At 60.5% G+C, this 57,671-nt stretch carries 47 protein-coding genes (2 of these 47 cut by a window edge); 32 read left to right on the top strand and 15 right to left on the bottom strand.

Annotated elements, in window-relative coordinates:
* The 9 genes from ACA072_RS11960 to ACA072_RS11920 all read left to right on the top strand — a co-directional run.
* On the top strand, positions 1-368 hold the final stretch of the coding sequence (locus tag ACA072_RS11960; protein WP_497624481.1) for a FecR domain-containing protein. The gene continues 610 nt to the left of window position 1, outside the view; only the last 368 of its 978 coding nucleotides appear in the window; its start codon lies off the left edge, out of view; its stop codon occupies positions 366-368.
* 99 nt (positions 369-467) lie between these two features.
* Positions 468-2,882 carry a TonB-dependent siderophore receptor gene (locus tag ACA072_RS11955; RefSeq protein WP_497624480.1) on the top strand — a complete coding sequence of 805 codons (2,415 nt, stop codon included), beginning with the start codon at positions 468-470 and terminating at the stop codon, positions 2,880-2,882.
* 60 nt (positions 2,883-2,942) lie between these two features.
* Positions 2,943-4,130 carry an ABC transporter substrate-binding protein gene (locus tag ACA072_RS11950; RefSeq protein ID WP_497624479.1) on the top strand — a complete coding sequence of 396 codons (1,188 nt, stop codon included), beginning with the start codon at positions 2,943-2,945 and terminating at the stop codon, positions 4,128-4,130.
* Positions 4,127-5,188 carry a FecCD family ABC transporter permease gene (locus ACA072_RS11945; protein WP_497624478.1) on the top strand — a complete coding sequence of 354 codons (1,062 nt, stop codon included), beginning with the start codon at positions 4,127-4,129 and terminating at the stop codon, positions 5,186-5,188. Before ACA072_RS11950 ends, ACA072_RS11945 begins: the two co-directional genes overlap by 4 nt.
* Complete coding sequence (locus ACA072_RS11940) at positions 5,182-5,937, top strand: ABC transporter ATP-binding protein (RefSeq protein WP_497624477.1); 756 nt, start codon at positions 5,182-5,184, stop codon at positions 5,935-5,937. The genes ACA072_RS11945 and ACA072_RS11940 overlap by 7 nt, the downstream gene beginning before the upstream one ends.
* Before the next feature lie 511 nt (positions 5,938-6,448).
* Entirely contained in the window at positions 6,449-7,081 is a 633-nt protein-coding gene (gene ycaC / locus ACA072_RS11935) for an isochorismate family cysteine hydrolase YcaC (protein ID WP_497624476.1), read from the top strand.
* A 132-nt stretch (positions 7,082-7,213) separates the two neighbouring features.
* Positions 7,214-8,029, top strand: a complete 816-nt coding sequence (locus ACA072_RS11930; RefSeq protein WP_497624475.1) for a DUF1206 domain-containing protein — start codon at positions 7,214-7,216, stop codon at positions 8,027-8,029.
* A gap of 63 nt (positions 8,030-8,092) precedes the next feature.
* Positions 8,093-8,533 carry a tryptophan-rich sensory protein TspO gene (tspO, locus tag ACA072_RS11925; protein WP_497624474.1) on the top strand — a complete coding sequence of 147 codons (441 nt, stop codon included), beginning with the start codon at positions 8,093-8,095 and terminating at the stop codon, positions 8,531-8,533.
* A complete protein-coding gene (locus ACA072_RS11920) occupies positions 8,533-9,519 on the top strand; it encodes an alpha/beta hydrolase (RefSeq protein ID WP_497624473.1) in 987 nt (328 codons plus the stop codon). Before tspO ends, ACA072_RS11920 begins: the two co-directional genes overlap by 1 nt.
* A 70-nt stretch (positions 9,520-9,589) precedes the next feature.
* Here the strand turns inward: ACA072_RS11920 and ACA072_RS11915 are convergent, their stop codons facing one another.
* On the bottom strand, positions 9,590-9,826 hold the full coding sequence (locus ACA072_RS11915; protein WP_497624472.1) for a hypothetical protein: 237 nt from the start codon (positions 9,824-9,826) through the stop codon (positions 9,590-9,592).
* A gap of 156 nt (positions 9,827-9,982) precedes the next feature.
* Here ACA072_RS11915 and ACA072_RS11910 point away from each other — a divergent pair, with 156 nt between their 5' ends.
* Positions 9,983-10,438 (top strand): VOC family protein, encoded by a 456-nt coding sequence (locus ACA072_RS11910; RefSeq protein ID WP_497624471.1) that lies wholly within the window; start codon positions 9,983-9,985, stop codon positions 10,436-10,438.
* A gap of 61 nt (positions 10,439-10,499) precedes the next feature.
* Here the strand turns inward: ACA072_RS11910 and ACA072_RS11905 are convergent, their stop codons facing one another.
* On the bottom strand, positions 10,500-11,426 hold the full coding sequence (locus tag ACA072_RS11905; protein ID WP_497624470.1) for a Gfo/Idh/MocA family protein: 927 nt from the start codon (positions 11,424-11,426) through the stop codon (positions 10,500-10,502).
* 372 nt (positions 11,427-11,798) lie between these two features.
* On the opposite strand from ACA072_RS11905, the gene ACA072_RS11900 reads away from it, so the two are divergent.
* Positions 11,799-20,462, top strand: coding sequence for a GH36-type glycosyl hydrolase domain-containing protein (locus ACA072_RS11900; protein ID WP_497624469.1), 8,664 nt, complete (start codon positions 11,799-11,801; stop codon positions 20,460-20,462).
* A gap of 75 nt (positions 20,463-20,537) precedes the next feature.
* The gene (locus tag ACA072_RS11895; RefSeq protein WP_497624468.1) at positions 20,538-21,263 is read left to right on the top strand and encodes a Crp/Fnr family transcriptional regulator; all 726 of its coding nucleotides are present in this window, start codon (positions 20,538-20,540) and stop codon (positions 21,261-21,263) included.
* 47 nt (positions 21,264-21,310) lie between these two features.
* Here ACA072_RS11895 and ACA072_RS11890 read toward each other — a convergent pair whose 3' ends face one another.
* The 5 genes from ACA072_RS11890 to ACA072_RS11870 all read right to left on the bottom strand — a co-directional run bounded on the left by ACA072_RS11890 (position 21,311) and on the right by ACA072_RS11870 (position 27,611).
* Positions 21,311-22,630 (bottom strand): outer membrane protein transport protein, encoded by a 1,320-nt coding sequence (locus tag ACA072_RS11890; protein ID WP_497624467.1) that lies wholly within the window; start codon positions 22,628-22,630, stop codon positions 21,311-21,313.
* Between the two features lie 154 nt (positions 22,631-22,784).
* Positions 22,785-24,686: an acyl-CoA synthetase gene (locus tag ACA072_RS11885; RefSeq protein WP_497624466.1), complete on the bottom strand. Its 1,902-nt coding sequence runs from the start codon at positions 24,684-24,686 to the stop codon at positions 22,785-22,787.
* Positions 24,686-25,642: a fumarylacetoacetate hydrolase family protein gene (locus ACA072_RS11880; RefSeq protein ID WP_497624465.1), complete on the bottom strand. Its 957-nt coding sequence runs from the start codon at positions 25,640-25,642 to the stop codon at positions 24,686-24,688. The genes ACA072_RS11885 and ACA072_RS11880 overlap by 1 nt, the downstream gene beginning before the upstream one ends.
* A 175-nt stretch (positions 25,643-25,817) precedes the next feature.
* A complete protein-coding gene (locus tag ACA072_RS11875; protein ID WP_497624464.1) occupies positions 25,818-26,909 on the bottom strand; it encodes a VOC family protein in 1,092 nt (363 codons plus the stop codon).
* 87 nt (positions 26,910-26,996) lie between these two features.
* Complete coding sequence (locus ACA072_RS11870) at positions 26,997-27,611, bottom strand: TetR/AcrR family transcriptional regulator (protein ID WP_497624463.1); 615 nt, start codon at positions 27,609-27,611, stop codon at positions 26,997-26,999.
* 21 nt (positions 27,612-27,632) lie between these two features.
* Between ACA072_RS11870 and ACA072_RS11865 the strand changes: the two genes are divergently transcribed.
* Positions 27,633-27,809: a hypothetical protein gene (locus tag ACA072_RS11865; protein WP_497624462.1), complete on the top strand. Its 177-nt coding sequence runs from the start codon at positions 27,633-27,635 to the stop codon at positions 27,807-27,809.
* A 35-nt stretch (positions 27,810-27,844) separates the two neighbouring features.
* Here ACA072_RS11865 and ACA072_RS11860 read toward each other — a convergent pair whose 3' ends face one another.
* Positions 27,845-28,492, bottom strand: coding sequence for a TetR/AcrR family transcriptional regulator (locus ACA072_RS11860; RefSeq protein ID WP_497624461.1), 648 nt, complete (start codon positions 28,490-28,492; stop codon positions 27,845-27,847).
* 2 nt (positions 28,493-28,494) lie between these two features.
* Entirely contained in the window at positions 28,495-30,153 is a 1,659-nt protein-coding gene (gene mhpA / locus ACA072_RS11855; protein ID WP_497624460.1) for a bifunctional 3-(3-hydroxy-phenyl)propionate/3-hydroxycinnamic acid hydroxylase MhpA, read from the bottom strand.
* A 366-nt stretch (positions 30,154-30,519) separates the two neighbouring features.
* Between mhpA and ACA072_RS11850 the strand changes: the two genes are divergently transcribed.
* From ACA072_RS11850 to ACA072_RS11825, 6 genes are all read left to right on the top strand, one after another.
* Entirely contained in the window at positions 30,520-33,417 is a 2,898-nt protein-coding gene (locus tag ACA072_RS11850) for an AAA family ATPase (RefSeq protein ID WP_497624459.1), read from the top strand.
* Positions 33,418-33,586: 169 nt separating this feature from the next.
* Entirely contained in the window at positions 33,587-33,802 is a 216-nt protein-coding gene (locus tag ACA072_RS11845; protein ID WP_497624458.1) for a hypothetical protein, read from the top strand.
* A 118-nt stretch (positions 33,803-33,920) separates the two neighbouring features.
* Positions 33,921-35,426, top strand: coding sequence for an efflux transporter outer membrane subunit (locus ACA072_RS11840; RefSeq protein ID WP_497624457.1), 1,506 nt, complete (start codon positions 33,921-33,923; stop codon positions 35,424-35,426).
* Positions 35,427-35,455: 29 nt separating this feature from the next.
* On the top strand, positions 35,456-36,568 hold the full coding sequence (locus ACA072_RS11835) for an efflux RND transporter periplasmic adaptor subunit (protein WP_497624456.1): 1,113 nt from the start codon (positions 35,456-35,458) through the stop codon (positions 36,566-36,568).
* On the top strand, positions 36,565-39,660 hold the full coding sequence (locus tag ACA072_RS11830) for an efflux RND transporter permease subunit (protein ID WP_497624455.1): 3,096 nt from the start codon (positions 36,565-36,567) through the stop codon (positions 39,658-39,660). The genes ACA072_RS11835 and ACA072_RS11830 overlap by 4 nt, the downstream gene beginning before the upstream one ends.
* 331 nt (positions 39,661-39,991) lie before the next feature.
* Positions 39,992-41,008, top strand: coding sequence for an AbrB family transcriptional regulator (locus ACA072_RS11825; RefSeq protein ID WP_497624454.1), 1,017 nt, complete (start codon positions 39,992-39,994; stop codon positions 41,006-41,008).
* A gap of 355 nt (positions 41,009-41,363) precedes the next feature.
* Here the strand turns inward: ACA072_RS11825 and ACA072_RS11820 are convergent, their stop codons facing one another.
* Positions 41,364-42,314: a DMT family transporter gene (locus tag ACA072_RS11820; RefSeq protein WP_497624453.1), complete on the bottom strand. Its 951-nt coding sequence runs from the start codon at positions 42,312-42,314 to the stop codon at positions 41,364-41,366.
* Between the two features lie 146 nt (positions 42,315-42,460).
* Here ACA072_RS11820 and ACA072_RS11815 point away from each other — a divergent pair, with 146 nt between their 5' ends.
* The 3 genes from ACA072_RS11815 to ACA072_RS11805 are packed head-to-tail and all read left to right on the top strand — an operon-like array spanning position 42,461 to position 44,549.
* On the top strand, positions 42,461-43,306 hold the full coding sequence (locus ACA072_RS11815; protein WP_497624452.1) for a LysR family transcriptional regulator: 846 nt from the start codon (positions 42,461-42,463) through the stop codon (positions 43,304-43,306).
* A 59-nt stretch (positions 43,307-43,365) separates the two neighbouring features.
* Entirely contained in the window at positions 43,366-44,253 is an 888-nt protein-coding gene (gene yghX, locus ACA072_RS11810) for a YghX family hydrolase (protein WP_497624451.1), read from the top strand.
* 56 nt (positions 44,254-44,309) lie between these two features.
* Positions 44,310-44,549, top strand: a complete 240-nt coding sequence (locus ACA072_RS11805) for a hypothetical protein (RefSeq protein ID WP_497624450.1) — start codon at positions 44,310-44,312, stop codon at positions 44,547-44,549.
* A gap of 4 nt (positions 44,550-44,553) precedes the next feature.
* Here ACA072_RS11805 and ACA072_RS11800 read toward each other — a convergent pair whose 3' ends face one another.
* Positions 44,554-45,342: a DeoR/GlpR family DNA-binding transcription regulator gene (locus ACA072_RS11800; RefSeq protein ID WP_497624449.1), complete on the bottom strand. Its 789-nt coding sequence runs from the start codon at positions 45,340-45,342 to the stop codon at positions 44,554-44,556.
* Positions 45,343-45,457: 115 nt separating this feature from the next.
* On the opposite strand from ACA072_RS11800, the gene ACA072_RS11795 reads away from it, so the two are divergent.
* Positions 45,458-46,339, top strand: coding sequence for a serine hydrolase domain-containing protein (locus tag ACA072_RS11795; RefSeq protein WP_497624968.1), 882 nt, complete (start codon positions 45,458-45,460; stop codon positions 46,337-46,339).
* A gap of 21 nt (positions 46,340-46,360) precedes the next feature.
* Here the strand turns inward: ACA072_RS11795 and ACA072_RS11790 are convergent, their stop codons facing one another.
* On the bottom strand, positions 46,361-47,029 hold the full coding sequence (locus tag ACA072_RS11790; RefSeq protein WP_497624448.1) for an ATPase: 669 nt from the start codon (positions 47,027-47,029) through the stop codon (positions 46,361-46,363).
* Positions 47,030-47,369: 340 nt separating this feature from the next.
* On the opposite strand from ACA072_RS11790, the gene ACA072_RS11785 reads away from it, so the two are divergent.
* The 5 genes from ACA072_RS11785 to ACA072_RS11765 all read left to right on the top strand — a co-directional run bounded on the left by ACA072_RS11785 (position 47,370) and on the right by ACA072_RS11765 (position 52,185).
* Entirely contained in the window at positions 47,370-49,046 is a 1,677-nt protein-coding gene (locus ACA072_RS11785; RefSeq protein ID WP_497624447.1) for an MFS transporter, read from the top strand.
* A 115-nt stretch (positions 49,047-49,161) separates the two neighbouring features.
* Positions 49,162-50,067, top strand: coding sequence for an alpha/beta fold hydrolase (locus tag ACA072_RS11780; protein WP_497624446.1), 906 nt, complete (start codon positions 49,162-49,164; stop codon positions 50,065-50,067).
* Between the two features lie 257 nt (positions 50,068-50,324).
* Positions 50,325-50,750 carry a hypothetical protein gene (locus tag ACA072_RS11775; protein ID WP_497624445.1) on the top strand — a complete coding sequence of 142 codons (426 nt, stop codon included), beginning with the start codon at positions 50,325-50,327 and terminating at the stop codon, positions 50,748-50,750.
* A 189-nt stretch (positions 50,751-50,939) separates the two neighbouring features.
* Positions 50,940-51,188 (top strand): hypothetical protein, encoded by a 249-nt coding sequence (locus tag ACA072_RS11770; protein ID WP_109629727.1) that lies wholly within the window; start codon positions 50,940-50,942, stop codon positions 51,186-51,188.
* 253 nt (positions 51,189-51,441) lie between these two features.
* On the top strand, positions 51,442-52,185 hold the full coding sequence (locus ACA072_RS11765) for a hypothetical protein (RefSeq protein WP_497624444.1): 744 nt from the start codon (positions 51,442-51,444) through the stop codon (positions 52,183-52,185).
* A 40-nt stretch (positions 52,186-52,225) separates the two neighbouring features.
* Here ACA072_RS11765 and ACA072_RS11760 read toward each other — a convergent pair whose 3' ends face one another.
* Complete coding sequence (locus tag ACA072_RS11760; RefSeq protein WP_497624443.1) at positions 52,226-53,032, bottom strand: hypothetical protein; 807 nt, start codon at positions 53,030-53,032, stop codon at positions 52,226-52,228.
* Positions 53,033-53,223: 191 nt separating this feature from the next.
* Entirely contained in the window at positions 53,224-53,424 is a 201-nt protein-coding gene (locus ACA072_RS11755; RefSeq protein ID WP_497624442.1) for a YbdD/YjiX family protein, read from the bottom strand.
* Between the two features lie 452 nt (positions 53,425-53,876).
* Between ACA072_RS11755 and ACA072_RS11750 the strand changes: the two genes are divergently transcribed.
* Complete coding sequence (locus tag ACA072_RS11750) at positions 53,877-54,482, top strand: SCO family protein (protein WP_462026770.1); 606 nt, start codon at positions 53,877-53,879, stop codon at positions 54,480-54,482.
* Positions 54,482-54,970 (top strand): copper chaperone PCu(A)C, encoded by a 489-nt coding sequence (locus tag ACA072_RS11745; protein ID WP_497624441.1) that lies wholly within the window; start codon positions 54,482-54,484, stop codon positions 54,968-54,970. Before ACA072_RS11750 ends, ACA072_RS11745 begins: the two co-directional genes overlap by 1 nt.
* 29 nt (positions 54,971-54,999) lie before the next feature.
* On the opposite strand, the gene ACA072_RS11740 is transcribed toward ACA072_RS11745, so the two are convergent.
* Positions 55,000-55,983, bottom strand: a complete 984-nt coding sequence (locus ACA072_RS11740; protein WP_497624440.1) for a GlxA family transcriptional regulator — start codon at positions 55,981-55,983, stop codon at positions 55,000-55,002.
* Between the two features lie 277 nt (positions 55,984-56,260).
* Here ACA072_RS11740 and ACA072_RS11735 point away from each other — a divergent pair, with 277 nt between their 5' ends.
* Together ACA072_RS11735 and ACA072_RS11730 are read left to right on the top strand one after the other, a co-directional pair.
* A complete protein-coding gene (locus ACA072_RS11735) occupies positions 56,261-57,571 on the top strand; it encodes a flavin-containing monooxygenase (RefSeq protein ID WP_497624439.1) in 1,311 nt (436 codons plus the stop codon).
* A 25-nt stretch (positions 57,572-57,596) separates the two neighbouring features.
* Positions 57,597-57,671, top strand: the start of a protein-coding gene (locus tag ACA072_RS11730; RefSeq protein ID WP_008038953.1) for a RidA family protein. 342 nt of this gene lie beyond the right edge of the window; 75 of the gene's 417 nt are visible here — the first part of the coding sequence; the start codon lies at positions 57,597-57,599; its stop codon lies beyond the right edge, outside the window.

Below are 57,671 nucleotides of genomic sequence, written 5' to 3'. Positions count from 1 at the left end.
TGGACGGCGCGGTGAGGGTCGAATTGGCGGACAGCAGTCAATCCGCCCCGTTGATCATCAACGCCGGACAGCGCACCGATTTTTCATCCCGCACGTTTGGCCAAGTGAACCCGACAGATCGTCACGTCGGCGCGTGGGCTCAAGGCATGCTCATGGCCGACAAGATGCGCCTTGCGGATTTCGTCTCCGAGCTGGCGCGTTATCGCAAAGGCTTCGTGCGCTGTGATCCGGCCATTGCCGAGCTGCGCATTTCCGGCGCCTTTCCGATCAGCGATACCCAGCGCACGCTGAACATGCTGGTGCAAACCTACCCGGTACTCGTCACCGGTCACTTGAGTGGTTACTGGGTGACGCTCTCTCCCGCCTGACCTCGTGCCAAAAAAGTTGCCGCAAGGGTGATACTTTTTTTGATCTCAACTGGCAAAGACAGGAACAACCTTTTCACCTCGTCCACAGGTCATCCATTCATGCCCGTTGCGCGGCCCCTACGGCCGGACCGTCTGCTCAAGCCAGTGATTCGCAGTGTGTTGCTCAGCCTTGCCTTGGCCGGTGCCGCGTGCCCGCTTGCCTTGGCCGCCGTACCGTCGCAACGGGACTCCACGGTTGTCCGCGCTTACAACATTGCCCCCGGGCCGCTCGGTGCAACCTTGTCGAGTTTTGCCGTGGATGCCGACATTGCCTTGTCGTTCCAGCCCTCGATCACCGAAGGCCTGGTCAGTCCAGGCCTGTCCGGCTCGTACTCCAGGCAGGAGGCGATCACACGCTTGCTGGCCGGCAGTGGCCTGGAAATGGTTTCACGCGACGACGGCAGCTACACCTTGGTGGTACGCCAGTTGACCCTGGAGGAAACGGCGATCAATGGCACCGACCGACGTACCCAAGGCTTGCCCTCGGTGTATCCGGGAGGCCAGGTCGCCAGCGGCGGGCGCCTCGGGATGCTGGGCAATACGGATGTGATGGACGCCCCCTTCAGTGTCAGCAACTACACCTCGACGTTGATCAAGGATCAGCAGGCGGTCACCGTGGGCGATGTGCTGGAGCGAGATTCCTCGGTGCGCTCAACGGGCCAGACCGGAGGCATAGTCGATTCATTCTTCATCCGTGGATTTCCGGTCGGCGAAGGCAATCTCGGTGAGCTGGCGTTCGACGGTGTGTACGGTGTGGCCTCCAACTACCGGGTGTTCACCGAGTACGTCGAACGCATCGAAGTGGTGAAAGGGCCCGGCGCGCTGCTCTATGGCATGTCACCCAACAGCGCCGTTGGCGGCGTGATCAATGTTGTGCCCAAGCGTTCACTTGACGAGGACCTGACCCGGTTCACCGCCAGTTACGCCATGGATTCGCAGCTCGGCGGCCACCTCGACGTCAGTCGGCGCTTTGGTGAGGAACGCCGGTTCGGTGTACGGATCAACGGCAGTGTCCAGCAAGGCGACACGGCCATCGACAAGCAAACCCGGGACATCGACATCGGCGCCATCTCTCTGGACTATGAGGGTGATCGCCTGCGGACCACCCTGGACCTGATCAGCCAGAAAGAACAATTCGACGCCGCGTCCCGGCCGTTTCTCATCGCACCCGGCGTACCGATTCCCTCAGCGGCCAACGGCCGTACCAGCGTGAGCCAGGACTGGGGGTGGTCTGAAACCCGTGACCAGTCGGCGCTGTTCGGCGGTGAATACGACCTTGACGATGCCCTGACCGTATTTGCCCACGCCGGTGGCGGCAAATCGGAGGTAGCGCGCATGTCCGATCAGACCCCGACCATCATCAACGCGGCCGGCGACACCTCTTCGATCCCCGGCTACTACAAATTCGAAGTCCAGCGCTACACGGTCGACGCCGGCGCCCGCCTGCGCTTCGACACCGGGCCGGTCAGTCACAGCACTGCCCTGCAAGTCACCCGCTATCGCGATGAGTTGTCCCGAGGCATCATTTCCGGCCCGGCGATCCTGTCGAACATCTACCACCCGGTCGACCGGCCAGAGCCCTTCATCGCCAAACCGGATACGCCGAAAATCTCCGAGAGCGAACTGTCAGGCGTGGCCCTGGCCGACACCCTTTCTGTACTGGACGAGCGCTTTCAAGTGACCGTCGGCGTGCGCAAACAGAACATCAAGTCCGATAACTACAATGCGGCCGGGACGGTCACGACCTCCTACAACAAAAGCGCTACCACGCCGCTGTTCGGCGTCGTCGCCAAACCCTGGGACCACGTGTCGTTCTACTACAACTACATCGAAGGCTTGAGCAAGGGTGACACCGCACCGTCCGCCGCCTCAAACGCCGGGGAGATTTTTTCACCCTACATCTCCCGCCAACAGGAAGTCGGGGTCAAGGTCGACTACGGCAGCTTCATGTCCACACTGGCGCTGTTCCAGATCAAGAAACCCAGCGGCGAATTGGCCTCTGGCGTGTTCTCGGTACAAGGCGAGCAACGCAACCGCGGTGTGGAGCTCAATGTATTTGGCGAGATCGCCCCGGGCACCCGCCTGCTGGGTGGCGTGACCCTCCTCGATGGCGAACTGACCAAGACCGGTGTTGCCGCCAACCGTGGCAATAAACCGGTGGGCGTGCCTGACGTTCAGGCCAACCTCTGGGCCGAATGGGACACGCCGTGGGTCGAGGGCCTGACGCTGACCAGTGGCGCGATCTACACAGGCAGCCAGTACGTGAACCAGGCCAATACCCAGGAACTGGAGGCCTGGACCCGCTTCGATGTCGGTGCACGCTTCGCGACCCGCATTGCGGAACACCCGACCACATTGCGCGCCACCGTGCAGAACGTGTTCGACCGCGAGTACTGGTCGGGCGTCGCGTCCTACGGGGCGTTCTCCCAAGGTTCACCCCGCACCCTGCTGCTGTCGGCCACCGTCGATTTCTGAAACGCCCGGCCCGGCAACTTGAGTCGCAGTCCGGTCCTGACTTCTGCAAAGGAACAAACCATGGTTACCCTCTTCCGACGCCCCCAAGCCTTCGCTACGCTGCTGTTCGCAGGACTGCTGGGCCTGTCGCTGTACTCTCTGACACCACGCCACGCACTCGCCGCCGACCCGGATCCTGCGCTGGGCACGGTGACCGATTTGCTCGGGCGCAAGGTCAAGGTTCACCTTCCGGTCAGGCGCGTCATTCTCGGTGAGGGCCGCCAGTTGTACCTGGTCGCCGCGCTGGATACGCAAAACCCCATTGAACGCATCGTCGGTTGGCGCAAGGACCTCATCCAGTCCGACCCGGACACCTACGGCGCCTACCTGCGCAAGTTTCCCGCCATCGCAAAGATCCCGACCTTTGGCGGTTTTGAAGAAGGCACTTTCGACATCGAGCAAGCGATCTCGCAGCAACCCGATGTGATCATCCTCAACATCGAAGCGCAGCACGCCACCGAAGACGCGCGCTACATCGAGAAACTCGACGCCTTGGGGATTCCCGTGGTGTACGTCGACTTTCGCAACAACCCGATGCAAAACACCGAGCCGACCATGCGCCTGTTCGGCCAGCTGTTCGGCAAGGAACAGCGCGCCGAGGCCTTTATCGATTTTCGCAACCAGCAGATCCATCGCGTCACCGATGTGATTGAGGCGCGCCACCCTTCCCGCCCCAGCGTGTTTATCGAGCGCATTGGTGGCTACACCGATGATTGCTGCCTGAGTTTCGGTAACGAAAATTTCGGCCTTTTTGTCGACATGGCCGGTGGCAACAACATTGCCCGGAACATCATCCCCACCACCTTCGGGCAGTTGAACCCAGAGCAAGTCATCGTCGCCAACCCGGACCAGGTGGTTGTCACCAGTGCCAACTGGGAAGCCTTTGCACCCGGTGGTCATTGGGTCGGTGTCGGCCCCGGTGCGGACATGGCCCAAGCCAGGCACAAACTGGCGTGGTACACACAACGCCCCGCCTACGCGGGTATCAAGGCTCAGGACGATCAAGCCTTTCATGCCATCTGGCACCAGTTCTACAACAGCCCCTACCAGTTCGCGGCCATCCAGCAACTGGCGAAATGGTTTCATCCGACGCTGTTTGCCGACCTGGATCCGGACGCGTCATTGCGCGAACTGCATGAGCGATTTCTGCCGGTACCTTACGAGCCCGGCTACTTTGTCAGCCTGGAAAAGCCTGAGGCCAAACAATGACTTCACTGAACGAAGCAATGGTCGTTCAGCGCGACACCTACCGTCGACTGGTGCTGCGCAAACGCCTGATCCTTGGCGGGCTCGTGATGCTACTGATTTGCAGTGTGCTGCTTGACCTGGCCCTTGGGCCGGCGAGCTACAGCCTGACTGAAGTGCTCGGTGCGCTGTTCTCGCCCGACACCGCTTCAGCCCAAGTGCGGGTGGTGATGTGGGAAATCCGTCTGCCCGTGGCGCTGATGGCCGTCGCGGTCGGTGCCGCGTTGTCGTTGGCGGGCGCACAGATGCAGACGATCCTCAACAACCCGCTGGCCAGTCCGTTCACGCTGGGCATTTCCGCCGCCGCCAGTTTCGGTGCCGCCATGGGCCTGGCATTTGGCGTGGCGCTGTTCCCGCTGGCGGCGCAGTACATGGTGCCGGTGAATGCGTTCATCATGGCCATGCTGTCAGCGCTGCTGATCCACTTCCTGAGCCTGCGTCGCGGTGTCACCGCCGAGACCATCGTGCTGCTCGGCATTGCCCTGGTGTTTACCTTTAATGCGCTGTTGGCCCTGGTGCAGTTTTTTGCCACTGAACAAGCCGTGGCGGCGGTCGTGTTCTGGACCATGGGCAGCCTGACCAAAGCCACCTGGCCGAAACTCGGGGTGATTTGCCTGGTCATCCTGATCACCCTGCCGATCTTTGCCAGACGCGCCTGGGCGCTGACGGCCCTGCGGCTGGGCGATGACAAGGCCGCGAGTTTCGGGATCAACGTGCGCAGCCTGCGTTTTCAGACGCTGATCATGGTCAGCCTGCTCGCCTCGTTCCCGGTGGCCTTTGTCGGCACCATCGGGTTTATCGGACTGGTCGGCCCGCACATCGCACGGATGCTGATTGGCGAGGATCAACGGTTCTTCCTGCCGGCCTCTTTACTGACCGGCTCGCTGATACTTTCCGCCAGTTCGGTCGTCAGCAAGACCCTGATCCCGGGCGCGATTTTCCCCATCGGCGTCGTCACGTCACTGATCGGCGTGCCGTTCTTCATATCTCTGATTCTTAGCGGGAAGAAAAACTCATGGTGAAGATCCAGCTCGATAACCTCGGTGCCCGTTACGGGCAGCGCGAGATCATTTCAGGCGTCACCACGGCGGCCTTCACGGGGGGTCAGGTGGTTGCCGTGGTCGGGCCGAACGCAGCGGGTAAATCCACCTTGTTCAAACGCATGGCCGGGCTGATTGAAGGACCAGGCCAGGTCATCCTGCAGGACTCGAAAAAGGGTCATCAGGGCATCAGCTACATGCCGCAGGGACTGAATGCCAGTGCACGCCTGACGGTCTACGAATCAGTGCTGCTGGCGCGTAAGCAACTGAGTCCGGGCTGGGTCGTCCACGACGATGAATTGAAGCTCGTCGACGAGATTCTCGGCGCGCTCGGGATTACCGAACTGTCCTTTCGCAACCTCGGTGAACTCAGCGGCGGCCAGCAACAGCTGGTGTCCATCGCCCAAACGCTGGTGCGCGAACCGGAGATCCTGCTGATGGACGAGCCGACCAGTGCGCTGGACATGCACCGGCAGGTGCAAGTGCTGAATTTCATGCGGGCACTTGCTCGGAAACGCGAAGTTATCGTGTTCATCGCGATCCACGATCTGAATCAGGCATTGCGCTTTGCCGACCAGGTATTGGTCATCGCGAATGGGACAACTCAAGGCAGCGGACCGAGCAACGAGGTGATTACCGAGCGGATGCTGCGTAACGTCTACAAGGTCGAGGCGCGGATAGAAACCTGCAGCCGCGGGCAGCACCATATCCTGATTGACGATATCGTTTGATCGCGTAAGCCATCCCGGATTGAGTAACGTGTCAACCACTGGCGGCCGAGCCGGATTCAACGAGGATCCGGACTCAGGGCTGGCGCAGGACCATTGAGAAAAGCACTCCAGACTTCATAAGCATCGTGATGTCGTTTAGTCGCAACGTCCCAGTCGGGCCCGGAAACACAGCGGGATGACACCAGCGTCATCATGCCCATGGTGGCAGCATCCAGTTCGATCAGCAGTGCGTGAGAATGGATTCTGAAGTCTTCTAGCGAAGTCATAATGTAAGTCCCAGCGGATATCACCGCTATCGAGAAGCAGGCACCTCTCAGGGTGTGGAGTGCGGCCACCCCGAAAGATTCATATTTTACGACCTCGTGCCTGCAATCATCTGATGCCCTCCTCGATTGTCACTTCCTGGTTGACAGTCAAACCGTTTTCACCCTCTTTTTCCCCTTCCTGCTGATCAGTATTCTGAGCCCATGTTGAACGAAGCCACTTACCCCTCTCGATAAAGGATTTCATCATGAGCAACGCCACCTACAACCGCCTGAACAAAGACGACGCCGTAGTGTTGATGATCGACCACCAGACCGGTCTGATCTCGCTGGTACAGGACTTCTCGCCCAACGAGTTCAAGAACAACGTGCTGGCCCTGGCTGACGTGGCCAGGTTCTTCGAACTGCCCACCGTCCTGACCACCAGCTTCGAACAAGGCCCCAACGGCCCACTGGTGCCAGAGCTCAAGGAAATGTTTCCGGACGCGCCTTACATTGCCCGCCCTGGCCAGATCAACGCCTGGGACAACGAAGACTTCGTCAAGGCGATCAAGGCGACCGGCCGCAAGCAACTGATCATTGCCGGCGTGGTGACCGACGTTTGCGTGACCTTCCCGACGCTGTCGGCCCTGGCTGAAGGGTTTGAAGTGTTCGTGGTCACGGATTCTTCCGGCACCTTCAACACCACCGTGCAACAGGCGGCGTGGAACCGCATGACGCAAGCCGGTGCGCAAATGATGAACTGGTTCTCGGTAGCCTGCGAGTTGCAGGGCGACTGGCGCAACGACATCGAAGGCCTGGGCAACCTGCTGTCCCAGCGCATTCCGAACTACCGCAACCTGATGAACAGCTACTCGGCATTAGCAGCCCGCCAGGCGTAAACCTGACGCACAAAAACCAAGGCCCGCTTCTGCGGGCTTTTGGCCGTTTTCTGCCTTAGCACACCGACTTTCAATCGAACCCCGCCCTCCCCGAAAGGTCTGCTCTGTATTGCCTCTCTGGAATATGCTGCCATGTCTGCGCACCACAGCCTTGTTGTACTCGCTCGGGGCGGATATGCCGCTCGAGGCGTTCTTTACCTGATCATCGGGATCTTCGCGTTGCTGGCGGCTCAAGACTCGTCTAAGCCGAAGGACAGTCAGCGGAGCCTGGAGGCTGTGTTAAGCCAGCCTTTCGGTTATGTTTTAGTCGGTTTGGTGGTGGCAGGCCTGCTCGCTTTCGCTTGTTGGCGAGTGTTGCAGGCCGTACGCGACGTCGATCACCACGGTAACAGGATGAAGGGCCTGGTCATCCGGGCAGGACTGTTGGCGGGAGGTTTGGTCAACGGTGCGCTGGCGTTTTTCGCGTTGGGTTTGCTCATCAGCGGCATCAGAAGCTCGGGCGATTCGGGCGGTGGGCAGACCCGGGATTTACTCGCGCACGTGTTGTCCTGGGAACACTCGAATGTCCTGGTGTACCTCGTTGCGCTCGTCCCCCTCGGCGTAGGCGTTGCTCACATCATCAAGGGATGGAAGTCGTCGTTCGAGAAGTACTTTGAAGCGGACGAAGACGTGATGCGCTACGTCCGTCCGGTCTCCCGGTTCGGCCTTATCGCCCGTGGCGTCGTGTTTATCGAGATCGCCCTGTTGCTGATCATCAGTGGCTCCCGCTATAAAGCCATGGATCCGCCCGGCATGAAGGAAGCCCTAGATGCGCTGCAGAATCTGCCGGCCGGCGGTGTGATTTTGATGGTGATGGCCTTGGGATTGATCGCCTTTTCGGTCTACAGCTTGTCCGAAGCCGCCTGGCGCAAGATCAACATGGATGTGCCTGGCGTACCGGGCGCATAGCGGCATGAACGGCCGCCAGAATTCTGCAACCCCACACAGCTCACCTCTACCAAAGGACTGATGATGACCTTTCTGATTTTTCTTCTGGCCTGCGCGGCCGCGGCCAGTACAGGCATTCTTTTCAAACCGGGCCAGTGGTACGAATCGCTCGTCAAGCCCAGCTTCACCCCACCCAATTGGCTGTTTCCGGTCGCCTGGTCGATTATCTATCTGCTGCTCGCCTGGGCCGGGTACCGGTTGTCACTGATACCTGGAAGTCAGGAGGTGCTGGCGTTATGGGCGGCGCAGATTGCCCTGAATACGCTGTGGACACCGGTGTTCTTCGGCGCGCACCGCATTTTCGCCGCCATGGTGATCCTGGCGCTGCTCTGGCTGGTAGTCGCAGCCATGGTGGTGATGGCAATGCGGCTGGACGTAATCACGGGCCTGATCCTGTTTCCCTACCTTGTGTGGCTGTGTGTAGCGGCTGCGTTGAATTTTTCCATCTTGCGCAATAACCGCTGATGGAGGATTCCGGACTCGCGACTCAAACACCTTGGCCTGCAGGCGAGCAGGCGTGGGAGCAAGTGCGTAACTTCAACAAGAAGCTTGCCTGGTTGCCGCGCTTTCGCATCCGCAATCGCATCACGCCCCGGGTGATCCAGGCGCTGCTGCGCGCCAGCCAGATCGCCGGCGCGGGTCAATTGCTCAAGCAGGGGCTCAAGGCGGAAACAAAGGTGATTGGTGCGGGCGGCGTCCCAGTGCCCGTGCCCGTGCGGATCATCCGGCCGAGAGGTAAAGCAAAGGGCGTTGTGCTTGATTTCCACGGCGGCGGATGGGTGATCGGCAATGCGCAGATGAATGACGGCTTTAACGTTGCCATGGTGAATACGTGCAACGTCGCAGTCGTCTCGGTCGATTACCGGCTTGCCGTATCAACTCCGATTGAAGGCCTGATGGAAGACTGCCTTTCTGCTGCTCGCTGGTTACTGAAGGACTGTAGCGAGTTCGCCGACCTGCCCGTTATCGTCATCGGTGAATCGGCCGGGGCCCATCTTGCCGCGGCAACGTTGCTGTCGCTGAAACAATCGCCCGGCTTGTTGCAACGGGTGAGCGGCGCGCTGTTGTATTACGGTGTCTACGATTTGACCGGAACACCGAGCGTCCGCGCAGCGCCCCCGGAAACGCTGCTGCTGGACGGACCTGGCATGGTTGAAGCGTTTCGCATGCTGACGCCGGACCTGAATGACGAGGAACGCCGCCAGCCTCCGTTGTCACCGCTGTACGGCGACTTTACCGATTTCCCGCCGGCGCTCCTGTTTGCCGGCGAGCTGGATCCCCTGAGAGACGACACACTCGACCTCGCCGAACGCTGGAGGCAATCGGCATCTGTCGAGGTGCACTTGCTACCGCTTTCTCCCCACGGATTCATTCATTTTCCAACTGCGATTGCACAGAGCGTGCTTGCGTACAGCCGTGAGTGGATAACGGCGCGAATCGACGGTGCTTAGGCAAGCAGACCGATGCGCGTCGTGAGCTTTAGCCAGGCGCCGCGACCTGTTCTCGTCGCGGCACCTGACATCAATCGGGTTGATTCACGACCGTAATCTGCGTCAGCCCTACCCGCTCAGCCTGCTCCAGAATCTGCGCCGGCGTCGCGTCTGCGGTGGGCATGATCAGGCTGTTTTCACCGTCGCCATAATGCAGCTGCAGCAAGTGCATAGCGGCCTCATGGACGGGCAGCTGGGACTGCTCCAGTTCGAACAGGTAGGTGCGGGGTTCGCCGTTGAACAGGTAGTCCAGGGTCCATTCGTGCATGGTGGAATCCTCTTATGGAAAACGTACAGCTGATTATCCTGACTGACCGATCAGCTGTTCGTTCAACGGTTCGGCCAGGAAACAGCCACACGAAAACCCTTCTAATTCTGATGGCGGCGTCGTTACCATGGACACCGGTTCGACAGGAGGAATGCAATGGAGCTGAAGTTCAGTCACGTCGATGTACTGGTGAAGAATCTGGAGGAAGCCTGCGCCTACTACGCACAGATCCTGCACGCCAGGATTTCTAAAACGCTCGTCTGGGAGCGTGGTGGCCTGCACGTGCGCTATGCGATTGCGTTGATCGGCCAGGAGCGTTTCATGCTGGTGCAGCCGTTGGCGGGGAACCTGAAGGAGCTGCTGGATTGCGCAGGCGAAGGCATGATTTACCGCCACTGCTACTCGACACCGGACATCGAGAAGGCCTATGACGACTTGATCGCCGCGGGGGTTCAGCCAGAGGACGAGAATGGAAAACCACTCGCCCGCGAGAACCTGCAATCCCCGTCCGGGACCCGCATCATCTGGTTGCCCAAGCGCTTCGGGCACTTCTCCATCGAGATATTGGAAGACGAGGCGTTGGAGGCATTTATCGAGGAGGCCTTTGCCTGAGAGAGGTTGCGGCGAATGTTCGCTTTCGCCCCTCCCAGTCACGGACGCACTTTTGCGGCCGTCAGTCGTAGAACGGCTCAACCGACACCCGACTGCCGACAAAAAAGCTGTCGGCCACCAGTCGCAATGGCTGGAGGTCCAGGTCACTGGCCTTGTCGCCAATCAGCTGTTGGAAATGTCGATACACCGCCGCGTACTCGCCCTCCTCCGAGACGGCCTGGCGCACGCCGTCGATACTCAGCAGTGCGCCGCCGTTGTCCAGGCGCAGGGTGCCTTCGGCGCAGCGAATCTCGATGCTCCAGAGCTCGTCATGTCCGTGGTCGAAGTCAAACTCCGCGCTAACATCGAGGTTGCGCGCGTCAGACATTTTGATCGAAGCGGCAATCGGCGACTGGCAGTTGTTGGGGACTCGCAGCTCGGCAGACGCGACAAAAAGCGGCAGCGCCAGCAGATGGGTGACGATCGACAAGGCATTGATGCCCGGATCGAAAACGCCCAGGCCTCCAGGCTGCCAGATCCAGGCCTGGCCGGGGTGCCACTTGCGCACGTCTTCCTTCCAGTCGATCTGCACGCTTTGCAGGGTGCGGCTGGCCAGCCAGTCACGGGCGGCTTCGATCCCCGGCGCGTAGCGTGAATGCCAGGCGAACAAACCGCTGACGCCTTGCTCCTGTGCCTGGCTCGCCAACGCCATCGCTTCACCCAACGTGGCGCACGGCGGCTTTTCTACCAGCACGTGTTTGCCCGCGGCCAATGCTTGTTGCACCAAGGCGAATCGTCCTTGCGGCGGCGTGCAAAACGCAATCGCATCGACCTGCGGGCCGTTTTCGAGCAGCTCGCCCAGGGACTTGAAGTTCTCGACCCCGGCGCAAGGTTGCCCTTGCGTTGCGACAGACACCAACTGGAACGCGGGGTTGGCGTGGATAGCGGGGACGTGTTGATCCTGGGCAATCTTGCCGTAGCCCACCAGACCGAGACGGATCGGTTGCATCGATGACTCCTGATTTTTCTTGTATTGGGACTCGAGCCGGCAAGATTACGTTTGTACAGCGGGGAAGTCATTGATGACGTGCTGACGCTGCATTCGGCAGGCGAATTTGAACGCTGCCAGCCCCTGTGAACGACGGTTACCCGGATCCGCCAGATATCGCCCAACCGCCTCCAGCAGCGCCCTGCGCCGCCCATTCGATGAGCCTCCAAAGAAGGCTGCTATGTTCGCCAGCGAACAGACGAACAGCCCTCCAGGTCTCCACACTCAAGTTGAAAAGCTACGTCCAGCAAGTGCTGCCGGTGCTGGCGCGATGCGTTGGCGCACCTATCAAAATGCACGCAATCGCATCATGCGTTTCAGGCTCAGGACCTTATGAACAGCATATGGACACGCATACAGAAGGTATTTCCCCGCTCGTCCGGCTTCTGGCGGACCCACCTGTTTCCCCAGCCCCGATTCAAATACGAGCCTATATTGCGCTCGGAGCTTTTCAGCGCCGACCAGATGGCCAGTCACGGCATCGCCCTGGCCGGGCAGCATCGCCTGACAACGCTGTCTGCACGGGACTCGATGCTGCACCGGCTCGATGATAACGAGCAGTTGCTCAAACGCAGCTGCACGGCGCTGACCAGCGCGCAATTGTCCAGCCGACGAGTGACTCCGGCAGCGGAATGGTTGCTGGATAATTACTATCTGGTCGAAGACCACATCCGCACCGCCAGGACGCACCTGCCCAAAGGCTACAGCCGTGAGTTGCCACGCCTGATCAACGGCCCATCCGCAGGACTGCCACGCGTCTATGACATAGCGCTGGAGACCATCTCCCATGGCGACGGCCGGGTCGACGAAGAGAGTCTGAGCCGCTTCATTTTTTCTTATCAGACCGTGATGCCACTGGCGCTGGGCGAACTGTGGGCGATACCGATCATGTTGCGCCTGGCGCTGATCGAAAACCTGCGGCGCGTGGCCTCGCGGGTCATGGCCAACGCCGACGAGCGCAATCTGGCCGATGACTGGGCCGAGCGCTTGATCGAAACCTCAGAACTGGACATCAAGAGCGTCGTGCTGACCGTTGCCGACATGGCCCGCTCCGCACCGCCGATGACCCCCGCCTTTGTCGCCGAATTCACCCGCCGCCTGCAGGGTCAAAACGCAGCGCTGGCCCTGGCGCTGAACTGGATCGAGCAAATGCTCGGTGAGACCGGCTCCAGCATCGAACGCCAGGTGCAGCTCGACGCGCAACAACAAGCCGCGGATCAGGTGTCCATCGGCAACAGCATCGGCAGCTTGCGTCTCTTGTCCGCCACGGACTGGCGCGAGTTTGTCGAGTCAATGAGTCACGTCGAACAGATTCTCCACGAAGACCCGGCTCAGGTTTACCGGGCGATGGATTTCAAAACCCGCGACAGCTATCGGCATGTCATTGAACGCCTTGCCCGACGAAGCCCCCAGCACTCGGAAATCCTGGTCGCTCGCGCCGCGATCAATCTCGCCGCAGCCGGAGCCGGAGCCGGAGCCGCCTCAGTCTCCTGCCCAGTGCTGGCTCACCACGTCGGGTATTACCTGATCAGCGCCGGGTTGCCGACCCTGGAGCGACGGCTCAACGCCCGTGTACCCATTCATGAGCGCTGGAAACGGCTGTTGCAGCAGTCACCGCTGGTGTTTTACCTGGCGCCGGTGGCGTTCCTGACGCTCATCTTCGCCTGGCCCCTGCTGGCCTCAGCGCAGCGCGACGGAATGCCCGATGCGGCGCTTTTGCTGATGGCGATCCCATGCCTGATCATGACCAGCCGACTGGCAATCAGCCTGATCAACTGGTTGGTGACGTTCAGCCTGTTGCCGACGACGCTGCCGAAAATGGATTTCGCCAACGGCATTCCCGATGGCGCGCGAAGTCTGGTGGTGATCCCGACGCTGATCGCCAGCCCGGCCGATGTGGACGAATTGGCGGAAGGTCTCGAAGTGCGCTTTCTCGCCAACCGCGACAGCAACCTGTATTTCGCGTTGCTCAGCGATTTCCTCGATGCGCCTGAAGAGTCTCAGCCACAAGACGCCGAACTGCTCGCACAGGCGTCTCGTGCAATCACCCTGCTCAATCAAAAATACGCGGACGAACAAGGCGACCGATTCTTTCTGCTGCATCGGCCACGTCGCTGGAACGCGAGCGAACACGTATGGATGGGCCACGAGCGCAAACGCGGCAAGCTGATCGAGCTCAATGCCCTGCTGCGCGGCAATGGGCAGGACCGTTTCAACGCCATCGTCGGCGACATCACGCCGTTGCGCGGCGTGCGTTACGTGATCACGCTGGACACCGACACCCTGCTGCCACGCGATGTCGCGCGCCAATGCGTGGCGGCAATGATGCACCCCTTGAATCGTCCGTTGTTCGACAGTGCTGGCGAGCAGATCATTTCCGGCTATGCGGTGTTGCAACCGCGAGTCGGCATCGGCCTGACCAGCGCCACGCGCTCGATCTACGCCCGGCTGTTTGGCAGTGATGCTGGAGTCGATCCCTACACCCGGACGGTGTCGGACGTTTACCAGGATCTGTTCCAGCAAGGTTCCTTCATCGGCAAGGGCATCTATGACGTCGATGCGTTCACCTGTGCACTGGAAGGCTGCTTGCCGGATAACCAGATTCTCAGCCACGACCTGATCGAGGGGTGTTATGCACGATCCGGCCTGCTCAGTGACGTGCAGGTCTACGAACAATACCCCTCGCGCTACGGTGCCGATGTCAATCGCCGGCATCGCTGGGTTCGCGGTGACTGGCAGTTGTTGCCGTGGACATTGCCCTGGGCACGCAACGCCGACGGCAAATGGGTGCGCAACAGGTTGAGCGTCATGGCCCGCTGGAAGATTCTGGATAATCTGCGACGCAGCCTGGAACCGCTGGCGCTGTTGTTGATGTTTGCATGGGGCTGGTTTGCCAGCAGTCAGCCAATGAACTGGACCCTGACAGTCATCGGGTTGATGGTGATTCAACCGTTGCTCCGGGCGGTGACCGATCTCATGCAGGCCCCCGCCGATGTGCCCTTCGGACAATACCTCAGGGCGCTGCTGGGTGATCTGGCAAACGACCTGGCCCGGGCATGCCTGACGCTCGCCTGGCTGCCCTTCGAGATGTACTACAGCGCCGACGCCATCCTGCGCTCGCTCTGGCGAATCGGCTTTAGCAGACGCCGGCTGTTGCAATGGCAGCCCTCGCGCGAGGTGGAGCGCACGACCGATAACCGCCTGTCCGGCCTCTATCGCCAGATGTGGATCGAGCCGGTATCGGCCCTGATCGCAGCGGCCCTGTTGGTGAACGATCCGCACACGCTGGCCATTGCCAGTCCGCTGCTGCTGTCGTGGCTTGCAGGCCCCTGGATCGCCTGGTGGCTCAGCTCGGCCCCCCAGCAATCGGAGTTCGCACCGTCGACGGAGGATTTGCGCTTCCTGCGGGTGCTGGCGCGCAAGACCTGGGCATTCTTCGATCAATACGTCGGGCCTCAGGATCACTGGCTACCACCGGACAACGTGCAGGAAGAACCCAGGCCTGCCATTGCCCACCGCACCTCGCCGACCAATATGGGCATGTCCTTGCTCGCCCACCTGGCCGCTCACGATTTCGGCTACTTGAGTACCGAACGGCTGCTGTCCCGGCTTGCGCCGTCGTTGGACAGCATGGAGGGTCTGGAGCGTTATCGGCAGCACTTCTATAACTGGTACGACACGCAGACCCTGGAGCCGCTGCGTCCGCATTACGTCTCCACCGTCGACAGCGGGAACCTGGCGGGCGTGCTGCTGACCTTGAGCACCGGCATTGCGCAACTTGCAGACGCCCCGATGTTCGGCCCTGTCGTGATTAAGGGCCTGCGCGATACCCTGGATATCCTTGCAGACTCCCAGCGCGCCTCGGGGGCGGATGAATACGCCCTGAATCAACTGAGAGAAGGCCTTGAACATGCCTCGCAAGTGGCGACTACCGAGGCGCTGGCAGACCTGCTACAAACGGCTCACGTCACGGCCACAAGCAAGCTAACGGACACCGATGAGGAAAGCCTCTACTGGCGAGAAGCATTTACCCGGCAATGCATCGACTGGACAGAAGAACTGCAGCGCTATCAACTCCCTGCCCCCCTGGTCACGACTGAACCTCCATGCACCTTGCGCCAGTTGGCAGGTCTGAACCCCGCCGACTGGGCCACCGACCATCATTCTCAAATCAACCGGGTCCGCAGTGACGCCGCGAAGCGAATGGACATCCTGGAGCAGTTGGCGCTATTGGCGACGTCGCTGGCGCAGATGGATTTCTCGTGGCTTTACGACAACCAGCGTGACTTGTTCGTCATCGGGTACAACGCCGAGGAGCGCAGGCTCGACACCGGTTATTACGACCTGCTGGCGTCCGAGGTGCGGCTGACCAATTTCGTGGCTATTGCGCAAGGTCAGATCCCCCAACGCGCCTGGTTCACCTTGGGAAGGCTACTGAGTGAAAACGCTGGCGTACCGACGTTGCTGTCCTGGTCGGGCTCGATGTTTGAATACCTGATGCCGATGGTGGTAATGCCCAACTATGACGGCAGCCTGCTGGACCAGACTTGCCGCGCCGCCGTGTCGGTGCAGATCGAACATGGCAACAGGCTGGGCATTCCCTGGGGCGTTTCGGAGTCGGGTTACAACACCGTCGACGCGCACTTCAATTATCAATACCGCGCCTTCGGCATTCAGGCGCTCGGGCTCCAGCGCGGGCTGAGCAATGACGTCGTGATAGCGCCCTACGCCAGCGCCCTGGCGTTAATGGTCGATGCCGATGCAGCCTGCAAAAACCTGCAACGCCTGGCCTTGCAGGGCTCTTTAGGGCGTTTCGGCCTGTATGAAGCGGTGGATTACACCGAGGCCCGGTTACCGCGCGGCCAACGCTTCGCCGTGGTCCGGTCGTTCATGGCTCACCACCAGGGCATGAGCCTGTTGGCGTTGACCAGCCGCCTGCTCGATCAACCGATGCAACGGCGATTCGAGTCCGACCCGGCGCTGCAATCAGCCCTGCTGCTGTTGCAGGAGCGGGTGCCCAAATCCGCTGCACCCTACCTGCAAACCGCACAGTCGCCAGTGCTCGGCGAAGTTGGCCAGGGCCAGGATACGGGGCTTCGGGTGTTCTCTGATCCAGGACGCAAACGCCCGGCCGTGCAGTTGCTTTCCAACGGTCGCTACCACGTCATGCTGACCAGCGGCGGCGGTGGTTACAGCCGGCACAATGAAATGGCCGTCACCCGTTGGCAGGAGGACACTTCTCAAGACAATTGGGGGATGTTCTGCTACCTGCGCGATGTCCAGACCAACACGGTCTGGTCGGCTGCGCACCAACCGACGTTGCAAAAACCTGAGAGCCACGAGGCGATCTTCTGCGATTCCCGTGCAGAGTTCCGCGCGCGCAACCTGGATTTCGACACACATCTGGAAATTGTCGTCTCGCCTGAAGACAACATCGAACTGCGCCGCCTGCATGTCACAAACCTCGCCTCATCAGCCAAAACACTGGAGATCACCACCTACGCCGAAGTTGTGCTGACATCCCCAGCCAGCGACGCGATGCACCCCGCATTCAGCAAGTTGTTCGTGCAGACCGAATTACTGCCTGCGCTCCAGGCCATTGTCTGCAGCCGCCGCCCCCGCGCCAGCGATGAACCAACGCCGTGGATGTGCCATTTGCTGGCGGCACACGGAGCGGACATCGATGCGATCTCGTACGAAACCGATCGTGCCCGGTTCATCGGCCGAGGGCGCAGCCTGGTGTCACCCGCCGCCCTGGATGCCAATTGCCAGCGATTGTCAGGCAGTTCGGGCCCGGTGCTCGATCCGGTGGTCGCGATTCGCTGCAGGATGACCCTGCAACCCGGCCAGCAGGCGACCATCGACCTGGTCACCGGCGTCGCCGACAGTCGCGACGATTGCCTCTATCTCATCAACAAATACCGCGACCGCCACCTCGCCGACCGGGTGTTCGACTTGTCTTGGACCCATAGCCAGGTGCTTTTGCGTCAGCTCAATGCCTCGTTGTCCGACGCCCGTCTGTTCGAGCAGATGGCCTCGTCGTTGCTTTATGCAAACGCCTCGATGCGCGCCGACAATGCAGTGCTGATTGCCAATCGGCGCAATCAGCCGGGACTCTGGGGCCAGGCCATTTCCGGCGACCTGCCCATCGTTTTGCTGCAAATCCAGAGCCTGGACAATATCGCCCTGGTGCAGCAGTTGATTCAAGCCCACGCCTACTGGCGGCAAAAAGGCCTGGTGGTCGATCTGTTGATCTGGAACGAAGATCAGGCGGGTTATCGCCAGCAACTGCAGGACGCGATCATGGGCCTTATCACCTCCGGCAGTGAAGCCGCTTTGCTGGATCGTCCGGGTGGGATTTTTGTACGTCCCGCGCAGCAGATGTCGACAGAAGATCGCGTGCTGGTCCTTTCGGTGGCGAGGCTGGTGCTGAGCGAAGAGCTGGGCAGCCTGGCCGAACAGATTCATCGACGCAAAGTATTGCCGACGCACGCGCCGTTTGTTGCGACCCGGCATTATCAGGCCGGACCGGCACCGGTACGACCGAACCGTCCCTCACTGCTGCTGGGCAATGGATATGGCGGTTTCAGCGACGATGGCAGTGAGTACATCGTCACCGGGCTGGCAGCCAATCCGACACCCGCGCCCTGGGTCAATGTGATAGCCAATGCACACCTCGGCACCGTGGTCTCGGAAGCCGGCGGTGCCTATACCTGGGCCGAAAACGCCCATGAATTTCGCCTGACACCCTGGCACAACGACCCGGTCACCGATCGCAGCGGCGAAGCCATTTACCTGCGCGATGAAGAGACCGGGCACTTCTGGTCGGCAGCGCCTCAGCCTTGCCCCGGGCAAGGCCCTTACCGGACCCGCCACGGTTTCGGCTATAGCGTGTTCGAGCATGAAGAAGACGGTATTCACAGCGAGCTGTGGATCTATGTGGCGCTGGATGCACCGATCAAATTCTCGCGACTGTTATTGACCAACCGCTCGGGACGCAGCCGATCATTGTCGGTCACCGGGTATGTGGAATGGGTGCTGGGCGATCTGCGCAGCAAGTCGGCGATGCATGTGGTCACCCAATCGGATCCCGCCAGCGGTGCCTTCTTCGCCCGCAACGCCTACTCGGTGGAGTTTTCCGAGCGGGTGGCCTTCTTTGACACCGACACGGTCGATCACGGTGTCAGCGGTGACCGTACTGAATTCATTGGCCGCAGTGGCACCCTGGCCTCACCCGCAGCGATGCAACATGAAGGGTTGTCCGGGCGCATGGGGGGCGGCATGGACCCTTGTGCCGCCCTGCAAGTGTCGGTTGATCTCAACGATGGCGACAGCAAGGAAGTCATCTTGCGCCTTGGGGCGGCCTCGTCCAGCAACGCCGCTACCCAGCTGGTGCAACGCTATCGGGGCAGACTGGCGGCCGCAGCAGAATTGCAAAAGGTACGGGAACACTGGCGCTCATTGCTCGAGGCCATTCGTATCGAAACGTGCGAGCCAGCGGTCAATGTCATGGTCAATGGCTGGTTGATGTATCAGGTCATCGCCTGCCGATTCCTGGCCCGAAGCGGCTACTACCAGTCAGGTGGCGCCGTCGGTTTTCGCGATCAGTTGCAGGACAGCATGGCGATGATCCATACCGATCCGGCCACAGTACGAGCGCATCTGTTGCTGTGCGCCGCCCATCAGTACGTGGAAGGCGACGTGCAACACTGGTGGCACCCGCCGATGAATCGAGGGGTCCGCACCGCCTGCTCCGACGACTTTTTGTGGCTGGTGGCCGCCACCAACCGCTATGTCGAAATGACCGCCGATGTGGGTGTACTGGAAGAGCCGGCCGGGTACCTGGAAGGACGCTTACTGGCGGCTGGCGAAGAGTCTTACTATGACCTCCCCGGCGTATCGCACCTGCGGGAATCCCTTTACCAACACTGCGTGCGCGCCATCGAACATAGCCTGCGCCGCGGTGTTCACGGGCTGCCGCTGATGGGCTCGGGGGACTGGAACGACGGCATGAATCGCGTTGGCCACCTGGGTGCAGGAGAAAGTGTCTGGCTGGGCTTCTTCAGCTATCAGGTGCTGGAGCAATTTGCGGTGACCGCCCGCCTGCACGGTGATCACGCATTCGCCCGGCGCTGCAGCGACAGCGCGGTGACCTTGCAACGCAACCTCGATCAATGTGCCTGGGACGGCGCCTGGTATCGCCGTGCCTGGTTCGATGACGGGCAAGTGCTCGGCTCGGCGAGCAATGAAGAATGTCGCATCGATTCCATCGCTCAAAGCTGGTCAGTGCTGTCAGGGGCCGGGCCTGCCGACCGCCAGATCAAGGCCATGCAATCCCTGGATGAGCATCTGATCAAGCGTGGCATCCGCGCCGTACTGCTGTTTGATCCACCGTTCGACAAAGGCACCCTGGACCCGGGCTATATCAAGGGCTACGTGCCTGGTGTGCGCGAGAACGGAGGTCAGTACACCCATGCCGCCGTCTGGGCGGGCATGGCGTTGGCGCAGTTGGGTGAAGCCGGCAAAGCGTGGGAACTGCTGAACCTGATCAACCCTGCCGCCCCCGCCAACAACGCTCGAATCGACACCTACAAGGTCGAGCCCTATGTCATGGCCGCAGACGTCTACGGCGCCGGTCCCCATGCCGGGCGCGGTGGCTGGACCTGGTACACCGGTTCCGCCGGCTGGATGTACCGGCTGATTGTCGAGTCATTGCTGGGCGTACAACGCAGCGGCCGTACGCTCATGATCGAACCGTTGATACCCGCCCACTGGCCGGGTTTCATCTTGCACTACCGCTTCGGCAGCACCCTCTACCACTTTGATGTGCGTCAAGGCAGTTCGGCCTTCACCTCGATGACCCTCGACGGCCAGCCATTGACTGACGCCGCGCTGACACTGGATGACGACGGCCTGGAGCGCTGGGTTCAAGTCGATTGTCGCGCCCGATCCCCCAGGCCTCAGGCACTGGAATACGAGCACACCGCCGATGAATAGACATTGACCTTCCGCCAGGCGCGCATGGGAGTACCCTGAGTCGGCACGCCCCTGTTCCGTTACGGATGCCCTGACATGCCTGCTTCTCCCAAGCCAACCGACAATCATCTCCTTGCAGCGCTGCCGGCCGACGACCTCCAGCGCCTTGTTCCGCACCTGGAGCAGGTCAGCCTGGCGCTGGGCGATGTGCTCTATGAACCGGGAGACACCTTGCGGCACGTTTACTTTCCGACGGACGCCATCGTGTCCCTGTTGCATGTCACGGAAAACGGCTCTTCAGCAGAGATTGCCGTGGTCGGAAACGAGGGTCTGATCGGTATTGCGTTGTTCATGGGCGGCGAAAGCACGTCCAGCCGGGCGGTGGTGCAAAGTGCCGGAACCGCATTTCGTCTACCCGGGCAAAAACTCAAGAAAGAGTTCAACCGTCATGGCGACCTGCTCCTGTTGATGCTGCGTTACACCCAGGCGCTGATCACACAGATGTCACAAACCGCCCTGTGCAACCGCCATCATTCGATCGATCAGCAATTGTGTCGATGGCTGCTGCTGTCCCTGGATCGCCTGCACGGCAATCGCCTGAACATGACCCAGGAGCTGATCTCCAACATGCTGGGTGTGCGCCGCGAAGGCGTCACCGAAGCAGCCGGCAAACTGCAGCGCCAAGGCGTCATCGAGTACAGCCGAGGCCAGATCACCGTACTGGATCGAGCGCGCCTCGAACGACTGAGCTGCGAGTGCTACCTGGTGGTCAAGACCGAAACCGATCGACTGTTGCATTACACCCGCCGTCAGGACGAGTGATGCGTTCAGACTGATTGCCAACTGCAATACCGACTCCTGTCAGCGGTTCAATACCGATAAGTTGCCTGCACTGAAATACCATTCGCACTGTTTTCATAGTTGGCGCTGTATTCCGGTTGCAGACCGGAGTCGTTCGACTGCTTTACCGAGACTTTGGAATCCCAGAGATAACCATAAGCAAAGTCAATCGTCAGATCGGGGTTCGGCGAGTAAGCGCCGCCCAGGGTCACGGCCTGGCGATTACCGACCGGAATGCGCACGCTGCGATCGGCATTTCTGATCGGCGACGGATCATAAGCGTAGCCTGCGCGCAGCAGCCATTGCTGGTTCAATTGATAGGATGCGCCCACCGCGGTGGACCACGTGTCGCGCCAGTTCATTTCTTCAGTGACACGGCCCAGGCCTGCAGCCTGGCCCAGGGGGGAAAGACCGCTGTTGATGGCCTCGACCTGCTGGATCCGGCTCCAACGTGTCCAGGTAGTCCCCAGGTAACCGGTCCAGCGACTGTTGAATCGATGGGTGATGGACGTATCTACTGATTCGGGCATGGTCAGATCCAGCTTGGCGTCGTAACTTCCGTCCAGCGGGATAGCGCTCGGAGAACCGGAAACATCGGTATGCCCCTTGAGGTGATAGTCCACCTTCGAGTGATAGGTAATCCCCCAGCTCGTTGCCTCACTGAAATCGACCAACAGGCCGACGTTGTAGCCAATCGCCGTGTCATCGCCTTTGATGGTGACCAGAGTGTCCTGACCGTTGTTCAAGGCACCGGTGGCCAGGTAGTTCTGAAGCTTTGCATTGAAACGGTTCAGGGTCGGCCCGCCACCAATGGACACGTAATCATTGATCCGCCAGGCAAGGGTGGGCTGAAGGGTTATCTCCTTGGTGGTGCTGTAGGAACCATGGTAGCGCCCTTGAAAAGAGCCCTCGTAATCGTTGATCAGGCCACTCGGGGCATAGAGGCCCAGCCCCATCGAAAAACGGTCATCAAGGGGCGTCGACATATAGGCAAAGGGCACGACACCCAAAGGGACCGAATCCCCTTTGTTGGTGCCTGCTGCATTGCTTTGCGCATCACTGATGTTGTCACTCACCGACACGAGCGCGGCCCCGCCGGAAATCTCGCTGCGTTTCAACTTGGTCAGACCGGCAGGGTTTCCATAAATAGTGCTGGCATCCAGCGCCGAAGACGACCTGCCCGCATACGCCGTTCCCGCACTGCTTGCACTTTGTTCGTTAAGGGCAATGCCATTGGCGCTTGCAACGGCAGAGGCGCCAAGCAGTGCCATGGCACTGGCGAACTTGATCCAGACAACGCACTTTCGCAGAGTAAAGAGACACGGGTTCACACGGCTTTTGAGTTTCATTTTCCACCTCTGGTTTATTGTTTTTATTGATTTCACGCAGGCAAGGCTTCGCCGTCCTGTGCACTTTTCAGTGCCGGTTGGCGTTGATCGACGTTGTGTAAAAGGCCCTGGTTAAACCGCGCCAGGGCTTGATGGCCGGACTCGAGTCAGGGACTCAACCAAGCCACTCGATTTGAAAGCTGTAGCGCCCCAGAAGCGGAGCCAGTAGTCCCTGGCCAGTTCCGGCCCGGATGCAGGCGACATGCCCACGGCGATTGTCCTGCACGACCTCGACAGCAATGTCCAAAAGCCCCAGGCGCCCTGCTTCCTGCCGGACGACTCTGGCAATCTCGCGGCGCTGCAAGGCGGGTTTGAATAGCTTGCCGACGGCAGTCAGTGGCAACGCTTCAAGGATTTCAATGCGCTTGGGAACGGCTGCCCGCTCGCTGATGTGCAGATGCGCGAATGCCTCAAGTTCTTCGGCGTTGCACTCTTGCCCGGGGCGCAGCTGAACGTAGGCTACCGGCACTTCGCCCGAGTAGGCATCGGGGCTGCCGATCGCAGCGGCCAGGGCGACGGCGGGATGCGCCTGCAGAGCCTCTTCGATTTGCTTGGGATCGATGTTATGACCGCCGCGGATGATCAACTCCTTCTTGCGACCGGTCAGCCAGAAGTAACCCTGCGTATCCTGACGCCCCAAGTCGCCCGTATTCAGCCAGCGCTGACCTTCGATATCGATCCAGAGGCCGTGGTTATGACGCTCCTCCAGATAGCCTTCGAAGAGGTTCGGACCACTGATCGTGATGAGGCCGATCTCATCCACGTCGGCGTCGCGCAGGTACGCTCCCGCATCGTCGACCAACACCGCGCGCATCTTCTGGTAGGCGATCCGTATCCCGATGGAGCCGATACAGCGCTCGCCATGGGGCGGATTGATTGAGGAAACGCAGGCGCCCTCAGTCAGGCCGTAACCCTCCAGGATCTTTACCCCGGTCCGGCGCTCGAACTCGCGGAAAAGCTCGGCCGGCATGGGCGCGGCGCCACACATTGCAAAGCGAAGACTGGAGAGGTCGCGGCCCTGCCATTCGTTTTGCAGCAGTGCGGCATAGACAGTCGGCACGCCGGAAAAGAGGTTGATGCCGAAGTGCTCGACCATCTCCCAGAAACGTGGGATCACCCCCTCGCCACGGTACCCGTGAGGCGTTCCGAGGATCACATGGTCGCCTTGAGTCCACGGCATCAACCCGGTCACCATTTGTCCATTGACATGAAACAGCGGCAGGCCACAAAAGATCACCTGTCCACCACTGCGTGGCTGCAAGTGAGCGGCCACGGCCCATGCATTGAAGACTTCCGAGCCGTGGGTACGCGCGGCGATCTTGGGCAGCCCGGTGGTGCCGCCCGTACAGATATAGGAGGAGCACTCATCCGGGCGGATTTGCCGACCGCTCTTCAGATGGGTGTGCGGCTGAGTGTTCATCAGCGATTGCCAATCGTGAATCTCGATATCGCGGTGCTGGCCTCGCTCCATCAGTGCCGCGGCTTTCAGGGCACCACGCACCGGCTCGGGGGCATAGGGTTCCATGCTGACCCAGACCACCTGCCTGACCGTGGGTAGCTGATGCAGCTGCGATGCCAGTTTGGGCCACAGATCGCTGCCCGGCGTCGGCGCGAGCGTCACCACCACGGAGGCCTTCGCGGCATTGAGCAAGCTCGCGATCTGCGTGGCCTCGAGCAGCGGATTGATCGCCATGACGATGCCGGCCGCCTCCCCGCCCCAAATCGTGAAATGGGTTTCCGGCAGATTGGGCAGGATGAAGGCCAGCACCTCACCCGATGTTATGCCCAGGTCATGGAAGGCATTGGCCGCGCGGGTGATCTCCGCGAAGAGCCGGGAGTAATCCCACTCAAAGGTGTGTTTAAAATCCGCAGCATCAGCGAAGAAGCTCAGCGCCGGTGCCTGCGGGTTGCTCTCGGCCGTCTGGCGCAGCGCTTCATATGTGCTGGAAGCCAGGCCGAGCTCCGACAAGGGGACTCGTTCGAGACGTTCGATGTCGCTCAGGGTCTGCACCACCATCAGGCTTCCTCCACGACGCGGTTGCGTTGCACGCCGAGGTCGACCACGCCATCGGCGCTGCGAATGCGCGCCTCGACCACGTCACCGGCCTTGAGATACTGCGTCCGGCCCTCTTGCGCCTTGAGGAAAAGTTTCCACTTGGTAGCTTCTGGCATCAGGGCAGCAATGCGCTGTTTGGCAGGCGAAGGAATCGTCAGAGCGCAGCCTGCAGGCGTACCGGTTGCAATCAGGTCGCCGATATCGAGATCTTGCACGGACGAGAGTTCGGTAAGGGTTTCAGCGGGGCCGTAAACCAGGTTGGCCGTGCTGTCGTTCTGTCGCACCTGGTCGTTGACGGTCAGGCGCAGTTGCAATGCCTTGAGGTAGTGCATGTCCTTGGCGTCCAGCAGACAGAGGTACGGACCGACCGGGCCAAAAGTGCGGAAGCTCTTGCCCTTGTAGAACTGCATCTGCGGAATCTGCACGTCTCGCGCCGAGTAGTCGTTGACAATGACGACACCGGCAATGAACTCATGCAGATTGGCGTCGGTGACAGCCACAGCGCCGGTGATCGCGCGTTTCATCACCAGCCCCAGTTCAATTTCGTAGTCGAGGAAGCGCACCGTGCGCGGCTTGATCAGGTCGCTGTCAGCCGCCACCAGGCAACTGGTCGCCTTGGTGAAGATCATGTTGAATTTCTTCGCGTCCGGGTCCATGCCTGACTCGATCATGTGCTGACGGTAATTGGCGCCCTGGCAGACGAACTGCTGGTTACGGGTCACCGGCGACAGCAGCTTCACGTCGCCCTGGGCAAGTTCAGTACCTTTCAATTGAACGAGGTCATCGATACTGTTCTGGCGAATGAAATCACCGGTGGTTTCAAAAACACCGGGGACAACGGTGATACGGCCCTGGCGAAGCACGCCCCAGTGGATACCGTTCTCAAATTCAAAGCGGACGACGTGTACAGCAGACATTGAAGGTACTCCTGGAGCGGCGTTTGTCCCGAGCTCGGCGGCGCGGGAACTGTGGTGTTGTTCTGAAACGGGGCCGGCAACGGTGTAGACCCACGCACCGCCAGCAATCAAAGCGCCGGCTTTAAGCACGTCCCGCCGGCGAAACCGGGTTGAGTTATTCGACATGGCGGCAGCTCTACCCGAACATCCGCATGAGGGTCATCAACTTGCGAAGGGTCAAATCGGGGCTGCGTCGCAGGTTGCGGATCAGCGCACGCAGATTGGCCAGGCTGATCTTGGGTTTGGTAAAACTCTTGGGCATGCGCTGCCCCCACTGGGCCATGGCCTCAGGGCTTACCGGATGAATGCCCGTCGGCCGAGTGGCCGTGAAAAGATCCCCGTCGCAGTAATGCTCGTGCTTGTCGCCCCATGGGTCTTGCCAGTAATCGAAGATCTGACTGCCCAGAATGTGCCGGCCGATACCCCATGAGTGTTGCCAACCGCGCTCGCGCAGAACGCGCTGGCCCATGCCCACCGCGTCTGCATCGACGACTTCATAGGCGCTATGGCTGTAGGTGGCCATGAACCCTTGCGCAATCGCGAGCGTATGGTGATCCGCAGGACTGTCACCGAGATCTAGGCGCATGAAAGTGACGATAGGCGTACCGTCGGGAAGCACCTGCACATCGCTGGGAATAAACCCGAAATGCTCCGTATACCAGGCGCAGGTCGCCTGGTAGTCGGCCACTTCAATGACGATGTGACCGAGTCTGAGAACTTCAGGGGGAGCAATCGGTGGCCGCTGCGTGGCGTTGATTCGCGACTGCTCGTGCGCCAGATTCCAGTTCAAAGGAGCTCTATGTGCCAGAAGCTTGCCTGGGGTCTGGTCGCAGACGGCTTCCACAATGAAACCGGAAGGATCGGTCAGCCGGACGGAAAACCCTTTCCCAGGATGCTCCGACTTTTCTACCGATGACGCTCCTGGAATGAGCGCGAGCTTTTCCAGATCCTCCAGCGACGGCACTGCAAGCCCAAAGCCGATAAAGCGTGCCTGTTCTGCGCGATGGACACGGTAACAATATGAAGTGGCGTCGGTGGCCCGCAAATAGAGCGTGTCGGCGTCCTGCCGACTGACTGTCAGGCCGAAGTCGGTCAGGAACCGCGCCGCCTCATTCAAGTCCGGCCGTTGAAAGATCAGGTGAGTCAGATCCTGGGCCTTCACGGTCGGTTGCGGATGCCGGGAGGGTTGCGGTGTCGCCAACCGGTGCAACTGGTTTATGTCATTCATTGTTCTTGTTTTCCGGTTTTTTCAAGGCAAAGCAGTCCCGACCCCCTGAAAAAACAGGGGTGTTTTCTGGTTGAATCAGTTAGGGGCTCAGCCCAGAGACGGAAGCGCCGGCAACTCTGTAGTCGCCATCGCACGCGCCTCATCCGGCGGCACACCCAATGCGCGCAGCACCAGCTCGGCGGTGTCAGAACCCGATTCGCGCCACGTCCGGTGGCCTTCCAGCACCAGGAAAATCGAGCCCAGTACGCTGCTCGATATCATCGTCAGCACTGAGAGCAACTGCGCCTGCTCAAACGTATAGCGCCCGGTGGAAAGCCCGCTCAGAAGGTCCGTGGTCGCCTGGCTGCTGAACATTTCGCGCAACGACGCATTGCTCATGGCGAACTTGTGGATGAATGCCCCCCACTGGGAGTCCTCGTGCGCTCGACGGATGAAGAATCGAATGCCATTGGCCAGGCGCTGCGCCGGATCGGTGAGGGAATCGAAGCTCTTGTTGACGCGCTCATGCATCTCCCTCGCCAGTTGGCCAGCGACGGCTTCGAACAGGCTTTCCATGCTGTCGATGTTGCTATAGACGGTTCCACGCGCCACGCCGGCCTCTTGTGCGAGGTCGAGAATGTTCACTTGTGAGGTGCCTCTTTCAGCGAACAGCCGAAAGGCGGCTTGATGAATACGGCGCTGTGTTGGATTCAGGGATTCCACGGTGCTCTCCAGGATTACCTTGTGACCCCTATTGAACACGCGTGTTCAGTTGACGTCAACAACGTTTTGGCGCTGCAGCACGTCCAACTCAAAGAAAACCGTTATATGCCAATGGAACCGGATGGATACGACCAGGCCGCCGGCAGGTTTTACCCTGAAAAAAATGAACACGCGCGCTCAGCTGCACCGTATCTCTGATAGGTGATCCCTTCGGTTTGCTGAATCTCATCAGATCAGACGGGTAGAGGCTTACCAGCAATTTTCCGGGCTTTGGCGGGTGTTACGCCCAGTGCCTGGAGGGTCATTTCCGCGACCCGCACATCGTGCTGCGCGCCCGCACGCCCTTCGACAACCGAGCGCATTGCTCCGGTTGTGCACGACAAGACGATGTCCAGGGCGACCCCTTCGTCCACGTAAGCAAACGTGCCTGCACGCAGTCCTTCACGCAGATCGCCCAGTACATGTCCAGCCAGACGCGAGCGCATGGCCTGATCGAAATGGATAATGCGCAGCAGCGCATTCGCCCATTGGTGGTCGGCCGCGGCCCGACACACAAACATGCGCACACCGATCGAAAGCCGCTGTGCGCCACAGTGCACGTCCCTGCTCGTGGCGGAAATGGCATCGGAGAACTCGGCGGCCATGGCAATGCCCACCGCCTCCAGCACTTCGTCGCGAGTGCGAAAATAGTTGTAGATGGTGCCGTTGGATACCGCGGCTTCCGCAGCCACCTCAAGCAGTGCGATCTCCCCCACTTCCTTACGTGCGATAAGGCGCAATGCCGCGTCCATCAGGCCGCGACGGGTGCGTTCACGTTTCTTGTGGCCTCTCGTGAGAGGTTCTGGCGCAGCAGCTTCTAAAGGAAGAATGGGGGAAGGCATGATCAAGCTCGCAATCTAGTGGACTCATTGATGGTAATGGAAACGCTGTCAGCAGTGGCGTCTTCGCTACCCAGCAGGCTCCTGCAATCTTGAAGCAGACTGCCCGCCTCTGTGCCTGAGGCGTGATGCATGATGATCCGGTCGGGACGAACCGCGACCAGCGTTCCTTTGGGAGCCAGTGGCAGGATGTCATGGTTCATGTCTTCGATGAAGTCACAGCTGCCGCCGGAGCGCTGGCCGCGTGCTCTGACCTCTAAAAAGCGGCCTCCCATTTTTTCCCAGGCAATGATCTGATCAGGGGTCAGCAGTGATAACGGGTCTACACCGAATCCAACCAGGGTCAGGTTGTCTCCCAGCGCATCGTCGCTCAGCTTGATCTGCTTTTGCAGGGTGCGAATCCAGGCTTGGGGAAACAGGCTGCCACGCACCAGTTTGTCGCCCCGCCGATGCCGCACGAACAGGCCATGCTTGAAGGTGTTCTTCGGCTTGATGTCCAACTGCTCGAAGTACCCCCTGGTCGCGGGAGTCAACGCCAGCGTGCGCATCAGGCCGTGGATGAAGAACGCTGCAATCTTGTTCTTGGGCATCACCAGGCGACCCATGAGTTTCGCCAGATTAATCATCGCCTGGGCATGCGGGCGGCGCTCTACGTCATAGGTATCAAGTATTGCAGAGCCGGCATGGCCGCGAAGAACCCAAGCCAGTTTCCAGGCAAGGTTGGCGCCATCTCGCAGCCCCGCTACCAGGCCCTGCCCGACAAATGGAGGGGTGATGTGCGCGGCGTCGCCGGCGAGAAAGACGCGCCCCTTGCTGAATCGGTTGCAGCAGCGTGCGTGGAATCGATACACCGCTTTGCGCTCGATTTCCAGCTCCTGCGGGTTGATCCATGGCGCGATAAGCCGGGCGATGCTTTCCGGGCTTTCCAGCGCTTCCCTGCATTCACCGGGTTGCAGCATGAACTCCCAACGCTCCCTGCCGCCAGGAGCCGGCATGTGCGGCGTTGGGCGCTGCGGGTTACAGATAAACTCAATGTGATCAATCGCTGACTTATGCCGGTTTTTGACATCGACAATCAGCCAATCCTCCGCGTAGGTCTGCCCATCGAACTCCTGGCCAATCAGCGCTCTTACCCTGGAGCTCGCACCATCTGCACCGATCAGGTACTGGGCGCGAATGGAATGCGACTGTCCATTTTCATCCCGTACAGTGGCGACCACGCAATCCGCTTCCTCAACAAGACTTTCAAGCTCGAAGCCACCCAGGCTGGTTACGGACTTCAGCCGCGCCACCTGGCCGCGCATCGCTCGTTCGAGGTCGGGTTGATAGAACGTCACAAGCTTGGGATGGCCGTCGATACACCCCTGCGTATTGGCTCGACCGAATTGCCCGAGGACCGGGGAGTGCATCTTCACTTCAGGGATTACGATCTTCTCGAAAGCGTCTTCCGACAGACCGGCGAGTTGCAGGATGCGCAGCGCTTCGTTGTCCAGGGCAATGGCACGAGGCATCAGTACGATGTCATGGACCTTGTCCAGTACCAGGGTCGTGACCCCATAGCGGCCGAGCAGCGCCGCAATTGTCGCACCTACCGGTCCAAAACCGATAACCAGCACGTCGACGGCGGCGGGAGGCAATTCGCAAACTTTCTTGTTGTTGTTCATCTCGAGCCCTTGTTGTGATTGAAGTCGTGAGACACGAGGTCTCATCGTCAGGCAAGGTGAAGGTATTCAATATTGAGATATATTTCAATATTGATGTTGTTGTCATTGTTTTTTTGGGATCATGGTCAAGTCGCGATGGGCCAAGGGAGGAGCCGAAGTGCGCGGCGTGAACCGAGTTTGCGCGTGTGCCAAGTTTCCGACCGGCGACGCTTGGCTTCAGAACCGATCAGCGCTGTCATTGGCGTAATGCCTCAAGACTGCCGAGGCTGGTCGAAAGGACCAGGAAGTCGGGCACACCGGTTTTCTGTATCGAACCCATGCGAAGATTCGCAACGCAAACCATGTTTTAATCTTCAGGAATCAACCGTGGCACGTCCGCAGCTCCATCCAGATCCAGTCTTGCTCTGCTTCTTCGAATTCGAGCTCGACGAGACCAACGCCTGTTTGTCACGTCACGGCCAAGCGGTGGCGTTGGCACCGACACCCTTCACGTTGTTATGTGCGCTTGCACGCCAGCCAGGGTCGCTGGTGACCAAGGATGCGTTGCTCGATGCCGTGTGGGGGCATCGGTTCGTCAGCGATTCGGTCCTGAAAACAGCCATCAGCGATCTGCGCAAAGTGCTGGGCGACGACCCCAGGCAGCCTCGCTTCATCGAGACGGTGTCGCGGCGCGGCTATCGCTTCATCGCCCCACCCTCCTCCGCACTTTCGATACCGCCTGCACCCGCTACGGTTGTAGCGGCCGACACACCTCCGTCACCCTCATTCATTGGTCGCACCGACGAGGTTTCCAGGCTGCAACGCGCCTGGGAACGGGCGAATGGCGGACAGCGCGCAGTGGTCTGGCTCGCCGGAGAGCCGGGGATTGGCAAGACGACCCTGATCGAATATTTCCTCGCTAACCTTGGCGATATCACCTGCGCACGCGGCCATTGCGTTGAGCACTTTGGCGCCGGCGAACCGTATCTGCCGGTGCTGGAGGCGTTAGCCGATCTGTGCCGCAGCGACCCCACCCTGCCGGCGCTGATGCGCGCCGTGGCACCGACCTGGCTGCTGCAACTCCCGTGGCTGAGTACCGCTCAGGAGAAAGACGCATTGCGGCGTGAGCTTGCTGGCGTCGGCCCGGATCGCATGCTGAGGGAAATGGGTGAATTACTCGACCGCTACACAGAGCAGCGCCCGCTAATGCTGGTGACCGAAGACCTGCATTGGAGCGATCGGGCAACGGTTCAGCTTATCGACTATGTGGCGCGGCGACGTGGCCGCGCGCGGCTTATGTGGTTGTCGAGCTTCCGCCTTGCCGAGGTTGTAGCACTCGAGCATCCGCTCAACTCGTTGCGCCATGAACTGCGCCTGCAGCGCTTGTGCGAGGAAGTGGTGCTCGACCCGTTTTCGGAAACCGAAGTCGCCGACTATGTGGCGCTGCGTTCAATCCCGCTGGCACGCAATGAAGCCTTCGTGCGCGCCCTGCACGAGCGGACCGATGGTGTGCCCTTGTTTGTTTCGTCCATCACCCGTGAAGTGATGGGCCCGAAGGACGACAAAGCCACCATCGAGGCTCGGCTTGCGGATCTGGCGGTTCCCGAAAACCTTGCTGCCATCATTGATCACTACATCGCAAGGCTGGGTCCGGAGCAACGCACCCTCCTTTCGGCAGCCGCAGTGTGCGGGGTCGAATTCCGGGTTGAGACGATTTCGCTGGCCCTTGAACACGACTTCTCTTCGGTCGCCGGCGCGTGTGAGGAGCTGATGCGCGAGCAGGTCTGGCTCACACAGCCCCGAGTAACCAAGGTTGACGAGACGATAGAGCAACCCTACTCGTTCCGGCATGCCCTCTTTCGCCAGGTGCTGTATGAACGCACACCACGTTCATTGCGCACTCATCTTCATCGCCAGGTCGGCGCTGCACTCGAACGCGAGCGCACGACCGGCGTGCCGGTTGCTGCCTCGGAATTGGCGATGCACTTCGACCGCGCCCGCCTGCCGATGATCGCACTGCGTTACTACGCCGAGGCCGCAGAAGCCGCGCTACTGCACTTCAGCCCGGACTTGTGCATAGGCCTCACTGAGCGCGCCTTGGTCTTGCTCATGCAGGCACCTGAAGGAACGGAGCGCAACGCCCTCGAAATGACCCTGTCTACGCTGCAGGGGGTTTCGGCATTCCACCTGTTCGGTGTCGGCAGCGAAGCCAGGAGCGCTTTCGAACGTGCATACACGCTACTGGCGGATGTACCTGAACACCCCATGCGTGGTCGCCTGCTGCACGGATTCGGCTATCTGCTGGGTCTGCGCGGCGACTACGCGTTGGCGCTCGAGGTGGCGGAGCGTGCCGAAGCCCTCTCCTCAGATGCAAATGATCAAGAGCTCATGCTGGCGGCGTGCATCGTCCAGGGCGAGGTGCATCATATGCAGGGACACACGCAAACGACCCGCCATTGGTTAGAGCGCGCCCTCGCGATCGCCGAGCCGCTGGACATCGGGGCGAACGAGGTCTTTGCGACTGATCCTCAGGTCATGTTGCACGGCATGCTGGCCATAGAACTGGTGCGCTCTGGCCTGCATGAGCAAGCCCGGGTCCACCTGCAGCAGGCACGAGTACGTGCGCAGACGTTGCGCCAGCCCATGACCTGGCTGGTCGCCGCCTGGCAGGAGGTGTTGATCGAAGTGAGATTGGGAAACCACGTGCGTGTGGCTGCGTTGGCCGACGACATGCAGGCGCTGGTCGATGAATATTCACTAGCACTCGGGCGTACGGCTTGCCGCTGGTGGCACGGCTGGGCCGACGCGCGTAACGGTACGCCGCGTGAGGGCTACCGTCGCATCAGTGAGGCCTATGAAGAACACACCGGGCTTGGAATGCGCTCCGGTGCCAGCGAGGTGCTCGGCTACGCCACCGAGGCGCTGCTGCTCGCAGGTGATTGCAACGCAGCGCACGTCGAGCTGCGGGAAGCATTTCGGGTGGGCGAGGAACTGGGCGAGCGCGTCTACCTGCCGCAGCTATTGCTGCTGGAGGCAGCAATTTCGCGAGCGCAGGGGCGGCCCGACGCCGGCATCGCTGCGGTGCGGCGTGCGGTTGAAGAGGCTCGCGCCCAGGAAGCACCGTGGCTGGAGCTGCAAGCGCTGGTCGAACTGTGCGAGCACCCTGACGCTAGGGCCGAGGACCTACAGGCATTGGCCACGCTGGTTGACCAGTCGCCGGAAACTGACGGAACCGAGCTGGCGAAACGCGCGCGCTCGCTGATTCACGCAGCACAGTCGACGTGAAGAGTTAAGGGCGAAAAATTGTGGGAGCGAGCTTGCTCCCACAGGGGGCTGCGGTGTTCAAGGCCTTAACTTACGGTGCTGTCCCGACCGAAGCCTGACCTTTCGCTTACGACTTGACCCAGGGGGGCGGCTTACGCTGTCGTCGAACTTTCTTGCCCCCTGGTCTGCGATGATCCTGAACCCTGAATCCAAATACCCGAGCCGCCGCTCGTACGTAGTGAAGCTGCGTAGCGACGCCGCACCGGGGGCCCTGGCGGGCCGTCTCGAAAACCTGGTCACTGGACGACAGCACGAGTTTTCGTCCGCCGAGGAGCTGTTGGAGTCGATTGCATTGGACCTCGCGTTGGCAACTGGCGAGCACACGGCCGATGCCGGCGGCGAGTGACGCCTCCACCCCGAATCAGCGCTCGATATGGCGACCGAACAGCGACCCTTCGCTGACGACTTCGCGCACACCGGGCCCTACGCTGATGCCACCTCGAATCTTCACGAGTCCCTATCCGATGCCGCGACTTCCAACTTTCCATCTATTGACCCGCAACGGGCAGACGCCCCTGCAATATGCCGAACGCGTGGTCAGCATCGTCATGGGCGCAGCGCTCGCCGCGTCTGTTGCCCTGGTCTTGACCGGTTGCTCCACGGAGGTGCTCACGCCCTCGGTAGAACTGCCGAACAACTTCTCCACGAGCACGGCCTCCGAAATGGAACCCGAGGCGGCATGGTGGGAAGTTTACCACGACCCGGTGCTGACGGAGCTGGTGCGCCGGGCTGCGCGCGAGAATCGCGACGTCAAGATTGCCGCCGAGCGCCTGCAAGCCGCGCGTGCCGGTGAAACGGTCAGCCGTTCATGGCTGTTCCCGAGTGTCGGCGCATCCGCCTCCGGCAGCGATCGCAGTAGCGGCTACAACTCGGCCACGAAACAGGGTTATCCGGATACCAAGACCACCAGTGCGGGCCTGGACGTCTCGTGGGAGCTCGACCTGAGCGGCCGTCTGCGCGCCGGCGCAGCGGCGGCCGACGCCGATGCGCTGGCCACGGAGCACAGCATGCGCGGCGTACGCCTGATGGTGATGAGCGATGTCGTCAGCAACTACTTCACACTGGTCGGCGCGCAACGCCAGGTCTCGACGCTGCGTGCCATCTCGGCGATGCAGGACGAGACGCTGCGTCTGGTCGTGGCGCGCCAGCAGGCGGGGCTGGCATCCGCCTTCGACGTCGAACGCGCGCAGACCGATGCCTTGTCGGCGCGGGCGCAGATTCCGCCGCTGGAAACGCAGGTGGCTGTGTCGCGCCATCGTATCGCGGTGCTGATTGCCGACCAGTCCTTCAATACCGCGAACATCCAGACTTCGATCAGCGACGTGACAGTGGTGCCCGAGGCCAAACCGGGCCAGCCCGCCGAGCTGCTGCAACGCCGACCTGACGTACTGGCGCTGATGGCGCAACTCGATGCAGCCAATGCGCGCCGCAAGCAGGCAGCGGCCGAGTGGTTTCCGCGACTGTTCCTCGATGCCTCCTTCGGCCGCCAGGGCTTGAGCCTGAACGGCGCCGATCTCGGCGTTGCACGCTTCACCAATGTGGCGGGCCTGCTGGCGATGCCGCTCTTCAACGCCGGGCGCACGCAAGCCATCAACGATGCTGCCGAGAGCGCTCAAAAAGAGGCGCTGCTGCGCGCCGAAGACGGCATCGTACGGGCACTCGAGGATGTGGAGAACGCCCTTGTCACGCTGGCGCAGGAGCGGCGCCGCGCCGGGTCGCTGCAATTGGCCGCCGCGTCCGCCGAGGCTGCGCAGAACCGCGCCCAATCGCTCTATAACCGCGGGCAGATCGACCTGTTGCCACTGCTGGATTCACAGCGGGCGCGCCTGGCGGCACGCCTGAACTCCAATGAAAGCAACACCCGCCTGCTGATCGATAGCGTGCAGCTCTACAAGGCACTGGGCGGAGGTTGGCAAGTGTTCGAACAACCCGCCACGCCCACCGCAGCCGACCGGCCACCACTTTCCTGAGAATTTTCGTTTTACAAAGAGGAACCGCCTTGAAAACCTCCCTTACTGCGGCCGGCGCCCTGGCCGTAGCCGTCATGCTTTGCGCGTGCAGCCCGGACCAGCCTGCCGTGCAGGCACCCCGACCGGTGCGCACCGCTGAAATCAGCTACGACAATGCTCGCGACATCAATCGCTACGTGGGTACCGTGCAATCGCGGCACGAAGTAGACCAGGCCTTCCGCGTGGGTGGCAAGATCGCCCAGCGCAAGGTCGAGGTAGGCCAGTTTGTGCGCGAAGGCGACGTACTGGCTGTGCTGGATGACAGCGACTACCGCCTCGCCGAGGAAGCGTCGCGACAACAGTGGACGGTTGCCGTCGAGCAGACGCGTCAGGCCGACTCGGACCGCCAGCGCCTGACCGCCCTGAAGGCTGACGGCTCGGTCAGTGCGGCAGACGCCGAGCGCGCGCAGACCAATGCCCAAACCACGCATGCGACTGCCGAAGCCGAGGCACGAAAGCTCGAATTGGCGCGCAACCGGCTTAAGTACACCGTATTGCGCGCCTCGCGTAGCGGCGTTGTCACGGCTGTGCGCTTTGAGGCCGGGCAGGTCGTGCCGGAGGGTCAACCGGTAGTCTCGATTGCGAATCCGGATGAATCCGAAATCGTCATCGACGTACCCGAGGATCAGTTGGCCGTCTTCAAGGACGCGCGTTTCAAGGCGTCGCTGGCCAGTGCGCCGAGCGAACTCTTCGATGTCACTCTACGCGAGCTATCGCCGCAGGCTGCAGCTCAGACGCGCACCTATCGCGCACGGCTCAAGCCGGTGCAGGCGCTGCCGCTGGGCGCCACCGCTACGGTGATGGCCGAGCGTGTCATGACCAACGTTTCTGTGGCGTCAGTACCCGCCACGGCACTGACGCAAAACGGCGGTCAGCCGGCACTGTGGGTGGTCACGCCCACAGGCAAGGATCCGGTAGGCACCGTCGAACTGGAGCGAGTGGCAGTTTGGGGTTACCGCAACGACGAGGTGCTCGTCTCCGGGCCGCAGGCTGGCGTTTTGGTCATCACTGCAGGCGTCCAGAAGATGACGTCCGGCCTGAAGGTCGCGCTTCCCGGCGCAGCGATTGTTGACGCGAACACCACACAGCAGGCCGCCCGATGAACAACTTCAACCTCACCGACTGGGCGCTGCGCCATCGCGCCATCGTTCTGTTCATGCTCCTCATTGTCGCGGTGGCTGGCGCCTTCAGCTTCACCCGGCTCGGTCAACTCGAGGATCCGAACTTTTCCGTGCCGTCCATGACCGCCATGGTCATCTGGCCGGGCGCCACTGCCCAGCAGTTGCAGGACCAGGTCCTAAACCGCATGGAGAAGAAATTCGAGCAGATCGACAACTTCGAGAAGGTGGTCACTTACGCGCGACAAGGCTACGCGGGCATGACGCTCACCGTGCGCGGCGGCGTCTCCAAGGCTGACCAGCACGAGGCCTGGTACCAGGCGCGCAAGAAACTCAACGACCTGAGCCTCGAGATGCCTGACGGCGTGATCGGCCCGATCCTGAACGACGAGTACGGCGACGTGTATGGCCTGATGTATGCCATCAAGGGCGACGGCGTCGGCCACGCCGACCTGACGGACGCGGCCGAGAACATCAAGCGCCAGATGCTGCAGGTGCCGATGGTCAAGAAGATCGATCTGATCGGCAAACAGGCCAAGCGTATCTACGTCGAGTTCTCTCACGAACGCCTGGCCGCGCTGGGCATTACCCCGCTGACCATCGCCGACAGCCTCAAAAGCCAGAACGCCATGTTTCCCGCAGGCCAGATCGACACCCATGGCGACCGCGTCATGGTGCGCGTGAGCGGCCAGTTCGCCAGCGAAGAGGCCATCCGCAACGTGCCCATCTCTGCGGGCGGCCGGCTGATCAAGCTCGGCGACATTGCGACCGTTACACGTGGATTCGAAGATCCGCCCACCTACACGGTCCGCCACAACGGCCAGCCCGTGCTGATGCTCGGCATCACGATGACCAGCGACGGCAACATCGTGGACCTTGGCAAAGAGATGGACACGGCCGTCGCCAAAATCCAGTCGGAGCTCCCGCATGGCGTGGAACTGGAACTCGTGGCCGACCAGCCCACCACGGTGAAGGACGCAATCCTGGACTTCGGGCGCGCGCTGGCCGAGGCGCTGATCATCGTGATCGCGGTCAGTCTGGCCAGCCTGGGTTGGCGCGCCGGCCTCGTGGTCGCGGCCACGGTGCCGCTGGTGCTGGGCGGCGTGGCGCTGGTGATGCTGGCGATGGGCTGGAACCTCGAGCGCATCTCGCTCGGCTCATTGATTATCGCCTTGGGTCTGCTGGTGGATGACGCCATCATCGCCATCGAGATGATGGTGGCGAAGATGGAAACCGGCATGGATCGCGTGAAGGCGGCCGCCTTCTCCTATCAGTCCACCGCCATGCCGCGCCTGACCGGTGCACTCATCACGGTCGTAGGCTTCCTGCCGATCGGCCTCTCGAAGTCCACCACCGGCGAATACGCGGGTGGCATTTTCTGGATCGTTGGCGCCGCGGTGCTGTTCTCGTGGATCTGTTCCGGTATTTTCACGCCGTACCTGGCGGTGAAGATGCTGCCCAACGACTTGGGCACGCACCAGCACGGTGATCCGCACGACACCAAGTTCTACCGCAGCCTGCGCCGCCTGATCGACACCGCCATCGAGCGTCGCTGGGTGGTCATCGGTGCGACGGTTGCTGCTCTGGTACTTGCTCTGGCCTGTATCAAGCTGGTGCCGCAGCAATTCTTCCCCAACAGTTCGCGTCCTGAACTGGTGATAGACCTGCGCGTCAAGGAAGGCTCCTCGTTCGCCGCAACGACCGAGCAGGTCAAGCACATGGAGGAGATCCTGGCGAAGGACGAGGACGTGCGTTTCTATACCGCCTACACCGGCGCTGGCGCCCCGCGCTTTTATCTCTCGCTCAACCCCGAGCTGCCCAATCCGGGTTTTGCCCAGTTCGTTGTGATGACCAAAGACCTGGACGCACGCGAGCGAGTACGTGCGCGGCTGGTGGCCTCGGCTGACCAACAATTTCCACAGGCATGGGTACGCGTGACCCGGCTCGAGTTGGGGCCACCTGTCGGCTACCCGGTGCAGTTCCGCGTCGTAGGGCCTGATACCCAGAAGGTGCGGCAGATTGCTCGTGAGGTGGAAAAAGTGGTTGCGTCCAACCCGAAGGTGCGCGACCTCCAGCTCGACTGGAACGACCCGGTGCGCACGCTGAAGGTCGAGCTTGATCAGGACAAGGCGAGTGCGCTGGGCCTCACGCCGGCCGACGTGTCGCTGGCGACCCAGACCGTGATGAACGGCGCAACCCTGTCGCAGTTGCGTGAGCACGAGGACCTGATCGACATCGTCGCCCGTGCCGTACCAGAGGAACGCTTGAACCTCGACACACTGAAAGACATCAACCTCTACACGCGCCAGGGCACGGTTGTGCCACTGTCGCAAGTCGCACAGGTGCGTTCTGAACTGGAAGAGCCGGTACTGTGGCGCCGCAACCGCGATATGGCGATCACGGTGCGTGCTGACGTGATAGATGGCGAGCAAGGTGTATCGGTGACGCAGGAGATCGAGCCGTTGCTTAAGGACGTCGAAGCGAAGCTGCCGTCGGGCTACCGCATCGACGTGGGCGGAGCGGTTGAGGAAAGTGACAAGGCCAACAAGGCGCTACTCGCGGTGGCCCCACTGATGCTGATCACCATCCTGCTGTTGCTCATGCTGCAACTGCAGAACTTCTCCCGCATGTGGATGGTCGTGCTGACCGCACCGCTGGGCCTGATCGGTGTGGTGCCCGCGCTGCTGGTGTTCCAGTCGCCGCTGGGCTTCGTCGCGATCCTGGGCATCATCGCACTGGGTGGCATGATCATGCGCAACGCAGTGATCCTGATCGATCAAGTACAAATCGAGATCGCCGAAGGGCGCGACCCTTGGAACGCTGTGCTGGATGCCGCTATTCACCGAGCACGCCCGGTGATGCTGACGGCGCTGGCCACCGTACTCGCAATGGTTCCGCTGACGCGCAGTGTATTTTGGGGGCCGATGGCAATTGCGATCATGGGCGGCCTCACTGTGGCGACGCTGCTGACGATTTTCTTCGTCCCGGCGTTGTACGCCGCATGGTTCAAGGTGGGTCGCCAGTCGGCAGCTGATACTCAACACGCAGAGGAGAACGTCGCGCTTGCTTCCGAGTGAGCAATCATTGCACTGGGCCCTCGACAGCGCCGTATTAGAGCAGTGTGTTCAGCGTCGTACTGAAAACAACCAACGTCAGCCGTGAGGGCCCGGCAAACGTCGGCTGACGTTTTTTATTAGTGATCAGGTCTGGACACCTACACCGCCGGGCGACGCAGTATTTTTAACATCGGCTCTCGTGGCCCGAATCGTTTGAGTCTCGGGCCAACACGACACAGAACGCGTTTTATAGCGTTGAGACGCGCGTACTTGACGCCTCACGTCATTCAGTGGGAAAACGTGCACGGCCCAAACGGAAGCATTGGCGTACGACACGAATCAAGGAAGACTCATGAAAACCCTAGTGTGTTTGCTGATCGCCACCGGCGTCGGCACTGTGTTGCAATACGCCGGAATCCCCCACGGCCTGTTGTTGGGCTCGATACTCGCGAGCGCGTTGATCGCCAGCAACCTGCGCTTCTCCCCCACCCTGCCCTTCGGCCTTGGCTACGTGCAAATCGTGCTGGGGATCGCGACCGGTCTGATGTTCACCTCCTGGGACAACCACACCGTGGCGGCCATGTTGCCCAGCCTCGGTTTCATGTTGTTGTGCCTGGCGGTCCAGAGCTCGGTGGCGGGTTTCTGGTTGTTCAGGGTCTCGGGCTGGAACCTCAAAGACTCGATGTTATCGGTGTACCCGGGCGCACTCGCCGCCGTTTTCGACTTGATCGAGTCAGAACGTGCGTCCGGCAAAGTGATCGTTGTGCATCTGATCCGACTGTTATCGATCACCTTGCTGGTCAGTTTTTGCATTCCCGGGCATGTCGACGTGGCGCTTGCGCAGAGCAGCCCGCTGGACCTCAGCACGGCCGTGACCCTGCTGTCGCTGATCGCCTTGTGCCTGTTGCTCGGCCGCGTGCTGTTGAGCGTCGGCGTGCCGGCACCGTTCATGCTCACCGCCATCGTGCTCACCGGCGCCTACATCAAGCTGGGCTACCTCCAGGCATTCCACCTGCCGCAGTGGAGCGTCGATTCCGCCTCCGTCCTCATCGGCGTGCTGATTGGCTCGAAATTCAAGGACATCTCCTTCGCCGAGCTTGTCCGCCATGGCCGCGCCGGGCTGATCGCCGTCGGCCTGATGCTGGTGATCGCCGCAGCGTTTGCCGGCGTGGCTGGGCGGATTCTGGGCAGCAATCCTTTGTCGCTGTGGCTGGCGTACATGCCGGGCGCCATCGAAACCATCGCCATCGTCGCGTTTGGTGGCGGGCTGAACGTGGTGTTTATCCTGACGCATCACCTGGTGCGGATGATTGTGCTGCATTTCGCACCGGCGCTGATCGTGCAGGCGCGGCGTTGGCGCGCAGAGTGATTGCTGAACACAAACCGGCAACGCCTCCCACTGTGGAGGCGTTTTGCTTTGTGCTGACGGGAAGAAGGGACTAAGCGGGAGAGATCGTGGCCAAGGCGCCAATCAAAATGGTTAACACCAGAAATCCACCGAGGAAAATTGCCATCTTGCCCATAGGGCCTCCTACATTATGAAGTTTACGGTGCAGTGACTGCGCGACTGCGGACCGTGCTGTCATTGTGAGCTGCGGGCAGGGTGCATTACAGAGGCAGATGGCGAAGGAAAATACGGATCAGATCGATTTGTCGGTCGCAGCTGCCGAGCAGCGTGAGGCTGCGTTCGGCTGCGAAGCAGTCGTCAGGTTGATCGCGGTCACCTATCGGGCGGTTTTATTCACCAGCCCCCCGCGTACCTTTACCGCCGAGGCTTCACCCGCCCCAAACACCAACCCCGAAGCAAACACCACCCCAAGAATCACGCCCCCCGCCCCCAGCAACTGCCACACATTGGGCAGTACACCGAGTACCGAAGACACCAACATGGTGAACACAGGTGCCAGGTTAAAGAAGATCGAAGTGCGCGCCGCGCCGATGGCATGAATGCCTCTGAACCAAAGCAAGTAGGCAATCAACGAACCGCAGACCGCCAGGTAGACAACGGCGCCATGAACCGACAGCGAAGCGGTGCTTATCGCGGCGATCGGGTTCTCATAGATGAAGCCCAGTACTATCAGGCCAATGACCCCGAACAACATGGAAAACGTGGTGGTTTCCAGCGGTGTCGAGTCTTTGACGAAGCGCCGGGTGCCGACCATGTTGGCTGCCCAGGCGACGCTTCCGGCCAGAATGATCGCGTCGCCGGTCGCCACTTTCAGCCCGAGCAAAACCTGGATGTCCCCGCGCGTGATCACCAGGCCGACACCCAGCAAACCCAGGACCAACCCGATAGCACGGCCGCGATCGATGCGTTCGCCTTCCAGCAGCACCGCGAAGATCATGGTCCACAGCGGTGTGGTCGCCAGGATCAGCGCGCCGTTGATCGGCGTGGTGGTTTGCAGGCCGAAGAAGGTCGCGAGGTTGAACGCGGTAAAGCCCAACAGGCCCAGACCGATAAACGCCGCAAGATTGTTTTTCAGTGTGCTGAGGCGCAATTTGCCCGCCAGGCCGAAAATCAGCACGAGCAACAGGGTGGAAATGGCGAAGCGCTCAATGGACGCGCTGATCGGTGCCATGCTCTTGATGATGTAGGCACCGGCATTGAAGTTGGTGCCCCAGAAAAACGTGGCACCGACGATGCCGGCATACGCGAGTGGCGATGATTTTGACATGGCTGTTTCCTCGTCAAGTCGTGCGATGAACACGCCGCAAACCGCGGAATGCTTCAGACCTGCTTGTCAGGTGTTGCAGGATTCTTGCAGGCTTGGCAGCGGGGAAAAATTCCCCATTTATTCACCCTTCATGTGAGAAAACGCCCATGTTCGATTGGGAGGATTTGCGCTACTTCATCGTCTTCGCCCACGAGCAGTCGTTGTCCGCGGCGGCGCGCAAGCTCAAGGTCGACCACGCGACCGTGGCGCGGCGCATCAGTGCGCTGGAGAGCTCGCTGAACCTCAAACTGGTGGACCGGCGCCCTCGTTCCTATGTCATCACAGAGGACGGCGAACGCATTGCGCAGCTGGGGCGGCGCATGGAAAGCGAGTCTTTCGCGGTACAGCGCACGGCACTGGCCGGGCAGGAAAGCTTTACCGGCGAAGTCACCGTCAGTGCCCCGCCCGCCCTTGCCTGCGCGTTGATCGCGCCGCGAATAAACGCGTTGCGCACCCGGCATCCGCAGTTGTCGTTGCAGTTGATTGGCAGTCTGGACAGCGCTTCGTTGTCGCGACGCGAAGCCGATATTGCCGTGCGCCTGAGCCGGCCCAAAGAGCCGGATCTGGTGGCACGCAAAGTCGCGACGGTGCAGTTCCACCTGTATGGCTCGGCGCAATATTTGTCCGAAACGGCCCCGGAAGATCTGGCCTTCATCGCCTACGACCAGACCATGGAGCAAACCCCGCAACAGGTTTGGCTCAAGCAACAAGCGGGCGACCGGCCGATCCTGCTGCGCAGCAATGATTTGAATATCCAGGCGACCATTGCCCAGGCGGGCGCCGGCGTTGCGGCATTGCCGTATTTCCTTGGCGAGCACTATGGTTTGCAGGCGATGGAGACCGTGGGCGCGGGCCTTACGCGTGAAGTGTGGCTGGTGGTCCACAGCGATATCCGGCACACCCCGTCAGTGCAGGCGGTGATGGGTTTCCTGGCGTCGTGCCTCGAAAACTGAGTCAGTGCGCCAAACACTGCTTTACTGATTCAAATCCTGAACCAACGGGAAGCGCCCCCATGGACCGTCTCACCGCCAAAGACTTCGCCCCGGAACTGCTTGAGCTCTACGACTACTACGCCCACGGCAAGATCAACCGGCGCGAGTTTCTTGATCGAGCGGCGTTGTTCACGTTGGGCGGTCTGACGGCCAGCGCCCTCCTCGCCGCCCTGAGCCCGAATTACGCGCTCGCCGAGCAGGTTGAATTCACCGACCCGGACATCCTCCCCGAGTACATTTCCTATCCATCGCCCAAGGGTCATGGCAATGTCCGCGGTTATCTGGTGCGCCCGGCCAAAGCCACCGGCAAGGTGCCGGCGGTGCTGGTGGTGCATGAAAACCGCGGGCTCAATCCTTACATCGAGGACGTCGCCCGGCGCGTCGCCAAGGCAGGGTTTATCGCCCTCGCTCCCGACGGTCTGAGTTCAGTCGGTGGCTATCCCGGCAACGATGAAAAAGGCAAAGAGTTACAAGCGACTGTCGATCCGGAAAAGCTGATGAATGACTTTTTCGCCGCCATTGACTGGTTGATGAAAAACGACAAGACCACCGGGAAAGTCGGCATCACCGGGTTCTGTTATGGCGGCGGCGTTTCCAATGCGGCGGCGGTGGCCTACCCGGAACTGGCGGCGGCGGTGCCCTTTTATGGCCGTCAGCCTAAGCCTGAGGATGTGCCGAAAATCAAGGCGCCGTTGCTGCTGCATTACGGTGAACTGGACAAGGGCATCAATGAAGGCTGGCCGGCGTATGAGAAAGCGTTGAAAGCGTCGGGCAAAACCTACGAGGCCTACATCTATGCAGGCTGCAATCACGGTTTTCATAACGACTCCACGCCTCGCTACGATGAGGCGGCGGCGAAGCTTGCGTGGGACAGGACGGTAGCCTGGTTCAATAAATACCTGGTTTAAGGTCAAAAGATCGCAGCCTCGTTCCACTCGACAGCTGCTACACCGGTTGTTTGTGGTTGCTTGCAGCAGCTGTCGAGTGGAACGAGGCTGCGATCTTTTGGGTGTTGGTGGGTGTGGGCGACGCAGCTATCAATTGCTTCGATCTTTTAAATCATGAAGCCGAATTTTTTATTTTTCAGCGGCGAGTTCAGGATGGCGCCACCTCTGATAATTCGGGCGAAAGCTTCATGAACATCAATTTTGCGTTTGCGTGCTTGATCGTGGTGTCGTTTGCGATAGCGCTGGGGCATGGCTGATCGCTCAGGCGTGTGCTTGCACCACTTCGATTCCCAGCTTGCGATAGTCGTCGATGTCGCCCGACGCCACGTGACGCTCGGTAATCAGGGTGTGCAAACGTGAGCACGGCACGACGATGTACGGTTCCACCGCACCCAGTTTGTCCGCCGTGGTGACGGCGATCACTTGAGAGGCGCTGTCAAACAGCGCCTGCTTCACGGGCACCTCATCAAAATGCAGCGAGCTGATGCCGACCTCCGGATGAATCGCACAAACCCCGGTAAACAGCACGTCAGCCTTGATGCCCTGCAGCAAGCGCACGGTTTCGTGACCGCTGACCGACATCGTCGCCAGGTTAAGTTGCCCACCTGCCAGAATCACCTTGATGCCTGGATATTCCGCGAGGGTAATCGCGGTCAACGGCGATGTGGTGATGGCCGTGATGGAAATACTCGAAGGCAAGGACCGGGCTATCTGCAGCGTGGTGCTTCCCGAATCGAACATCACGATCTGACCGTCCCGGACGTGTCGCGCGGCGAGTTGAGCGAGGTGCACTTTCACCTCGTCGGTTTCACCCACCCGAGTGAGGAAATCCTTGCCCGTGTCCTTGGGACGAGGCAGCGCGCCACCGTGCACGCGTTGCACCAGACCGGCGTTGTGCAACTCCGACAGATCTCGGCGAATGGTGTCTTCTGAAACGGCGAAGTGCTGGCTCAATTCCGAGGCCATGACCTTGCCGTCGCGTTCGAGGATCAGGAGGATTTTCTGCCGGCGGACGGATGGAAGCTCGGAGGTTGCGTGCTGATCTTGCATGTTTATGCCTGATATTGCGTGTTTGTGCGACTTTAGCCAAAGCGTTGCACAAACACAATCGCGGTTTTGTTTTCTGGCAAACTCCCCCGGCGCTTCCATCCAGAGCATTCCCCCAATGCATTTCGCCCTCGTCTCAAACGGTTCACTTCTCCCACCTGAGCAGCCCGACGTAACGGTGCCTTGGTGGAGTTTTACCAAGACGGTACTCGCCGCCGCGGCGCTGTCGCTGGTGCGTGATGGATTGATCGGTCTGGATGATGCGGTACCTGACGGTCCGTTCACGTTGCGTCAACTGTTACGGCATGAAGCAGGACTGGCGGATTACAGTGAGCTCACCGACTACCACACCGCCGTTGCCCGCCATGAGACGCCTTGGTCAGCCGATGAAATGCTGCAACGGCTTGATGCAACCCGGTTGCGCTATGCACCGGGAGACGGTTGGCGATACTCGAACGTGGGCTATCTGTTCGTCGCCAGACTGATTGAGCGCGTGACCGGCCTCGCGCTTGAAAACGCGCTGATGCAACGCGTGTTTTCGCCCCTCGGTTTATCGCGCGTGCACCTTGCAACGACGCAGGCCGATCTGGAGGACGTGAACATGGGAGCGCCTTCAGCTTACAACCCGGGCTGGGTCTATCACGGATTGCTGTTCGGTCCGCTTGCTGACGCAGCCCTGTGTCTGGACCGGTTGTTGGGTGGAGATCTGTTGCCGCAACCACTGCTGCGGGAGATGCAAACGGCCCGCACATTGGGCGGACCGATAACCGGACGTCCCTGGATTGCTCCAGGTTACGGCCTTGGTTTGATGCGGGGCACCGTGGAGGGTGGCTTCACCTTGAGTGGTCACACCGGAGCCGGACCGGGCAGCGTCGTTGCGGTCTACCGCTTCGTTGATGGCGGCAGCACGGCGAGTTGCGCGGTGTTTAGTGAAAATGGTAACGAAGGCGCTGTGGAGGCCGAGGTCGTGCGCCACCTGCTGAGCGTGGCGCTCAAATAATTCCGTCACCCTGATTGTGCATCAGTTGCTGGCGACTTGCGCCCCGTTGCCAGTTGTCACCAGCGCCTTCAACGAAGCATCAAACCGCTTCAACGCATTCACCTGCACCACGTTTTGCCGGTCAATCTGCGCAGCAATTTCCGGCGCCGCTTTGCCATGCACCCAGACCGAAGGCATCTGCTGTTCACGTGAACCTTCCGCCTGGCCAATGTATTGCAAGTTCGAGTCGTAGAACTTGGCCAGGAAACGCGCCTCGACCTGGTTGTTGCGCTTGGACACCAGACGGCTGTAGGTGTCCAGCATCACCACCACATCGGGATGGGCTTGCATCACGGCGTCGAGATTGTCGTACACGGTCACCGACGCGAATTGTTTATGCAGCGATCCCATCAGCCAGTTGATTGCCCGTTTCGGATCGGAGCTGTTGACGAAGGCGTTGCTGATGCGCGAATCCAGCGCAGGATTCTTCGCGCCGTTCAGCGCGACAGAATGGTACTGCTCAAGGTATTCGATCGTATTGAGGGTGTTTTCGCTGTAGAGCACGCCCACCGATTGCGTGTGCTGCAAGCTGGCGGGGCTGTCGGCCATCGGCAGGAAATGGCAGGACGGGTCAGCCGCGTGGGCCGGTGCGGTGGCTGCAACACCACCGGTCAATACAGCGACAAGGGCCAGCAAGGTAGAGATTCTCATCGCGCAGGTTCCTTCAGAGGCGACTTTGGTATGACGCTATCCTCCTCTCATGACAGAAAAACGGAACTTGCCTTCCTTGATGGTGATTATTGATTAAACGAATGGTTGCGAAGTGAGCCCTGCGGCCTGTGTAAGCCTGATCCAGCGGTTGAAAGTGATGGCGAGTGGATATCTGCAAGAAGCCGATTATGCTTCAGGAAACCTTGCAGCGATGCGAGGCCGTCAACCTGTGTGCATGCTTCGCGCAATCCGTAATCTGACGACATCAGCCCAAGGGCCTGGGTGCGGCAAAGAGGTAATGGGGTACTCCGGCCTATAACAAGAACGACGGAGAAGACTCATGGCCGCAATCGACAACACTTCGACGGGCAGTGCGCCCCACCACGGCATCACCAAGGAGGAGCGCAAGGTCATTTTCGCCTCGTCCCTGGGCACCGTGTTCGAGTGGTACGACTTTTACCTTTATGGCTCCCTGGCCGCGATCATCGCCAAGCACTTCTTCGCCGGGGTCAATGAAACAACGTCCTTTATCTTCGCGCTGCTCGCGTTCGCCGCTGGCTTTGCGGTGCGGCCCTTCGGCGCGATCGTGTTCGGCCGACTGGGCGACATGATCGGGCGCAAGCACACCTTCCTCATCACCATTGTGATCATGGGTATCTCCACCGCCATCGTGGGCTTTCTGCCCGGCTATGCGACCATCGGCGTGGCGGCGCCGATCATCCTGATCACTTTGCGCCTGTTGCAAGGCCTGGCGCTGGGTGGCGAGTACGGCGGCGCGGCGACCTACGTCGCAGAGCATGCGCCGAAAGGTAAACGCGGTTATTTCACCTCATGGATTCAAACCACGGCGACCCTGGGTCTGTTCCTTTCGCTGCTGGTGATCCTTGCTTGCCGGACGATCCTCGGCACCGAAGCCTTCGAGGCCTGGGGCTGGCGGATTCCGTTCCTGCTGTCGATCCTGCTGCTGATCGTCTCGGTGTACATCCGCTTGCAACTGAGCGAGTCGCCGGTGTTCCTGAAGATGAAGGCTGAGGGCAAGGCCTCCAAAGCGCCGCTGACCGAATCCTTCGCCCGTTGGGACAACCTGAAAATCGTGATCATGGCCCTGCTCGGCGGTACGGCCGGCCAGGCGGTCGTCTGGTACACCGGGCAGTTTTATGCGCTGTTCTTCCTCCTGCAAACGCTGAAGATCGATCCGCAGACCGCCAACCTGCTGATCGCCGGCTCGCTGCTGATCGGCACGCCGTTCTTCGTCATCTTCGGCAGCCTGTCCGACCGCATCGGCCGCAAAGGGATCATCATGGCCGGCTGCATTATCGCGGCGCTGACCTACTTCCCGATCTTCCATGCGCTGACCCAATACGGTAACCCCGATGTGTTCGTCGCGCAGGAGAAGAACCCGGTCACGGTGATCGCCGATCCTGACCAGTGCTCGTTCCAGTTCGACCCGGTGGGCAAGGCCAAATTCACCAGCTCCTGCGACCTCGCCAAGACCGTGCTGGCGAAGCGGGCCATCCCCTACAAGAACGAGAAGGCCGAACCAGGCACCGTCGCGCAAGTGCGCATCGGCGACAAGGTGATTCAGAGCTTCGAGGGCACCGGCATGCCGGCCGCCGACTTCAAGGCCAAGAACGACGCCTTCACCGCTTCCCTCGGAACTTCGCTCAAAGAGGCCGGTTATCCCGAGAAGGCCGATCCGGCCAAGACCAATTACCCCATGGTGTTGCTGCTCCTGACCATCCTCGTGATCTACGTGACCATGGTCTACGGCCCGATCGCCGCCTGGCTGGTGGAACTGTTCCCGGCGCGCATCCGCTACACCTCGATGTCGCTGCCCTACCACATCGGCAACGGCTGGTTCGGCGGCTTCCTGCCGACGGTGGCGTTCGCCATGGTCGCGGCCACGGGAGATATCTACTACGGCCTCTGGTACCCGATTGTCATCGCCGTGATGACCGCCGTTCTGGGCATATTCTTCATGCCGGAAACCAAGGATCGGGAGATTCATCACACCTGAGTCCGGCACCTGCCCTCTCGTGCGAGCGAGAGGGCACTTCTGCTTCGAATCAAACGGTCTACGCTCATCCACATTGCTTCGGGGTTCCTTCCCCGGGCGTTAGGGGGGCACCGTGATGATCCGTATCCTGTTGAGCGCGTTTTTGCTTGCACTGAGCATTCCGGCCCATGCCGGAGTCATGCCCTTTCCTGCCGGGTTTCGTGTGCAGGACATACCGGTCGAAGGCGCCACGATCCACGTGCGCGTCGGTGGCAAGGGCCCCGCCGTGGTGATGTTGCATGGCTTCGGCGACACCGGCGACATGTGGGCGCCACTGGCTGCCGACCTGGCCAAGGACCACACCGTCGTGGTGCCGGACCTGCGCGGCATGGGCTTGTCGTCGATCCCGGACAGCGGCTACGACAAGAAGACCCAGGCGGGGGACATCCGTGGCGTGCTGGCGGCGTTGAAGATCGAGCACGCGGTGGTCATTGGGCACGACATCGGCACCATGGTCGCCTTTGCTTACGCTTCGCGTTATCCGCAGCTGACGGATCGCCTGGTGGTAATGGACGCGCCCGTGCCGGGCATTCCACCGTGGAACGACATCGTTCGCTCACCGATGTTGTGGCACTTCGACTTCGGTGGACCGGATGCCGAACGCCTGGTCGCCGGTCGTGAGCGCATCTACCTCGACCGCTTCTGGAACGAGTTCGCGGGCGACCCGACCAAGGTCGATGAAGCGACCCGCCAGCATTACGCCAAGCTTTATGCCCGTCCCGGCGCCATGCGCGCCGCCTTCGCTCAGTTCCGCAGCATTCGTCAGGACGCGGTGGACAACGAAGCGTCGATGAAAACCCGCCTGACCATGCCGGTGCTGGCCATCGGCGGTGAAAAATCCTTTGGGAATAACGAAGCAATCGTGATGCGCAATGCGGCGGACACGGTGACGGAAGTGGTGATTCCAGGGGCGGGACACTGGCTGATGGAAGAAGCGCCGACGCAGACCATCAAGGCGATTCGCGAGTTTATTGCGCAGTAGAGCCACAACTCGCCCCCTGTAGCAGCTGCCGAGCAGCGCGAGGCTGCGCAGCAGTCGTAAAACCGGAACACGCGGTTTTCCCGAACCACCGCGGTTACCGATTCTACGACTGCTGCGCAGCCGAACGCAGCCTCGCGCTGCTCGGCAGCTGCTACAGGGATCGCAAATCGAATTGAACCCCGCGCCTCTCCGTGTTTTCGAAACCCTATCAGCGCCGATCCTTGATCACGAGCGGCGCCATTGGAGAGGAAATCCCGATGAAACGTAGACTGCTGTTTCTGCTCGTCAGCCTGAGCCCCACGCTGGTATTCGCTGAAGGCTGTGATGTCCTGACCCGGTCCCAAAGCCCTTCGGTTCCGGTGGTCGAGTCCCATACCTGTTATGAATACGAAGGTATGCCGGTGAATGCCATCGATTGGTCATGCAGCAACGAGAGCAAGGAAATGCTCACCAGCACCAAGAAAAAAGTCGAACAGTGCGACGATCATTACCAGGCCGCCTGCATCGCGACGTTGACACAGGAATCCCTGGCCAACCCTCACTCCACCAGCAAGGACAAGAACAGCAAGTCCTTGAATATTCCCGACAACGCCCAGGTCACTACGTATTACTACGGCGCGGAACACTTGAACCAATCGAAGATTGATTGCGAATCGGGCGGTGGGCACTGGAAAGCGAAGTGATGTCGCTGGCTGATACGTAGCCGTTACATCGCGTTTTTCGCTGTATCCGCGCTGTTACCTTACCGCCCGTGTTGTCACTTCTGCGGTGCCCGGCAGGCCAATAGAGTATTGGCTTCGGTGTGTTGGCAGGATCGAAAACGTCTCGACCCTGCTGTCCGCCGATCCCCCCATCACGGAAGAGGTGACACCATGAGTTTCGTAACCGTTGAAAAAAACCAGAGCAGCGCCCCGTCGGAAGCCGATATGAAAAAGGCCATGACCGACTCTGGCGGCAAGCCCGGGGAAGTCACCGGGACCAACGCGGCCCGGAAGCTGACCTACACCGGCACGGTCAATCACACCGTGTATGAGAACAAGCTGATCGAGATTGCCAAAGGCAAACGGACCAGCTGGAACTTCGTCTGGGCCGACGCGAAGGTGAGTAGCCCGGCGGCATGAGGCCACGGTAGGGCGGTCGAACGGCCGCCCCGCTGTTTCACCTCACAGAGCCCTTGATACAACCCGGTTACTCAGCCTGTTACGTTGCCGCTTTAACCGCCCTCCCCGCTGTAACGCCAAGACACTTCGCCGCCCTGAATCCAGCGCCTACTGTGAAGCCGTCAATGTGTTTAGAGGGTGCTGCCCGATCACTTGTCGGATTCGCTGCCCGCTGCCCATTGATTGCCTAACACAACCAAGGAAGAGGAAAGCCATGAGCAAGTCGAGCGCTGTAAGCAATCAAGCTCTGCAACTTCACAAGAATGTGCAAGAGGCCTTCAGTTCGTTCCAAAGTCTCGCCCCAACAAGCCTGAAAACGTCGGACTACAGCAAGGTGTTGACGTCGACCCTGGCGGCCACTCAAAAATCGGTCACGATCGAAATCGCACCCGATGACCTGACCCTGCTCAAGCAGTCAGGCTACAAGCTGTGCTTCGCCAAGAAAGTCGGTAACGAAGCCTATAACGTGGTCTGGCAGTCCTATGACAAGTACCTGAGCAACAACGGCTTCAGCTGGACCCCGCAATACCAGCTATTCGGGTCCAATACTTTTCAGGCTGACGTGACGGTGAAGGTCTCGACCAACATCGTCACGATTGGTCTGGGGCAACAATCGATACTCAGCCCGGAAGGCTTGCTGGGCAATGCTGTGACCGGCGGCCCTGACATTTCCATCACCCTGGATAACGAATACGGCCCGATCCACCCTGGCATCAACCAGTTGTCGGTCGGCATCGACGGCAAGCAGGTCAGCACCCCGATCTACGTCGCCACGAACCAGGTGGTCACCGGCAATACCGTTCTGACCCCGGTCGAGACCATTCTCGTGTGGTTCGAACAGAACGTGCAGACCAGCACCATGTTCAGCACTTCGCGGTCCAAGGCCATCGAAATTGACCTGACCGTCGTTAACGATGCAACCCGCCTCTACGAAGACGGTGCATGGAAAACCGTGTAATCGTCGCATCGAGGGGCAACCTTGCGGTTGCCCCTACTACTCAGGGAGCATCGCCGCCGCCCCGGGCGAAATAGCCCGTCAACGACCGACAGATGGACTCCGCCAGGTCTTCCTGGGTCGCGATGCCGTAAGGTCGATTGCGATCGAATTGCTCGGACCAGCGGATCCGCCCCTGAGCGACATCAATCAGGCGCACCGATGCCCGGACACGGCTCGGCTCCACCCGTACGCTGCCTTCAAGGGAATAGTTACCGCGCCCGGCTCGCACAACGTCCAGTGCCTTAATGCTGCTTCGCGGCACCTTCATCAACACATGGTTACCATTGCTTTGCGTCTGCTCGAACGACTCGAACAGCCGGCAACTCAGCTCTTCGCACAAGCCCCGGGTGAAGTCATCGCCGTCGCGGGTGATGCAGGTAAACGGCTGGATCTGCAGGACCGGATGGCGAGTTGTGGTGCTTTTGGGCCTGAGCCGCTGGTAAGCCAGCCGATAACAACCGGCCGGTATGCTCAGACGGACCGGGTCCTGCTGCCCCAGGGTGGCGTAATGGGTCGCGAGCTTGCGCCGCAACCGGCCCACCTGGACGCGCACCACCGGATCATCACCCGTGCAGTAAACCGCCGGGTCACGGCGAAACACCGCAATGCCGATGGCATGCTCGGTGAGCGGGCTGTTGGAAAATTGCAGATCGTGATCGACCAGGAACCGCAGCAAACTGCCCATGCGCCTGGACTTGGCAAACACCGGACTGGCCAGCAACAACGCCAGCACCCTTTCCATCTCTTCACGGTCGAGTGGCTCGGGAACACCCTCGGCACTCGAATGGCCTACGTGCTTGATCACCATTGCCTGCCTCCGTGCAGGTTACCGACAATCGCTCGCCACCTCTGTTGAAGTGGATATTGATACTGAAGTCGTACTCCATGGCCACGCGCAACGCCCGATCCCGCAAAGGCTCGGACGCTGCACCGTCGAAGCTTAGCAGCCGTTATGCAATGACGAAGAGTTTGTGGTGATCAGCGCATTTCCGGCGGCATTCAGCAGCAACGCGTGGTGCATTGCTTGCCGCCGTAACGGGCTTCCTGACGCTCGCGAAGAAACGCCGAATGGCTCATCACCGGTTCTTCCGGGTGTTTGAGCGCCATCTGCGCGACGTAGTTGTCGTAATCGGGGACGCCGATCATCAAACGCGCGCCCTGGCTGAGCAGTCGGGCGGCTTGCTGCAGTTTATTGAACATGGCAACGCTCTCATTGTGATGGGGGACGGGACCATGAAAGCGCACTTTTGTATCTGGAATGTGTCCACGCGGCAATGTGTCCAATACCCGCCATCAAACACACCGCATACCCTGTAGCAGCTGCCGAGCAGCGCGAGGCTGCGTTCGGCTGCGCAGCAGTCGTAAAATCAGGCAGCGCGGTGTGTCAGGTAAACCGTGTTCTCTGATTTTACGACTGCTGCGCAGCCGAACGCAGCCTCGCGCTGCTCGGCAGCTGCTACACGGGATTGCGTGATGGCTGGGAGGTCAGTGGGCTGATCCGTAGTTTTCTGCGCTTCCTGCACCTGTACCAAACCCACCCCTCGTCCAACAATGCGCGACGTACGGCCACAGTTTGTTAATATCCACGCGTTTTTTTCGTCTGACTCATCAGGCGCTGCAGATTTCACGTCGCAACACAGGAATGTTTTTCCATGAGTACGTTGTTTACCCGTCGCACGGTCCTGCGCGGTATGGGCTTGTTGAGTCTTGGCCTGCTCGCCGGTTGCGATGACGGCCCCAAGCTGTCGTTCAAGTACGGCAAGGACCTCAGCGACAAGATCATGGGACGTACCTTCAAGCTCAAAGACGCCCAGGGCGAAACGAAGATGCTCACCAGTTATCGCGGCCTGATGCCGATGGTGTTCTTCGGCTTCACGCAATGCCCGGCGGTCTGCCCGACAACGCTGGCCCGCGCGGCGCAAGCCAAGAAACTGATGGGCCGCGACGGCGAGAAGTTGCAGGTGATCTTCATCACCCTCGACCCCGAACGCGACACCCCGCAAATGCTCGACGCCTACGTCAAGTCGTTCGACCCGAGTTTCGAGGCGCTGCACGGCACGCTGGAAGAAACCGCCGCCACCGCCAAAGAGTTCGGCGTGTTCTTCGAAAAGATCCCCAGCGGTTCGACCTACACCCTCTCCCACACCGCGACCAGCTACGTCTTCGACTCCCGGGGCAACTTGCGCCTGGGGCTGTCCGCGTCCCTTACGGCTAAAGAGTGCGCAGAAGACCTGCTCACCGTCATGGAAGTCTGCTAATGAATTCGATCCACGCAAACACCGCGTTCTCGCGACGCGTCCAGCAACTGGTCCTGGGCTGCGCCCTGATCGGCATGGCCTGGCAGGTATCGGCGCAAACGCGAGTGGACGACGCCTGGGTCCGCGCAACCGTTGCCGGCCAGCCTTCCACCGGCGCGTTCATGACCCTGCAAGCCGACAGCGACAGCAAGCTGCTCAGCGTGCAATCGCCTGTCGCGAAAATCGTGCAAATTCACCAATCAAGCATGAAAGACGATGTGATGAGCATGAGTCAGGTCGAGTCCGTCGAGTTGCCGGCCGGCAAGCCGGTGAGTTTTGACCCCCACGGCTACCATGTGATGCTGATGGACCTGGCGGCTCAGGTGAAGGAAGGCGACAAAGTCCCCCTGACCCTGACCGTGGAAAACGCCAAGGGCGAGAAAGAGACGATTCAAGTGAACGCCGAGGCTCGGGCACTTGGCATGGCTGACCATAGCAAGATGCATTAACGGTCTGGGCTTCTCAGGGCGAGCGACTCTTATTTGACGAGTCGCTTTTCCTTGGACGGTCTGTAACCGAAATACGAGCTGTAGCACTTGCTGAAATGGCTCGGCGAAACAAAGCCACACGCCACCAGCACGTCCACCTGGGACAGCTCCGTATGCTGGAGCAGCCGCCGCGCTTCGGTAATGCGCAGCTCCATGTAATACCGCTGTGGCGTGGTGCCCAGCTGTTCCTTGAACAAGCGCTCGAGTTGTCGCCGTGAGCGGCCGGCGTAAACCGCCAGTTGCTCCAACTCCAAAGGTTCTTCGAGGTTGGCATCCATCAACTTCACCACCTCGCGCAACGGCGCGCTCACACAGACATTTTCAGTCGGCTTGATGCGCCGGTAACGGGACTCCTCGAAGGCCAGGATGTCCTCGATCCCCTCGACAAGCGCTTTGCCGTACAGCCCTTTGATCCAGTCCAGCGCCATGTGGAAGGCCCCGGATGGACTGGACGCCGTCAGCCGGTCGCGATCAATGATGTAGGGCTCACTGCTGACCTGCGTGGCCTTGCAGAAATCCGCCAGCGCCGGGCGATGTTCAGGGTGAATCGCACAACGGTAACCGTCCAGCAAACCGGCCTTCCCCAGGAACCATGCACCGTTCCACAATCCGGCGAGGCTGACGCCTTGGTCTGATGCTGTGCGCAGCAGGCTGATCAAACCTTCACTGGCCTTGAGTTCTGTCCTGTAGCCGCCGCAAATCACCAGCAGGTCCAGCGCCTTGATCGCGGCACAATCGATCCGCGCATCGGGCCGAATGACCAGGCCCAGATCGCTGACGACCTCGCCTTCATTCAAGCCGAACGTGCGGGAAGAGAACGAGTCAGGCCGTAGCAGATTGGCCGTGATCACCGTATCCAGCGCCTGGGTGAACGCGGGCAGCGAGAAATGCTCGAGCAGCAGGAATCCGGCGCGGACCGCTTGCAGGGTCCCATCGGGGTGTTCATTCAGATAGCGAAGGTTCTTGCCCTTCATGCCTCCGCTAAATTGGCGTCGTTCGATCAATCTCGCCCCACTCCATTACGTTACCGAACCGGTTGTCTGCTGCCTTGATAAGGCGCCATGTTAACCCGCAGCGCCACTATGGCGTATCCACGCGCCTTGATGGAACGCCAGATAGCGCTCTGCCTCAGTTATTTATACTCAAATGCCAGCTTAATAATATTTTACCGATACCAGGGTCATCCCTAGTCTTGAGCCCAAGAAATGGCAGGTCGTTCGCGACCTCACTCCAACTTCGAAGGGTATTGAGATGACCACTGAAAAAATAAAAACAGATACGCTGATTGTTGGCGCCGGTCAGGCTGGCGTGGCCATGAGTGAACACCTGAACAAACTCGGCGTGCCGCACCTGGTGCTGGAGCGCAACCGCATTGCCGAGCGCTGGCGCACCGGGCGCTGGGATTCGCTGGTGGCGAATGGTCCGGCGTGGCATGACCGCTTCCCCGGTCTTGATTTTGACGACCTCAGTCCCGACGAATTCGCCCCGAAAGAACGCGTCGCCGATTACTTCGAAGCCTACGCCAAAAAATTCAACGCGCCGATTCGCACCGGCGTGGACGTGCTGAAAGTCGAACGTAATGTCGGTCGCCCGGGCTTCACCATTGAAACCTCTGAAGGCGTGATCGAGGCCAACCGCGTGGTGGCCGCCACCGGGCCTTTTCAGCGTCCGGTCATTCCGCCGATTGCGCCGAAAGATCAGCCGTTCATGCAGGTCCACTCAGCCGACTACCGCAACCCGGCGCAACTGCCTGAAGGTGCGGTGCTGGTGGTCGGCGCGGGTTCGTCCGGCGTGCAGATTGCCGATGAATTGCAGCGTGCCGGCAAGAAGGTTTACCTCTCGGTCGGCGCCCACGACCGCCCTCCTCGCGCTTATCGCAACCGTGATTTCTGCTGGTGGCTGGGCGTGCTGGGGGAATGGGATCAGGCGGCGATGAAACCGGGTCGCGAACACGTGACCATCGCGGTCAGCGGCGCCCATGGTGGTCGTACGGTGGACTTCCGTGGCTTGGCGCATCGGGGCATGACGCTGGTCGGTTTGACTCAATCGTTCAACGGTGGCGTGGCGACGTTCCAGCCGAACCTGGCCGACAACCTGGCGCGTGGTGACGAGAATTATCTGGCGCTGCTGAATGCCGCCGACGCCTATATCGAACGCAACGGCCTGGACCTGCCGGAAGAACCAGAAGCGCGCCACGTGTTCCCGGATCCGGAGTGCGTGACCCACCCGATTCTTGAACTCGACCTGACCAAAGCCGGCGTCACCTCAATCATCTGGGCCACCGGTTTTGCCACCGATTACAGCTGGCTCAAGGTGGCGGCCTTCGACGACAACGGCAAGCCGCAGCATCAACGCGGCGTGTCGAGCGAGGCTGGCGTGTACTTCCTTGGCCTGCCGTGGCAGTCCCGTCGCGGGTCGTCGTTCATCTGGGGTGTCTGGCATGACGCCAAGTACGTGGCTGATCACATCGCCATTCAGCGCTCGTATCTCGACTACCACGACGCGGCGCAACGGGAGGCAGAACAGGCCCCGGTCGCCCATAAAACCACGGTCAGTGCCTAAGCCTTTTTCTTTTCAGGAGCTTCATATGTCCACGCCAACCCATACCCGTATTCGCATGTTCAACACCAAGGAAACCTACCCGAACCAGAGCCTGGACAAC

The sequence above is a fragment of the Pseudomonas sp. LBUM1656 genome (assembly GCF_059716065.1).
Note: the sequence above shows the minus strand (reverse complement) of the source record. Positions and strands in the feature narration are given on the sequence as shown.

What these genes read in the sequence shown, in the direction of transcription:
- ACA072_RS11875 (WP_497624464.1), bottom strand. Translation starts at nt 26,909, where the DNA reads ATGAATGACATAAACCAGTTGCACCGGTTGGCGACACCGCAACCCTCC.
- ACA072_RS11945 (WP_497624478.1), top strand. Translation starts at nt 4,127, where the DNA reads ATGACTTCACTGAACGAAGCAATGGTCGTTCAGCGCGACACCTACCGT.
- ACA072_RS11760 (WP_497624443.1), bottom strand. Translation starts at nt 53,032, where the DNA reads ATGGTGATCAAGCACGTAGGCCATTCGAGTGCCGAGGGTGTTCCCGAG.
- ACA072_RS11950 (WP_497624479.1), top strand. Translation starts at nt 2,943, where the DNA reads ATGGTTACCCTCTTCCGACGCCCCCAAGCCTTCGCTACGCTGCTGTTC.
- ACA072_RS11755 (WP_497624442.1), bottom strand. Translation starts at nt 53,424, where the DNA reads ATGTTCAATAAACTGCAGCAAGCCGCCCGACTGCTCAGCCAGGGCGCG.
- ACA072_RS11800 (WP_497624449.1), bottom strand. Translation starts at nt 45,342, where the DNA reads ATGCAAGATCAGCACGCAACCTCCGAGCTTCCATCCGTCCGCCGGCAG.
- ACA072_RS11780 (WP_497624446.1), top strand. Translation starts at nt 49,162, where the DNA reads ATGATCCGTATCCTGTTGAGCGCGTTTTTGCTTGCACTGAGCATTCCG.
- ACA072_RS11955 (WP_497624480.1), top strand. Translation starts at nt 468, where the DNA reads ATGCCCGTTGCGCGGCCCCTACGGCCGGACCGTCTGCTCAAGCCAGTG.
- ACA072_RS11910 (WP_497624471.1), top strand. Translation starts at nt 9,983, where the DNA reads ATGGAGCTGAAGTTCAGTCACGTCGATGTACTGGTGAAGAATCTGGAG.
- ACA072_RS11740 (WP_497624440.1), bottom strand. Translation starts at nt 55,983, where the DNA reads ATGAAGGGCAAGAACCTTCGCTATCTGAATGAACACCCCGATGGGACC.
- yghX (WP_497624451.1), top strand. Translation starts at nt 43,366, where the DNA reads ATGGACCGTCTCACCGCCAAAGACTTCGCCCCGGAACTGCTTGAGCTC.
- ycaC (WP_497624476.1), top strand. Translation starts at nt 6,449, where the DNA reads ATGAGCAACGCCACCTACAACCGCCTGAACAAAGACGACGCCGTAGTG.
- ACA072_RS11920 (WP_497624473.1), top strand. Translation starts at nt 8,533, where the DNA reads ATGGAGGATTCCGGACTCGCGACTCAAACACCTTGGCCTGCAGGCGAG.
- ACA072_RS11930 (WP_497624475.1), top strand. Translation starts at nt 7,214, where the DNA reads ATGTCTGCGCACCACAGCCTTGTTGTACTCGCTCGGGGCGGATATGCC.
- ACA072_RS11830 (WP_497624455.1), top strand. Translation starts at nt 36,565, where the DNA reads ATGAACAACTTCAACCTCACCGACTGGGCGCTGCGCCATCGCGCCATC.
- ACA072_RS11790 (WP_497624448.1), bottom strand. Translation starts at nt 47,029, where the DNA reads ATGAGAATCTCTACCTTGCTGGCCCTTGTCGCTGTATTGACCGGTGGT.
- ACA072_RS11735 (WP_497624439.1), top strand. Translation starts at nt 56,261, where the DNA reads ATGACCACTGAAAAAATAAAAACAGATACGCTGATTGTTGGCGCCGGT.
- ACA072_RS11890 (WP_497624467.1), bottom strand. Translation starts at nt 22,630, where the DNA reads ATGAAACTCAAAAGCCGTGTGAACCCGTGTCTCTTTACTCTGCGAAAG.
- ACA072_RS11905 (WP_497624470.1), bottom strand. Translation starts at nt 11,426, where the DNA reads ATGCAACCGATCCGTCTCGGTCTGGTGGGCTACGGCAAGATTGCCCAG.
- ACA072_RS11785 (WP_497624447.1), top strand. Translation starts at nt 47,370, where the DNA reads ATGGCCGCAATCGACAACACTTCGACGGGCAGTGCGCCCCACCACGGC.
- ACA072_RS11840 (WP_497624457.1), top strand. Translation starts at nt 33,921, where the DNA reads ATGCCGCGACTTCCAACTTTCCATCTATTGACCCGCAACGGGCAGACG.
- ACA072_RS11900 (WP_497624469.1), top strand. Translation starts at nt 11,799, where the DNA reads ATGAACAGCATATGGACACGCATACAGAAGGTATTTCCCCGCTCGTCC.
- tspO (WP_497624474.1), top strand. Translation starts at nt 8,093, where the DNA reads ATGACCTTTCTGATTTTTCTTCTGGCCTGCGCGGCCGCGGCCAGTACA.
- ACA072_RS11845 (WP_497624458.1), top strand. Translation starts at nt 33,587, where the DNA reads ATGATCCTGAACCCTGAATCCAAATACCCGAGCCGCCGCTCGTACGTA.
- ACA072_RS11825 (WP_497624454.1), top strand. Translation starts at nt 39,992, where the DNA reads ATGAAAACCCTAGTGTGTTTGCTGATCGCCACCGGCGTCGGCACTGTG.
- ACA072_RS11745 (WP_497624441.1), top strand. Translation starts at nt 54,482, where the DNA reads ATGAATTCGATCCACGCAAACACCGCGTTCTCGCGACGCGTCCAGCAA.
- ACA072_RS11895 (WP_497624468.1), top strand. Translation starts at nt 20,538, where the DNA reads ATGCCTGCTTCTCCCAAGCCAACCGACAATCATCTCCTTGCAGCGCTG.
- ACA072_RS11765 (WP_497624444.1), top strand. Translation starts at nt 51,442, where the DNA reads ATGAGCAAGTCGAGCGCTGTAAGCAATCAAGCTCTGCAACTTCACAAG.
- mhpA (WP_497624460.1), bottom strand. Translation starts at nt 30,153, where the DNA reads ATGAACAACAACAAGAAAGTTTGCGAATTGCCTCCCGCCGCCGTCGAC.
- ACA072_RS11750 (WP_462026770.1), top strand. Translation starts at nt 53,877, where the DNA reads ATGAGTACGTTGTTTACCCGTCGCACGGTCCTGCGCGGTATGGGCTTG.
- ACA072_RS11815 (WP_497624452.1), top strand. Translation starts at nt 42,461, where the DNA reads ATGTTCGATTGGGAGGATTTGCGCTACTTCATCGTCTTCGCCCACGAG.
- ACA072_RS11885 (WP_497624466.1), bottom strand. Translation starts at nt 24,686, where the DNA reads ATGGTGGTGCAGACCCTGAGCGACATCGAACGTCTCGAACGAGTCCCC.
- ACA072_RS11820 (WP_497624453.1), bottom strand. Translation starts at nt 42,314, where the DNA reads ATGTCAAAATCATCGCCACTCGCGTATGCCGGCATCGTCGGTGCCACG.
- ACA072_RS11770 (WP_109629727.1), top strand. Translation starts at nt 50,940, where the DNA reads ATGAGTTTCGTAACCGTTGAAAAAAACCAGAGCAGCGCCCCGTCGGAA.
- ACA072_RS11940 (WP_497624477.1), top strand. Translation starts at nt 5,182, where the DNA reads ATGGTGAAGATCCAGCTCGATAACCTCGGTGCCCGTTACGGGCAGCGC.
- ACA072_RS11880 (WP_497624465.1), bottom strand. Translation starts at nt 25,642, where the DNA reads ATGTCTGCTGTACACGTCGTCCGCTTTGAATTTGAGAACGGTATCCAC.
- ACA072_RS11795 (WP_497624968.1), top strand. Translation starts at nt 45,458, where the DNA reads ATGCATTTCGCCCTCGTCTCAAACGGTTCACTTCTCCCACCTGAGCAG.
- ACA072_RS11915 (WP_497624472.1), bottom strand. Translation starts at nt 9,826, where the DNA reads ATGCACGAATGGACCCTGGACTACCTGTTCAACGGCGAACCCCGCACC.
- ACA072_RS11860 (WP_497624461.1), bottom strand. Translation starts at nt 28,492, where the DNA reads ATGCCTTCCCCCATTCTTCCTTTAGAAGCTGCTGCGCCAGAACCTCTC.
- ACA072_RS11775 (WP_497624445.1), top strand. Translation starts at nt 50,325, where the DNA reads ATGAAACGTAGACTGCTGTTTCTGCTCGTCAGCCTGAGCCCCACGCTG.